The sequence below is a fragment of the Pseudomonas maioricensis genome (assembly GCF_022790535.1).
Classification (GTDB): domain Bacteria; phylum Pseudomonadota; class Gammaproteobacteria; order Pseudomonadales; family Pseudomonadaceae; genus Aquipseudomonas; species Aquipseudomonas maioricensis.
In genome coordinates this window covers 57,672-113,538 of the sequence record NZ_LOHG01000005.1, presented here as the reverse complement: position 1 = coordinate 113,538, position 55,867 = coordinate 57,672, and the positions used below count along the sequence as shown (strand labels likewise).

General features: G+C 57.0%; 55 protein-coding genes (2 of these 55 only partly in view). 29 read left to right on the top strand and 26 right to left on the bottom strand.

Annotated features, from left to right (window positions below; translation table 11 throughout):
* On the bottom strand, nt 1–876 hold the 5' portion of the coding sequence (locus AUC61_RS09980; protein ID WP_243245755.1) for an undecaprenyl-phosphate glucose phosphotransferase. 561 nt of this gene lie to the left of the window's left edge; the window shows 876 of its 1,437 coding nt (coding positions 1–876); it begins with the start codon at nt 874–876; its stop codon lies beyond the left edge, outside the window.
* A 485-nt stretch (nt 877–1,361) separates the two neighbouring features.
* Here AUC61_RS09980 and yegS point away from each other — a divergent pair, with 485 nt between their 5' ends.
* Nucleotides 1,362–2,276 carry a lipid kinase YegS gene (gene yegS / locus AUC61_RS09975; protein WP_243245754.1) on the top strand — a complete coding sequence of 305 codons (915 nt, stop codon included), beginning with the start codon at nt 1,362–1,364 and terminating at the stop codon, nt 2,274–2,276.
* Here yegS and AUC61_RS09970 read toward each other — a convergent pair.
* The 3 genes from AUC61_RS09970 to AUC61_RS09960 form a co-directional block, all read right to left on the bottom strand.
* A complete protein-coding gene (locus AUC61_RS09970) occupies nt 2,260–2,919 on the bottom strand; it encodes a response regulator (RefSeq protein WP_243245753.1) in 660 nt (219 codons plus the stop codon). The two genes, yegS and AUC61_RS09970, sit on opposite strands and share 17 nt — an antisense overlap.
* Complete coding sequence (locus AUC61_RS09965; protein WP_243245752.1) at nt 2,916–3,809, bottom strand: sensor histidine kinase; 894 nt, start codon at nt 3,807–3,809, stop codon at nt 2,916–2,918. The genes AUC61_RS09970 and AUC61_RS09965 overlap by 4 nt, the downstream gene beginning before the upstream one ends.
* A 386-nt stretch (nt 3,810–4,195) precedes the next feature.
* Nucleotides 4,196–4,687, bottom strand: coding sequence for a hypothetical protein (locus AUC61_RS09960; RefSeq protein WP_243245751.1), 492 nt, complete (start codon nt 4,685–4,687; stop codon nt 4,196–4,198).
* Nucleotides 4,688–5,253: 566 nt separating this feature from the next.
* On the opposite strand from AUC61_RS09960, the gene AUC61_RS09955 reads away from it, so the two are divergent.
* From AUC61_RS09955 to AUC61_RS09935, 5 genes are all read left to right on the top strand, one after another.
* Nucleotides 5,254–6,183, top strand: a complete 930-nt coding sequence (locus AUC61_RS09955; RefSeq protein ID WP_243245750.1) for a chemotaxis protein CheV — start codon at nt 5,254–5,256, stop codon at nt 6,181–6,183.
* Between the two features lie 148 nt (nt 6,184–6,331).
* Nucleotides 6,332–7,141 carry an MOSC domain-containing protein gene (locus AUC61_RS09950; protein ID WP_243245749.1) on the top strand — a complete coding sequence of 270 codons (810 nt, stop codon included), beginning with the start codon at nt 6,332–6,334 and terminating at the stop codon, nt 7,139–7,141.
* A 53-nt stretch (nt 7,142–7,194) separates the two neighbouring features.
* On the top strand, nt 7,195–8,130 hold the full coding sequence (locus AUC61_RS09945; protein WP_243245748.1) for a 2-hydroxyacid dehydrogenase: 936 nt from the start codon (nt 7,195–7,197) through the stop codon (nt 8,128–8,130).
* 121 nt (nt 8,131–8,251) lie between these two features.
* A complete protein-coding gene (locus AUC61_RS09940; protein ID WP_243245747.1) occupies nt 8,252–8,818 on the top strand; it encodes a YbhB/YbcL family Raf kinase inhibitor-like protein in 567 nt (188 codons plus the stop codon).
* A gap of 97 nt (nt 8,819–8,915) precedes the next feature.
* Entirely contained in the window at nt 8,916–9,458 is a 543-nt protein-coding gene (locus AUC61_RS09935; RefSeq protein WP_243245746.1) for a MarR family winged helix-turn-helix transcriptional regulator, read from the top strand.
* Nucleotides 9,459–9,508: 50 nt separating this feature from the next.
* Here the strand turns inward: AUC61_RS09935 and AUC61_RS09930 are convergent, their stop codons facing one another.
* The 3 genes from AUC61_RS09930 to AUC61_RS09920 form a co-directional block, all read right to left on the bottom strand.
* The gene (locus AUC61_RS09930) at nt 9,509–10,927 is read right to left on the bottom strand and encodes a short-chain fatty acid transporter (protein WP_243245745.1); all 1,419 of its coding nucleotides are present in this window, start codon (nt 10,925–10,927) and stop codon (nt 9,509–9,511) included.
* A 158-nt stretch (nt 10,928–11,085) separates the two neighbouring features.
* Nucleotides 11,086–11,742, bottom strand: a complete 657-nt coding sequence (locus AUC61_RS09925; protein WP_122666416.1) for a CoA transferase subunit B — start codon at nt 11,740–11,742, stop codon at nt 11,086–11,088.
* A gap of 67 nt (nt 11,743–11,809) precedes the next feature.
* Nucleotides 11,810–12,511: a CoA transferase subunit A gene (locus AUC61_RS09920; RefSeq protein ID WP_243245744.1), complete on the bottom strand. Its 702-nt coding sequence runs from the start codon at nt 12,509–12,511 to the stop codon at nt 11,810–11,812.
* Between the two features lie 126 nt (nt 12,512–12,637).
* Between AUC61_RS09920 and AUC61_RS09915 the strand changes: the two genes are divergently transcribed.
* The 5 genes from AUC61_RS09915 to AUC61_RS09895 all read left to right on the top strand — a co-directional run bounded on the left by AUC61_RS09915 (nt 12,638) and on the right by AUC61_RS09895 (nt 16,324).
* Nucleotides 12,638–13,546, top strand: a complete 909-nt coding sequence (locus AUC61_RS09915; RefSeq protein WP_243245743.1) for a LysR family transcriptional regulator — start codon at nt 12,638–12,640, stop codon at nt 13,544–13,546.
* Nucleotides 13,547–13,692: 146 nt separating this feature from the next.
* Entirely contained in the window at nt 13,693–15,063 is a 1,371-nt protein-coding gene (locus AUC61_RS09910) for a GntT/GntP/DsdX family permease (RefSeq protein ID WP_243245742.1), read from the top strand.
* Nucleotides 15,064–15,227: 164 nt separating this feature from the next.
* Nucleotides 15,228–15,641, top strand: coding sequence for a RidA family protein (locus AUC61_RS09905; protein WP_243245741.1), 414 nt, complete (start codon nt 15,228–15,230; stop codon nt 15,639–15,641).
* A gap of 67 nt (nt 15,642–15,708) precedes the next feature.
* Nucleotides 15,709–15,882, top strand: a complete 174-nt coding sequence (locus AUC61_RS09900) for a hypothetical protein (RefSeq protein WP_243245740.1) — start codon at nt 15,709–15,711, stop codon at nt 15,880–15,882.
* Nucleotides 15,883–15,892: 10 nt separating this feature from the next.
* Nucleotides 15,893–16,324 carry an HhH-GDP family DNA glycosylase gene (locus tag AUC61_RS09895; RefSeq protein ID WP_243245739.1) on the top strand — a complete coding sequence of 144 codons (432 nt, stop codon included), beginning with the start codon at nt 15,893–15,895 and terminating at the stop codon, nt 16,322–16,324.
* Between the two features lie 41 nt (nt 16,325–16,365).
* On the opposite strand, the gene AUC61_RS09890 is transcribed toward AUC61_RS09895, so the two are convergent.
* Nucleotides 16,366–17,358, bottom strand: coding sequence for an alpha/beta hydrolase (locus AUC61_RS09890; RefSeq protein ID WP_243245738.1), 993 nt, complete (start codon nt 17,356–17,358; stop codon nt 16,366–16,368).
* A 106-nt stretch (nt 17,359–17,464) separates the two neighbouring features.
* Nucleotides 17,465–18,331, bottom strand: a complete 867-nt coding sequence (locus AUC61_RS09885) for a LysR substrate-binding domain-containing protein (protein ID WP_243245737.1) — start codon at nt 18,329–18,331, stop codon at nt 17,465–17,467.
* 184 nt (nt 18,332–18,515) lie between these two features.
* On the opposite strand from AUC61_RS09885, the gene AUC61_RS09880 reads away from it, so the two are divergent.
* A complete protein-coding gene (locus AUC61_RS09880; RefSeq protein WP_243245736.1) occupies nt 18,516–19,355 on the top strand; it encodes a DMT family transporter in 840 nt (279 codons plus the stop codon).
* Nucleotides 19,356–19,500: 145 nt separating this feature from the next.
* Here the strand turns inward: AUC61_RS09880 and AUC61_RS09875 are convergent, their stop codons facing one another.
* Nucleotides 19,501–20,442, bottom strand: a complete 942-nt coding sequence (locus AUC61_RS09875; RefSeq protein ID WP_243245735.1) for a hypothetical protein — start codon at nt 20,440–20,442, stop codon at nt 19,501–19,503.
* Nucleotides 20,443–20,847: 405 nt separating this feature from the next.
* On the opposite strand from AUC61_RS09875, the gene AUC61_RS09870 reads away from it, so the two are divergent.
* Nucleotides 20,848–21,330, top strand: coding sequence for a GNAT family N-acetyltransferase (locus AUC61_RS09870; protein WP_243245734.1), 483 nt, complete (start codon nt 20,848–20,850; stop codon nt 21,328–21,330).
* A 330-nt stretch (nt 21,331–21,660) separates the two neighbouring features.
* Entirely contained in the window at nt 21,661–21,930 is a 270-nt protein-coding gene (locus AUC61_RS09865; RefSeq protein ID WP_243245733.1) for a DUF1652 domain-containing protein, read from the top strand.
* Nucleotides 21,931–22,206: 276 nt separating this feature from the next.
* On the opposite strand, the gene AUC61_RS09860 is transcribed toward AUC61_RS09865, so the two are convergent.
* Complete coding sequence (locus AUC61_RS09860; RefSeq protein ID WP_243245732.1) at nt 22,207–22,554, bottom strand: hypothetical protein; 348 nt, start codon at nt 22,552–22,554, stop codon at nt 22,207–22,209.
* Between the two features lie 624 nt (nt 22,555–23,178).
* Here AUC61_RS09860 and AUC61_RS09855 point away from each other — a divergent pair.
* Entirely contained in the window at nt 23,179–24,594 is a 1,416-nt protein-coding gene (locus AUC61_RS09855) for a pyridine nucleotide-disulfide oxidoreductase (RefSeq protein ID WP_243245731.1), read from the top strand.
* A 19-nt stretch (nt 24,595–24,613) separates the two neighbouring features.
* On the opposite strand, the gene AUC61_RS09850 is transcribed toward AUC61_RS09855, so the two are convergent.
* The 3 genes from AUC61_RS09850 to AUC61_RS09840 form a co-directional block, all read right to left on the bottom strand.
* Nucleotides 24,614–27,016 carry a TonB-dependent siderophore receptor gene (locus tag AUC61_RS09850; RefSeq protein ID WP_243245730.1) on the bottom strand — a complete coding sequence of 801 codons (2,403 nt, stop codon included), beginning with the start codon at nt 27,014–27,016 and terminating at the stop codon, nt 24,614–24,616.
* Between the two features lie 82 nt (nt 27,017–27,098).
* A complete protein-coding gene (locus tag AUC61_RS09845; protein WP_243245729.1) occupies nt 27,099–28,037 on the bottom strand; it encodes a FecR family protein in 939 nt (312 codons plus the stop codon).
* Nucleotides 28,034–28,564: a sigma-70 family RNA polymerase sigma factor gene (locus AUC61_RS09840; RefSeq protein ID WP_243245728.1), complete on the bottom strand. Its 531-nt coding sequence runs from the start codon at nt 28,562–28,564 to the stop codon at nt 28,034–28,036. The genes AUC61_RS09845 and AUC61_RS09840 overlap by 4 nt, the downstream gene beginning before the upstream one ends.
* Before the next feature lie 200 nt (nt 28,565–28,764).
* Between AUC61_RS09840 and AUC61_RS09835 the strand changes: the two genes are divergently transcribed.
* Nucleotides 28,765–29,700, top strand: coding sequence for a ketopantoate reductase family protein (locus tag AUC61_RS09835; protein ID WP_243245727.1), 936 nt, complete (start codon nt 28,765–28,767; stop codon nt 29,698–29,700).
* 81 nt (nt 29,701–29,781) lie between these two features.
* Nucleotides 29,782–30,018: a DUF465 domain-containing protein gene (locus AUC61_RS09830; RefSeq protein WP_243245726.1), complete on the top strand. Its 237-nt coding sequence runs from the start codon at nt 29,782–29,784 to the stop codon at nt 30,016–30,018.
* Between the two features lie 396 nt (nt 30,019–30,414).
* Here AUC61_RS09830 and AUC61_RS09825 read toward each other — a convergent pair whose 3' ends face one another.
* The 6 genes from AUC61_RS09825 to AUC61_RS09800 all read right to left on the bottom strand — a co-directional run bounded on the left by AUC61_RS09825 (nt 30,415) and on the right by AUC61_RS09800 (nt 35,416).
* Entirely contained in the window at nt 30,415–31,260 is an 846-nt protein-coding gene (locus tag AUC61_RS09825) for a DUF3618 domain-containing protein (protein WP_243245725.1), read from the bottom strand.
* Nucleotides 31,257–31,664 (bottom strand): phage holin family protein, encoded by a 408-nt coding sequence (locus AUC61_RS09820; protein ID WP_243245724.1) that lies wholly within the window; start codon nt 31,662–31,664, stop codon nt 31,257–31,259. The genes AUC61_RS09825 and AUC61_RS09820 overlap by 4 nt, the downstream gene beginning before the upstream one ends.
* On the bottom strand, nt 31,665–32,408 hold the full coding sequence (locus AUC61_RS09815; RefSeq protein ID WP_243245723.1) for a hypothetical protein: 744 nt from the start codon (nt 32,406–32,408) through the stop codon (nt 31,665–31,667). It lies immediately after the preceding gene.
* A gap of 285 nt (nt 32,409–32,693) precedes the next feature.
* Complete coding sequence (gene csrA / locus AUC61_RS09810) at nt 32,694–32,882, bottom strand: carbon storage regulator CsrA (RefSeq protein ID WP_002554157.1); 189 nt, start codon at nt 32,880–32,882, stop codon at nt 32,694–32,696.
* Between the two features lie 575 nt (nt 32,883–33,457).
* Nucleotides 33,458–34,810: a GntP family permease gene (locus tag AUC61_RS09805; protein ID WP_122666435.1), complete on the bottom strand. Its 1,353-nt coding sequence runs from the start codon at nt 34,808–34,810 to the stop codon at nt 33,458–33,460.
* A gap of 111 nt (nt 34,811–34,921) precedes the next feature.
* The gene (locus AUC61_RS09800) at nt 34,922–35,416 is read right to left on the bottom strand and encodes a gluconokinase (protein ID WP_243246050.1); all 495 of its coding nucleotides are present in this window, start codon (nt 35,414–35,416) and stop codon (nt 34,922–34,924) included.
* Between the two features lie 272 nt (nt 35,417–35,688).
* Here AUC61_RS09800 and gntR point away from each other — a divergent pair, with 272 nt between their 5' ends.
* A complete protein-coding gene (gene gntR, locus AUC61_RS09795) occupies nt 35,689–36,705 on the top strand; it encodes an HTH-type transcriptional regulator GntR (protein WP_243245722.1) in 1,017 nt (338 codons plus the stop codon).
* An 18-nt stretch (nt 36,706–36,723) separates the two neighbouring features.
* Here the strand turns inward: gntR and AUC61_RS09790 are convergent, their stop codons facing one another.
* Together AUC61_RS09790 and AUC61_RS09785 are read right to left on the bottom strand one after the other, a co-directional pair.
* The gene (locus tag AUC61_RS09790; RefSeq protein ID WP_243246048.1) at nt 36,724–37,878 is read right to left on the bottom strand and encodes a glycerophosphodiester phosphodiesterase; all 1,155 of its coding nucleotides are present in this window, start codon (nt 37,876–37,878) and stop codon (nt 36,724–36,726) included.
* A 401-nt stretch (nt 37,879–38,279) separates the two neighbouring features.
* On the bottom strand, nt 38,280–40,208 hold the full coding sequence (locus tag AUC61_RS09785; protein ID WP_243245721.1) for a transglycosylase SLT domain-containing protein: 1,929 nt from the start codon (nt 40,206–40,208) through the stop codon (nt 38,280–38,282).
* A gap of 215 nt (nt 40,209–40,423) precedes the next feature.
* Here AUC61_RS09785 and AUC61_RS09780 point away from each other — a divergent pair, with 215 nt between their 5' ends.
* Nucleotides 40,424–42,340: an ATP-binding cassette domain-containing protein gene (locus AUC61_RS09780; RefSeq protein ID WP_243245720.1), complete on the top strand. Its 1,917-nt coding sequence runs from the start codon at nt 40,424–40,426 to the stop codon at nt 42,338–42,340.
* A 264-nt stretch (nt 42,341–42,604) separates the two neighbouring features.
* On the opposite strand, the gene AUC61_RS09775 is transcribed toward AUC61_RS09780, so the two are convergent.
* Nucleotides 42,605–43,045, bottom strand: a complete 441-nt coding sequence (locus AUC61_RS09775; RefSeq protein ID WP_243245719.1) for a universal stress protein — start codon at nt 43,043–43,045, stop codon at nt 42,605–42,607.
* Nucleotides 43,046–43,155: 110 nt separating this feature from the next.
* Between AUC61_RS09775 and AUC61_RS09770 the strand changes: the two genes are divergently transcribed.
* The 7 genes from AUC61_RS09770 (at nt 43,156) to AUC61_RS09740 (ending at nt 51,678) form a co-directional block, all read left to right on the top strand.
* Nucleotides 43,156–43,593: a hypothetical protein gene (locus AUC61_RS09770; RefSeq protein WP_243245718.1), complete on the top strand. Its 438-nt coding sequence runs from the start codon at nt 43,156–43,158 to the stop codon at nt 43,591–43,593.
* Between the two features lie 586 nt (nt 43,594–44,179).
* Nucleotides 44,180–46,327, top strand: a complete 2,148-nt coding sequence (fadB, locus tag AUC61_RS09765) for a fatty acid oxidation complex subunit alpha FadB (protein ID WP_243245717.1) — start codon at nt 44,180–44,182, stop codon at nt 46,325–46,327.
* Between the two features lie 21 nt (nt 46,328–46,348).
* A complete protein-coding gene (fadA, locus tag AUC61_RS09760; protein ID WP_122666443.1) occupies nt 46,349–47,524 on the top strand; it encodes an acetyl-CoA C-acyltransferase FadA in 1,176 nt (391 codons plus the stop codon).
* A gap of 102 nt (nt 47,525–47,626) precedes the next feature.
* Nucleotides 47,627–47,863, top strand: coding sequence for a DUF1653 domain-containing protein (locus AUC61_RS09755; protein WP_243245716.1), 237 nt, complete (start codon nt 47,627–47,629; stop codon nt 47,861–47,863).
* A 114-nt stretch (nt 47,864–47,977) separates the two neighbouring features.
* Nucleotides 47,978–50,587, top strand: coding sequence for a type I DNA topoisomerase (topA, locus tag AUC61_RS09750; RefSeq protein ID WP_243245715.1), 2,610 nt, complete (start codon nt 47,978–47,980; stop codon nt 50,585–50,587).
* A gap of 257 nt (nt 50,588–50,844) precedes the next feature.
* Complete coding sequence (locus AUC61_RS09745) at nt 50,845–51,366, top strand: DUF6586 family protein (RefSeq protein ID WP_243245714.1); 522 nt, start codon at nt 50,845–50,847, stop codon at nt 51,364–51,366.
* A 78-nt stretch (nt 51,367–51,444) separates the two neighbouring features.
* Complete coding sequence (locus AUC61_RS09740; protein WP_027900631.1) at nt 51,445–51,678, top strand: hypothetical protein; 234 nt, start codon at nt 51,445–51,447, stop codon at nt 51,676–51,678.
* 20 nt (nt 51,679–51,698) lie between these two features.
* On the opposite strand, the gene sulA is transcribed toward AUC61_RS09740, so the two are convergent.
* Together sulA and lexA are read right to left on the bottom strand one after the other, a co-directional pair.
* On the bottom strand, nt 51,699–52,169 hold the full coding sequence (sulA, locus tag AUC61_RS09735) for an SOS-induced cell division inhibitor SulA (RefSeq protein ID WP_243245713.1): 471 nt from the start codon (nt 52,167–52,169) through the stop codon (nt 51,699–51,701).
* Between the two features lie 9 nt (nt 52,170–52,178).
* Nucleotides 52,179–52,787, bottom strand: a complete 609-nt coding sequence (gene lexA, locus AUC61_RS09730; RefSeq protein ID WP_243245712.1) for a transcriptional repressor LexA — start codon at nt 52,785–52,787, stop codon at nt 52,179–52,181.
* A gap of 247 nt (nt 52,788–53,034) precedes the next feature.
* On the opposite strand from lexA, the gene AUC61_RS09725 reads away from it, so the two are divergent.
* The 3 genes from AUC61_RS09725 (at nt 53,035) to AUC61_RS09715 (ending at nt 55,585) form a co-directional block, all read left to right on the top strand.
* Nucleotides 53,035–53,751, top strand: a complete 717-nt coding sequence (locus AUC61_RS09725; RefSeq protein ID WP_122666449.1) for a TetR/AcrR family transcriptional regulator — start codon at nt 53,035–53,037, stop codon at nt 53,749–53,751.
* Nucleotides 53,752–53,825: 74 nt separating this feature from the next.
* A complete protein-coding gene (gene nagZ / locus AUC61_RS09720; protein WP_243245711.1) occupies nt 53,826–54,836 on the top strand; it encodes a beta-N-acetylhexosaminidase in 1,011 nt (336 codons plus the stop codon).
* Between the two features lie 8 nt (nt 54,837–54,844).
* Nucleotides 54,845–55,585, top strand: coding sequence for an S-methyl-5'-thioinosine phosphorylase (locus AUC61_RS09715; protein ID WP_243245710.1), 741 nt, complete (start codon nt 54,845–54,847; stop codon nt 55,583–55,585).
* A gap of 116 nt (nt 55,586–55,701) precedes the next feature.
* On the opposite strand, the gene AUC61_RS09710 is transcribed toward AUC61_RS09715, so the two are convergent.
* A protein-coding gene (locus tag AUC61_RS09710) for a DEAD/DEAH box helicase (RefSeq protein ID WP_243245709.1) crosses the window boundary here: on the bottom strand, nt 55,702–55,867 show its 3' portion. It continues 2,576 nt past the right edge of the window; only the last 166 of its 2,742 coding nucleotides appear in the window; its start codon lies beyond the right edge, outside the window; its stop codon occupies nt 55,702–55,704.

Sequence of the window (55,867 nt, the reverse complement as noted above, 5' to 3'; positions counted from 1 at the left end):
TGACAGCAGCATGTCTTCAACCCGCTTGAAAAAAGGCGACCAACCGGAAAGCGGAACGTCGGACGCATTGAACATAGGCAGGTTGGCGACTTCGGTGATTCGGTTGTGCGCGTGGCGAAAGGCAACCATGTCGGGCACGAGCAGTACATTGACTGGCAGGCGACGTAATTCGCGAATGATGTAATCCATGCGGTTTTCCGCCGACCAGGGCAACGCCACCAACACTTGAGTGACTTTTTCTTCGCGAATCAGACGTTCCAGGTCATTGCTGTTACCCAACAGCGGCAGGCCTGCCATGGTTTTCGGCAAGCGCCCGATCCGGTCGTCGATGAAACCACTGACACCCGAACGGATGTCCTGATTGTCCAGCAGGTATTCAGCCAGCCGCTGGCCGTTTTCAGTCGCCCCCAGAATAATTGCGTTCTGCAGGAAAAAGCCTTTTTGCATGAAATGCTTGAACAGCACCAGCATGAACAGCCGCTCAATGCAGAACAGCGCCAGACTGGTGATGTACCAGATCACCAGATGCTCGTTGGAGATGTAATCGAAAAACGCCAGAGTCTGGTGCATGAACAGCAGCAGGCAGAACGCAGCAGACCAGGCGACGATGATCAGTCGAAAGCGCAGTGCGTTACTGAACATGGCTTCGGAGTAAACGCCCAGAGCCTGAAAGATGAGCACGCACAGCAGCCCGAAAAATACCTGCACGGCAAAATAACTTTGTGGCACCCCGGAAAAGCTGTCCGTGGAGAAGATCAGAATCAGCAGGCCTGGCAGGATGCAGGTGATCCCGTGGGTCAGGCGAATGCCGAACAGGAAATAAACAATCAAACTGGTTCTGGTTTGCAGGAGGCTGTTAACAGGCTGCAGACGCATAACGCTTCCTCACTTCTTCGGTCCGTGACAACTCAACTGCGATCCCAAAGGAGACGCGTTCAAGTAGAAGTCAATAAAATGTCCTTTCCTGACTTGCTTGGTGAATATAGCCATTAATTTGGCTTCTGCACGTCAGGTGATGCTAATTGTTAACAGCTATCCAGCGCGAAAATAGGCTTAATACTTTAGTGATGTAGGCGTTATCCGCGATTTTCGTAGGCATTCCCTCAAATGAGGGCATGAGGCCAGTAAAGCTCAAGACACAACTAAAGTCATCGCACGCGCTTGATTTCTCTTTCGAAATTCTCCGCTCAGGAGCCTTTCCTGGGGTGTCCTTTTGCCAGACTGCAGCTCCCCCAGGTAATGTTTTCGGGGGGATCGCAGGCGGACTTGAGCGTGCTAAAAATTTATCGGCCGCGAACGGGTTTTTTTCAATCCTTTGAGGTCAACATCTCCAGCGCATCAACTCTGGGGAGCACGCGGCAATGACACGACGGGCAATTTTGATTTTGCATGGCAAACAGGCACTCAACGAAGACGTGCGTGAGGCGGTGACTCGCAAGCGTCAAGAGGGTTGGGAGCTTGATGTTCGTCTGACGTGGGAGGGCGGTGATGCCCAACGGTTGGTCAGTGAAGCGCTGGCGGCCGGGCATTCGCAAATCATCGCGGGTGGTGGCGACGGCACATTGCGTGACATCGCCGAAGCGCTTGCCAACGCAGAAACTGACGCTGAGCTGACGATCATGCCTCTGGGCACCGCCAATGATTTCGCCCGCGCTGCCGGTGTTCCGCTTGAGCCGGATGCGGCACTGGACCTGCTGGATGTACCCGCCCGGTGCGTGGACCTGGGCGAGGTCAATGGCAAGGTATTCATGAACATGGCAACAGGCGGCTTTGGTAGCCAGGTCACCGCCAATACCTCCGAGGATCTGAAAAAAGTACTGGGCGGCGCAGCCTATCTGTTTACCGGGCTGTCGCGTTTCAGCGAGTTGAGTGCGGCCTACGGCGAGTTGAGCGGCCCGGATTTCCACTGGAGCGGCGAGCTGCTTGCGCTGGGTATCGGTAACGGGCGCCAGGCAGGTGGCGGGCATGTGTTATGCCCGTCGGCACTGGTCGATGATGGTTTGCTGGATATCAGTATTTTGCCAGCGCCACAGGAAGTGGTCGGGACCCTCCGAGGCTTGCTGGAGGGCGGACTGGGAATAGACAACATGTTTATCCGTGCCCGGCTACCCTGGGTCGAACTCAAGTCTGCGCAAGGGCTGGACATCAACCTTGATGGCGAGCCTCTGTCTGGAGAGAATCTGCGTTTCTCGGCGCGCAATGCGGCATTGAAGGTGCATCTGCCAGCAGGCTCGGAGCTGTTCGGGCATTCCCCGCAGATCAATCATCCAGGCTGATAATGCCTTCACGTACGCAAAACAGCACCAGCCCGGCCACGTCATGTATCTGCAGGCGTTTCATGACCTGAGCCCGGTGGGTTTCCACCGTTTTGATGCTCAGGCCAAGGCCACTGGCGATTTCCCGCGTGGATTTACCCCGTACGATCAATCGCAGGATTTCCATTTGTCGGGCCGTCAGGTTGTGCGTGTGCGCAGTGTCAGGTTTGTCGGTCTGAGTGCGGATCAAGGCCTGATTGATGACGGTATGGGCGATCGCCGGGCTCAAGTAGCGTTCGCCGCTGCTCAAGGCTTGCAGGGCTTGTTCCAGTTCAGTGGCCGCAGCGTCTTTGAGCAAGTACCCGTGAGCGCCGGCTTCGAGCGCGCGCATGACCCGCGTCGGGTCGCTGTGCATGGAAAGTATCAGTACTTTGCTGTCGGGCAAAACGTCATTCAGCGCCTTCAGCGCATCCAGGCCATCCATATCCTTCATGGAGATATCCAGGAGGATGATGTCGGGATTCAGTTCGGTGGCCAGGGCGCTCAATTGAGCACCATCACAGGCTTCGCCAATCACTGAATAGCCGGGAATGTCAGCCACCAGAGCGCGAACGCCCGCCCTTATCAGGGAGTGATCGTCAATCAACAGCAATGTGCAGGTCATTTCACCTTCTTGTCTATGTTTGCTCGTTCATGGGTGCGCGGGGTCCAGGGCAACAGCACGTCAATACGCGTACCTTCGCCAGGCTCGCTGTGTATCGCCCATGTACCATTCAACAGCCGAACCCGTTCAGCCATGCCTGACATGCCACGCTGTCCTTCGAGGGCCGGGTCTGCGGCCGGGGAAAATCCAAGTCCGTCATCGCTGATATGCAGTTCCAGGCCCTTTGGCAGACGCTGTAAACGCACCAGCAGATTGTTCGCCTGAGCGTGGCGCAGCATGTTTGTCACCGCTTCCTGGATAATCCGAAAAGCAGTCACCGACATTTCTTCCGGGATACCGGCCAACGGTTGCTTGCACTCAAGACTCCAGTGCACCTGACTGTCAGCGAGGGTGCGCAGCAGATGACCGCGAAGGCTTGCTTCGAGCCCAAGGCTGGTGAGTTGTCGAGGGTGCAGGATGGCCGAAACATCGCGGACTTTGGCCAGGGTTTCGTCAAGTGTGTCGTTCAGCAGCGAGCTGTGTTCAAGCAACTCGGAAGGCAGACGGCGGCGTAACCATTCGGACTGGAGCTTGGCTGCGGTCAGCATCTGGCCAATATCGTCATGCAGTTCACGGCTCAGGCGATGCCGCTCGGTCTCCTGAACCTGAAGCATGTGTTCAGCCAGCTCTTGTGGCTGAAAGCGAATCGATTGGCCGTAACGAAGTTGCGCCTGCCAGACGCTGGCAAAGGTCGCGAGATTGAGCAACAACAGGGCGACGGGGAAATCGTCGGAAGTCAGATACAGCGCAATATTGCCGATGGCTGCTCCAATGCATAGAACGGCATTTAGCCAGAGAGCATTCCTGGTACTGAGGGGCCGAAATCTGAAAACATTGGTACGGACATGCATAGCGATGGAGCCATCGTGTGGTCACTGCGAACAACCTGCCGTGCAGCATGCAGGTCAATATCCGGCAAGTCATTGAAAGGACCGCCTTGATCTCTAATTCAAGTCTCTTCCGGGAGATTTAACCGTACGTCCTGCACGGTGCTCAGCATTTCAATATTGCTGGCGGTCGTGATCTTACCTCAATGTTCAAAGATTGAACGAGTCGCCCTGACGTTGCGCCGGACGGCTGACCCGTGCGGATGGGTTGCGACTGCGCGCAGGCGGCAGGCCCGGGACACAGCAAGCGCGGGGAGCGTGTTGTTTATAGTGGAGTGGTAGCGGGTTTTTTGGGATCAGTGTGCTGTTTTTCAGTACTGTTTTCAGAGAGCCGGACGCTGTCAGATTATTCAGCGGTCGCAGTGCCTGTGTTGTGTATCAGGCTGGACTCTTGACGAAGATTGCTCCTGACCTGGCTCACAGCTTTCCAGTGCACAGCTCTCCACCCCACAGAGGTAGGCCAGCTTATCCAGCAGTTCCTTTTGCTCAGTGTCGTCCAGCGAAAGCTGGCCGGTGCGTGGGTCGATCAGCTCGAGTTGCCAGGCCATCAGGGTCAGGCAGTGCTCCAGTGTTTGAAGGGCATCGTCCGTCAGGCGCAGCTCGGGGTAGGCAACGCTCAGCATGTGGCGCAATTGCCGGGCGAAATCGGCAGTGCCGGGGATCAGTGCGTCGTCAGCGGTTTGCGCCAGTCTGGACAGGGTGCCTAGCAGGCATTCAACGGCGTCCTGATCGTTGCTGATCATCTCCAGGTGCGCGAGGCATTCCTGGCAGGTGCTCAGCAAAAGCTGCGACTGATCGAAAAAATCGGGATGAATCTGTTGCCACTCTTTGCCGTTCAGCATGGGGAATCTCCATGGACCATGGATCGCTCCAGTGTAGTACCCGGTGCGCATTGCGGAACGTTAATGTGGATACGAAAGGGAAGTCTGTAGGGCGCTTCCGATACTTGTAAAAATGAACGGTAATCTGCTGATGTTTCAAGTACAGGGTCGCGGTCTGGCCGGGGTCCGAACAGGGTAAGTCTGGCGTGCACGACAACGCTTACGCCACCTGCGGCGAAAAGGGACGGCAGGACTGTTCGGGATGGCGACAACGCAAACACGACTCTGACTCCATTCAAATATGAGAATGGTGTCACAATAATGGCTATTGATTGGCGCGAATATCAGGTTGGCCCTGATGGCTGCTAAGGACAACCCTTAGCGTATAGAACGCACGGCGCGTGAGACGGCGCTAGCGGGGGGCTGTTGTTGGTCGGAATGAGTAAAGCTCATTCGCCCATGAGTAAAGCATGATGTTAAAGTGATATCAATGTTGTATTTAACATTTCATCGTCGTTAAGGTCCCGCTGTTTTCAGCCGATAACAACTTCGCAGACTCACTGTGACCCACGCTTCAGGAGCAATAAATGGCTGGCATTCTCGACTCAGTAGATCAACGCACACAACTGGTGGGCGAGAACCGCCTTGAAATCCTCATGTTTCGCCTGGCGGGCCGACAGTTGTTTGCAATCAACGTGTTCAAGGTTCAGGAAGTTCTGCAACTGCCTAAACTGACGTTGATGCCGCAACGCCACTCGTTTGTCTGCGGTGTGGTCAACCTGCGCGGTCAGACCCTGCCGGTGATCGATCTGTCCCAGGCGATCGGGATGAAGCCACTGGTTCCGGGGCCAGGCAGCACCATTATCGTGACTGAGTACAATCGTTCGGTTCAGGCGTTTTTGGTTGGCGGTGTCGATCGCATCGTCAACATGAACTGGGATGCGATCATGCCGCCGCCTGCCAGCGCGGGCCGTCAGCATTACCTGACCGCGATCAGCAAGGTCGACGATCAGTTGGTTGAAGTGATTGACGTTGAAAAAGTGCTCGCTGAAATCGTGCCTTACAACGCCAAGGTGTCCAGCGAAAAGCTCGAGGATCCTGTCCTCGCCGGTGCAGTGGGCCGTGAAATTCTCTTGGTGGATGACTCCAAGGTTGCCCTGAGCCAGCTGCGCGATACGCTGTCCCAGCTCGGTTTGAAATTGCACGTGGCCAGCGATGGCCTCAAGGCGCTGAACATGCTCAAGGCCTGGGCTGACAGCGGTGAGGTCATGACCGAGAAGTTGTTGATGGTGTTTACCGACGCCGAAATGCCGGAAATGGATGGCTATCGCCTGACCACTGAAATTCGTAACGACCCACGCCTGCGCGAGCTGTACGTGGTGCTGCACACGTCGCTCTCGGGGAGCTTCAACGAGTCCATGGTCAAAAAAGTCGGCTGCGACAACTTCCTTTCCAAGTTCCAGCCCGACAAGCTGGTGGATGTGGTTCGTGAGCGTCTGATTATGGTTCAGGGCTGACCAGACCGCCGAACGTGCCAGGCGCAGGCTTGATCTGCGCGCTGGTGCGTTTGTCCTGCCTCGCAACGATCAAGTTCGTATAAGCTTGTCGCCTTCACGATTCCGGCGGTCACAACTCCAGTGATCTCGGTCGAACAAGGAACAGGCCATGTTGCACCTCAGCGCGCTTTATCGTTTCCCGCTCAAATCCTGCAAGGCCGAAGTCTTGCAAGAGGCGTCGTTTGACGAATTGGGCATGACCGGTGATCGACGCTGGATGCTGGTGGATGAAGCCAGCGGCCGCTTTCTGACCCAGCGCGCCTTGCCGCACATGTCTCAATTGTCGGTGCTGTGGAACGCCCAGGGTGGCGTGACACTGGAGGCGCCAGGCTTTGCGGCGCAGGATATTCCTCTTCCTGAAAATCTCGAACAGACCCTGCGCGGCGTTACCGTGTGGCGCGATACATTGCGCGTGCCGGATGCTGGCGACGAGGCGGCTCGTTGGGTCAGCGAATTCATTGGCAAGCCAACGCGTATGGTGCATGTGCCAGCAGATCGTGCGCGCAGCATGCCGAGTGGCTATGGCCGCAACGAAGACCGGGTCGGTTTTGCCGATGGCTTCCCGTTGTTACTGATTGGTCAGGCGTCCCTGGACGATCTGTCGGCGAAGATTGGACGCCCTCAGGAAATGCTGCGTTTCCGGCCGAATCTGGTCGTGGAGGGAGCAGAAGCTTTCGCCGAGGACGGCTGGAAGCGCATTCGTATCGGTGATATCGAATTCCGTCTGCTCAAGGGCTGCTCGCGCTGCATCCTGACGACCATCGACCCAGCCACCGGTGAGCGCAACGCTGATCGCGAGCCTCTGACCACACTAAAGACCTACCGCGAGCGCGAGGGTGACGTCTGGTTCGGGCAGAACATGGTCAATGATGGTCCGGGCATTCTCGAAGTCGGTATGCCGGTGACGGTGCTGGAGTAGGGCGACTCCGTCGCGTTATCGTCCGTTTTTTCATGGTTTTTTCGGAGCCCTGCATGACAACTACCGTTCTGGTGCTGGTCGAAAGCGTCAACGAATATCTACCGATTCTTGAAAACAGTGGCTATCGACTGATCCTCGCGCCGACGCCTGCCAGCCGTGCAGACGCCATCGCGACCCGCAGCGAGGAAATCACCGCGGTGCTGACCCGTGGGCCGCTGGGGTTGTATGCAGATGAAATTGCCGCCTTGCCGCATTTGCAGATTATCTGCGTGCTCGGCGCGGGTTACGAGCATGTTGACCTTGCTGCGGCACAAGCGCGGGGCATCACCGTCACCAACGGTGCAGGAGTTAACGCACCGACGGTGGCGGATCACGCCATGTCATTGCTCCTGTCCATCGTGCGGGACATTCCTCAGGCTGACGCTTCAGTGCGTCGTGGTGAATGGCGCAAGGTGACGCGCCCCTCATTCGAGGGCAAGCGTCTTGGGATTCTGGGCCTCGGTGCCGTCGGCCTGGCTATCGCCCGGCGTGCCACTGGTTTTGGCATCATTATCAGCTATCACAATCGCAAGCCGCGTACCGACGTTGATTTCGACTACTGCGCAACGCCGCTCGAACTCGCCAGTGCTTGCGACTTTCTGATTGTCGCTACGCCAGGCGGTGGTGGTACGCGGCACTTGATCGACAGCAAGGCGCTGGACGCGCTGGGGCCGCAAGGCTTCGTGGTCAACATCGCGCGTGCCAGTGTGATTGATACCGCTGCTCTGGTTGACGCGTTGCAGCAGCAGCGAATTGCCGGTGCGGCGCTGGATGTCTTCGACGACGAGCCGTTGGTGCCCGACGCGCTGAAAGCGCTCGACAATGTCGTGCTGACGCCACATGTGGGTGGTCTGTCGCCGGAGGCATCCGAGGCGACGGTGCAAATGGTCGCGGATAATTTACTGGCGTTCTTTGCGGGTAAGCCCGTGTTGACGCCGGTGCTCGGTTGACCTGAAAGCGCCGTTGGCGCTTTTTTAATCATTAGCCGCCAGGCGCGAATCACTTTTTTAAATCCCCTCAGCGGGCTATCGTCCTGTTCAATGTCCAGTGGATCTACCGAGGATAGTCAGGATGCTGAGCCGTTTGTTGGGGCGAGTATTGCGCGGGCGTGGCGCTTCCGAGAACAAGCTGATCTGGAATCACAAGGCAGTGGCGTTTTCGCCGGTGGTCATTGACGTGCGCAGTCCGGCATTTGTCTCGATGGCACAGATCCCGCTGTCCCACGTCGGTTCGGCCAAGGGCGGTAACCTGTCTCCGCCACTGGAGTGGCAGGGAGTGCCACCCGGCACCCGGGAGTTGGTGCTCGTCATCGAAGATGCTGATGCGCCGTTGCCTTTTGCGTTCGTGCATGCAATTGCCGTGGGGATCTCGCCGGACCTTACAGGTTTGCCGGTCGGGGCCTTGAGCAGTGCTTCACGCGGCCTGCTCACGTTGGGGCTTACTACGTTCGGCAGTGCGACGTATATCGGACCGCAACCCTTGACCGGCCATGGCCCGCATCGCTATAGCTTCCAGTTGCTGGCGCTGGATCGACAACTGCAACTGGACAGCCCGCCCAATCGCAGCCAGTTGCTAAAGGCCATCGACGGCGCAGTGATCGGCCGCGGTCGACTCGACGGGATTCATGAGCGTGCCTGATACCGTGTGCCTGGGGAGCGTCTGTTGCCGGGAGCGCGAATATGCCAGCATTGTCCGCTTGCAGTTACCTGATTGACGCATTCGTGCAGGAATCTTTATGAGCCAGAGCCCGCCGCCAATAGTCGCGCTGCAGATACCCGAAAGCCTCCGTATTGCACCGCGGGTGCTGTGTCATGCCACCAGTCTGCGCAAGGCCACGCGACGCATATCACAGCTTTACGACGCCGTTCTGGCACCCTGTGGTTTGCGCTCGACACAGCGCTCGATTCTGATTCAGGTGGCGCGCAATCAGGCGCCTGCGGTGACTGAGCTGGCGGCCATTCTGGTTATTGACCGTTCTGCGCTGGCGCAAAATCTCAAGCCGCTGGAGCGCGAGGGGCTGATTTCGGTGGAAGTCGACCCGCAAGACAAACGCAGCCGACGGGTGTGTCTGACCCAGGCCGGGCTGGACAAATTACTGGAGTCCCAGGCGCTTTGGGAACAGGCCCAGCTGTGTTTCGAAACCTCTCTTGGTCAGCAACAGGCGTGTGAGCTGCGCGAGCTGCTGGCCAAGGTTGCTGCCCTGGATTATGGCGATGGCGCGCCAGATACACGGCCTGTAGGAGCTGCCGAAGGCTGCGATCGCGGTATACCGGGATGAATGCTTCGCAGCCTTCGGCAGCTCCTACAGAACATGCGAAAAGGACCGTGCTACGGATGCATCGGCGGGATGTACGCCAGGGTTGTACCCAGAATCCACAGCAGGAACAGCACCAGCGGTGTGTGCACCAGTAGCTGCACAAACGAGAACCCGATGAGGTCGCGCGCCTTCAGGCCCAGCACGCCCAGCAGCGGCAGCATGTAAAACGGGTTGATCAGGTTCGGCAGCGCTTCAGCAGCGTTGTAGATCTGTACCGCCCAGCCCAGATGGTATTCAAGGTCGTTGGCGACCTGCATCACATAGGGTGCTTCGATGATCCATTTACCACCGCCCGAAGGAATGAAGAAACCCAGAACTGCCGAGTACACGCCCATCAACAGCGCGTAGGTGTCATGGGAGGCAATGCTGGTGAAGAAGGTGGAAATATGGTGCGCCAGGGTCTGCGCGTCGGTGCCTTTGACGGTGGTCATCAACGCTGCGATCGAGCCGTATAGCGGGAACTGGATCAGCACGCCGGTGGTGGTCGGTACTGCTCGCGTCACTGCATCAAGGAAGCTGCGCGGACGCCAGTGCAGCAATGCGCCGACCATGATGAACAGGAAGTTGTAAGTATTCAGGCCTGAAATCGCGGTAATCGCCGGTTTGGTGGAGAACTCGTTGAAGATCCATCCTGATGCAAGTACCACCATCAGAATGATCAGCAACGGGCTGTATTCCAGCCATTCGCCCGGACGGGTGCGAGCAGGCAGCTCTGGCATGCTGAACGACGGATCGACGCCGCAGGCCTTTGCATCTTTGGCGCTGTTCGGGCCCGGTGCCGTGGCGTAGGCAACCACCAGGGAAACGACGACCAGTGCCGCCAACAGAACGCCGGACTGCCAAAGGAAGATAGTTTCGGTGAAGGGGATCACGCCGGTAATTGCCAGGATCGAGGGTGGCAGGCTTCCGGGGTTGGCTTGCAATTGCGCGGCTGAGGATGAGAGCCCCAGCGCCCATACCGCACCTAGCCCGAGATAAGCCGCTGCACCTGCGGCGCGATAGTCCATGCGCAGGTCGGTGCGGCGGGCGAGGGCGCGCACCAGCAGGCCGCCGAATACCAGCGACAGCCCCCAGTTGAGCAGTGACGCGACCATGGAAATCAGCGCGACCCAAGCCACGGCCGAGCGACCGTTTTTAGGGATGCGTGCCAGCCGGTCGATGAGTTTTACTGCGGGAGGCGAGCTGGCTACCACATAGCCGCCAATGACCACGAACGCCATTTGCATGGTGAACGGAATCAAACTCCAGAACCCATCACCGAACGCCTTCGCTGCGTCGGCAGGTTTGGCGCCCATGGCCAGAGTGGCAACCGTGACGATGACCACCGCGAGCGCAGCGAACACCCAGGAATCGGGAAACCAGCGCTCCGCCCATTTGGCGCAGCGCAAGGCAAAACGGGCAGAGCGGCTATCTTCGATATCAGCGGCCACAGGGATGTCCTCTTGTATTTATTATTGATAGTTGAATCGTTGCCGCATACCCACTGTAGGAACTGCCGAAGGCTGCGATCGCGGGTGTCAGTCATTCCGCGATCGCAGCCTTCGGCAGTTCCTACAGTGGGTATGCGGTTAAAACGCTTGGCTACAGATCAGAAACTCATCTCGACCACATCATCCGGCACGATCAATTTACCAGCGGTCTTGGCGATGATCTCTTCGACAGTCACACCCGGTGCGCGCTCGCGCAGGATGAATGCGCCATTCTCGATTTCCAGATAGGCCAGATCAGTCAGCACCTTGCGAATGCAACCAGCGCCGGTCAGTGGCAGGCTGCAGCGGGGGAGCAGTTTGGATTCGCCGTCCTTGGAGGCGTGAGTCATGGTCACGATGATGTTGTCGGCCCCGGCCACAAGGTCCATGGCACCGCCCATGCCTTTGACCAGTTTGCCGGGGATCATCCACGACGCAATGTTGCCTTCCACATCGACTTCGAAAGCGCCGAGAACGGTGAGGTCCACATGGCCACCGCGAATCATTGCGAAGGACTGCGAGGAATCAAAAATCGATGCGCCGATGCGTGCAGTAACGGTCTGCTTGCCAGCGTTGATCATGTCGGCATCAATGGTTTCCTCAGTGGGGAATTCGCCCATGCCCAACAGGCCGTTTTCCGACTGGAGCATGACATCGATGTCGGTGGGGACGTAGTTGGCCACAAGGGTCGGAATGCCGATCCCGAGGTTCACGTAGTAGCCATCTTTGAGTTCGCGTGCGACGCGCTGAGCCATTTGTTCGCGGGAAAGTGCCATGGTCTGAAGTCTCTTTGTTGTTTTTGTGCCGCTGCCTGTGCGAGACAGCATCCGGAGCCGGCTTGCGTCAGGCTTTTCTGACGGTGCGCTGTTCGATGCGCTTCTCGAAAGTGCCGAGAATGACCCGGTCAACATAAATACCTGGCGTATGAATCTGCGAAGGCAGCAGCACACCAGGCTCAACAATCTCTTCGACTTCGACCACGGTGATCTTGCCCGCTGTGGCTACGACCGGGTTGAAGTTCTGTGCGGTATGACGATAGATCACATTACCGAAATGGTCGGCTTTCCAGCCTTTGACGATGGCGAAATCGCCAGTGATGGCCTCTTCGAGGATCACGTTGCGCCCATTGAACTGGCGGGTTTCCTTGCCTTCTGCCACGGGAGTGCCGTAGCCAGTAGCGGTGTAAAAGGCTGGAATACCGGCACCGCCTGCGCGCATTTTTTCCGCGAGGGTACCTTGGGGGGTGAGTTCGACCTCCAGTTCGCCACTGAGCAACTGACGTTCGAAGAGGGCGTTCTCGCCGACGTAGGAGGAGACCATTTTACGAATCTGCCGGTCTTCGAGCAGGATGCCCAGGCCAAAGCCGTCAACGCCGCAGTTATTGGAAACCACCGTCAGGCCTCTGACGCCCATACGTTTGATTTCAGCGATGAGATTTTCCGGGATGCCACACAGGCCGAAGCCGCCACACAGCACCGTCATGTTGTCGGTCAGCCCGGCGAGGGCTTCCTGATAAGTCGCTACTCGCTTGTCGAGTCCAGCCATGATTGATCCGCCTTTTATAGTTGTGATCGACGGTCTGGCCGTCGGGGGAGCGTTGGCTCATCTTCTCTCGGAGGCAGTGATTTGTTAATTTTGTTTTTCTGATCAATTAATAAGAAAAGCAAATATATGAACGTCAAACAGCTAAGGGCGTTTCTGGCCGTGGCGCAGCATTTGAGCTTCGCTCAGGCAGGGGAGCGGCTGCATGTGTCGCAACCCGCGTTGAGTCTGACCATCAAGAGTCTGGAGGATGACCTGGGCGGGCAGTTGCTCAGCCGTACTACGCGCACGGTCAGCCTGACGCCGGAGGGCGAAACCCTGCTGCCGCTGGCCCGGCAACTGCTCGCTGACTGGGACAACGCCGAAGAACTGCTGCGTCAGCGTTTTACGCTGCAACTGGGCAAAGTGTCGGTGGCCGCCATGCCGTCGTTTGCCGGTAATTTGCTGCCCGGTGCGCTGAAGGTTTTTCGCAGCCGCTACCCACGCGTCAACGTGGCCGTTCATGACTTGATCAACGAAGAAGTGCTGGAGATGGTGCGTCATCGCCGGGTCGAACTGGGTATCGGCTTTGAACCGGAGTCCAGCAACTCCCTGGTGTTCACGCCTTTTTATACCGATCGCTTTGTCGCCGTGGTGCCGTTGGACTCGCCCATGGCACAGCGTCAGCAAGTGACATGGCAAGAGTTGCTGCAGGAGGACTTCATCGCCTTGCAGCGCCCATCGGCAGTGCGCTTGCTGCTGGAACATCATCTACAGGCCCGACACGGCAAACTTTCCGTGGCGTTTGAAAGTCACCAGCTTTCAACGATTGGTCGCATGGTCGCCAGTGGTCTGGGCGTCAGTGCGGTGCCCTCGCTCTGTATCCAGCAAATGCACGAACTGGGCGCCCGTTGCATCGCTTTGGCAGAACCGACGATAGAGCGCCCGATTGGCCTGATGATGCTCGCTGACCACAAGTTGTCTGCCGCTGCGCAGGCCCTGCGTGAGGTGCTGATCGAGTACGCACAATCCCAGGTTCCGGGCTTGGTGGGTGTCTAGCTCAAGGGGGGTGTTCAATCGTCAGGCGTTGAAACTGTCACAAACTTCACATTTGCAAGCAAAGCGTTACGGTATCGTGTCGGGTAATTACAACTAAATGTTTCCGTGGTGATACGACTGCGGAACCGACGATAAGGAAGAGCGCCTTGGATGTATCTTCTGCTGCCTGGCTTGTGCACGATACCCGCCTGATTATTTGTTGCCTGGTCGCGATTGCCACGATTATCGTGCTGATCAGTGCCACTAAACTTCCTCCTTTTCTCTCGATTCTGATCGGCACATTCATTGCCGGTATCGGGGCGGGCCTGCCTGCTGAAGAAGTCGCCAAGGCCTTCAGCAAAGGGGCGGGTGGCATTCTGGGCGAGGCTGGCCTGATCATCGCCCTGGGTGCCATGCTCGGCGCGTTGATGGCGGAGTCGGGCGCAGCTGACCGGATTGCCACGACGCTATTAGGGTTTGGCAAAGGGCGTTCATTGCCCTGGGTGATGGCGCTGGTGGCGATGGTCATTGGCCTGCCCTTGTTCTTCGAAGTCGGCCTGGTACTGATGGTGCCGATCATCTTTGTCATGGCCCGACGTTCTGATCAGCCTTTACTGAAAATCGCGATTCCGGCCCTTGCTGGCATGACGACGTTGCACGCGCTCATGCCGCCGCATCCGGGACCATTGATCGCAGTCAGCGCGTTGCATGCCGACCTTGGGCTGACCATGCTGCTGGGTTTTTGCATTGCAGTCCCGGCAGTGATTCTCGCCGGTCCGCTTTACGGCAACTGGTTGTCCAGACGCATGGACATCAAGGAACCGGCTGAGTTGGGCGAGCTGTTTTCGGCTAAGCCGGACGTAACCCGTCAGCCGGGGTTCGGAATTTCGCTGCTGATTATTCTGCTGCCGGTGATCTTGATGCTGGGCAGTACGCTGGCCAAGATATTGATGGACCCGCACAGCTCGCTGGCGTTGACCCTGAAGTTTCTCGGCGAACCCCTGGTCGCGTTGAGCATTGCGGTGATTGCGGCGGTGGTTTGTCTGGGCTGGGCCAATGGCCTGACGCGCGATCACGTGAATGGCACGCTGCGCAAAAGCCTTGCACCGATTGCCGTGCTGCTGTTAACCATCGGTGCGGGAGGCGGTCTCAAGCAGACGTTGCTCGACGCCGGAGTGAGTCAGACCATCAGTAAAGTGGCAGAGGGCGCACATATCCCGTATCTGCTGCTGGCCTGGCTGATCGCCGTAGCGTTGCGTCAGGCCACGGGCTCGGCGACCGTCGCAACCACTACGACCGCTGGCATTCTTGCGCCGATGATGGCGGGCCTGGCTGCGACGCAGAGTTCATTGGTGGCACTGGCGATTGGCGCAGGTTCAGTGTTCTTCTGTCACGTCAACGACGCAGGTTTCTGGATGGTCCGCGAGTATTTTGGTCTTCAGTTGAAGCAGACTATTTGGGTCTGGTCGGTACTCCAGACCATTGTTTCGGTAGTGGGTTTGGTGGGGACGCTGCTGTTGTGGTGGTGGTTGACGTAGGGCTGCTGCGGTCTCTGTGGGAGCGGTGCTTGCAGGCACATTGGTGTATCAGGCATATCGTGTAATCGTTCATCGCGAGCAAGCTCTGCTCCCACAGGGTTCTGTGTGATTGCACGAACCTTATAGTCCACTGCTATCCAGCGATCACACTCACAGGTAAATCCATGCCAGACCGCGAAATCATCATTCCGCCCTCCATGCGCAATATCGTTGAGCGTGCGGGGTATGTTCCGGCGGTCAAGGTTCAAGGCACGCTGTATTGTGCGGGCCAGATTGGGCGTACGCCCGAACTTGAAGTCATTCATGACCCTGAACAGCAATTCATTGCCTGCTGGGAAAACCTGCGCACGGTGCTCGCCGAGGGCGGTTGCAGCTTCGAGGATGTGGTGGAGATGACCACCTATCACGTGGCGATGAGCGAGCACATGGCTGTTTTCCGTGACGTCAAAGAGCGTCTGTTTCCCCGTGGGCTTTGTGCCTGGACGGCCATCGGCGTATCGGAACTGGCGGTTCCGGGGCTTCTGCTTGAGATCAAGTGCATCGCCGTTCAACGCGATCAGAAACCAATGATCCAATAGACCGAACTCTCGGGACAAAGCTGCTGCCGAAACAGGGTCAATCATCAAATGATCCTGTGAGGAAGTCATGAGCACACGACCTGTAGACAGCCATCCAGCGCAAGCCCCTGATCTCAAACCCGGTGAGTCCGACGGGAAATCCAGCGCCGACGATAACGATGTTCGCGATGCGGATATCAATGAAGTCGAGCCCAATGACCCTGATGTAGCGGGCGATGACGCCTCAGACAAGCCGAGCTGAGGCGGGCACTATGGGCAACGTGGTTACCGCTCGTGATCTGGCGGTCGATCTGAAGCAGGGCGACGACGTTGCCTTGTTCAAATGGTTTATCGCCAGTTTTCTGATGGGTAAGCGTATTCAGGCTGACATTGCTGCGCAGGCGTACCGGGTGATTGTCGATCAACATGGATGTGATACCCCCCGCAAGCTTGCGAGCAAGTCCCACCGTCAATTGGTGGCAATGCTCGGCGAAGCTCATTATGTGCGCTACGACGAATCCACCGCCACGCGCCTTGCCGCGTTGGCGAAAAAACTCACCGAGGAATATGCCGGGAAGATTGCGCAAGTCGCTGCTCGCAGTGACAGTCGGGCAGATTTCGAAAAGCGTCTAGGTGAATTTGACGGCGTAGGCCCCAAGACCATCGAGATCTTCATGCGCGAAGCCGGTGAGGTTTTGTATTGACCTTGGTGCATCTTCGATAACACGGTCAGTGGGCACGCAGCTCACGATGCGTTGCTACTGCGCAGGCTGCTGTCCTGACTGGACGCTGGTTGTTTCGCGGGTAGAGTGTGCTGCATCGCCGCGTTTGCTGGGGCCGCCCCGGATTTCAGCAACGCCTGAATCGCCTGACTGTAGGCTTGGCGCCCGATCCGCATGCTGTTGTTGTGAGTCCCTCCGGGCACCAGCAAGAGTTTCTTCGGCTCTTGAGCGGCCGCAAACAACTCTTCGCTGAAGCGAGGGGGGACATAACGGTCATCCGTGCCGTGCACGATCAGCAGCGGCATGTGAATGTCGGCGATCTTGTCGATGGAGTCGAATTTCTGCGACAGCAGCCAGCGTACCGGGAGCGAGGTGTAATCATTGGCGACTGCGGTAGCGACATCGGCCAGGGTGGTAAAGGTGGATTCGATGATAAGCCCGCGAGCCTCAGCCGGTTGCGTGCCGTCCCGCGTATCGCGGCCCAGTTCGGCGGCCAGATCCACGGCTACCGCACCACCCAGTGAATGCCCGTAGATCAGGCGACGGCTGGCGTCGGGCTGTAGGAGCTTGAGGCGTTCCCAGGCAATTCGCGCATCTTCATACACGGTGCTCTCTGACGGCAAGGAGCCACGACTTTCGCCGAAACCGCGGTAATCGATGGCCAGTACCGAGAAGCCCAGGGCGTGCAGTTCTTCGATACGAAACAACTGACCGGTCAGGTTCCAGCGCGATCCATGCAGATAAAGCACGGCGGGAGCATCTTTGCGGTTGGCGGGCCACCACCAGCCGTGAATGCTTTGCGACAAACCGAATTGCGGGGCTTTGAGCTCCAGCTCTTGCACGTTGGCCGGCAGCCCGCTGTACCAGCTGGCAGTGCCTGGCTCGATGCGGAATACCAGTTCGCGCTCCGTGTGCTGCAGTACGGAGCAGCCTACGGGTAGGCCAATGATGAACATCAGCATGCAGGTCCAGGTGAGCCAGCGCGCCCTGATACGAGCCAGAGAAAAAATGGCCATGGATTACTTCCCCCGACTTTCAAGCTAAAGGCTGACTGTAACGACGTTGTCATGATACCGATTGTTTGATCGGTTACAGGATATTGCGGACCCGGCCGGTCATATTTCAGGGGCGGAAGTGATCGCTGATCAGACCTATCAATATGTCGCAGGCGGCGCTTGCCTCTCCCGCAGCCTTGACCAGTTGCAGGCGGTGCAGTGGCAATGGCGGCAAGCCTTCTTCCGCACCGAGAATACGCATCTGTGCACTGACCCGGCTGCGGTCGATGATACCGACCGCCATGCCTGCGCAAATTGTTGTTTCCAGTGCGCTGGAGCCTGCCGACATGACCACCGTGCGCCACGCGCGGCCGATCCGGCTCAGGGCGTCGACCGCTACGCTGCGGTAAGGGCAGCCTTCGCCATGCAGCGCCAGTGGCACGGCCTTGTCGGCACGTAGCTGATAGCCAGGGGCAGCTACCCACACCGGCTCAGTGGTGCCAAAAGTTTTCAGCGGTTGATCCGGGCTGCTCGCATCAATGGGGACTACCAGCAGGGCCAGATCCAGTTGACCCCGTTGCAGTTGATCAATAAGTCGGCCGCTGGACGCGGTTTCAACTTCGAGTTCGATCTGCGGATAGCCGCTGGTCAGTGGCGCCAGAGTGCTATGCAGCAAGGCTGCCGCATACTCTTCGGAAATACCCAGTCGTACCCGGCCGCTGATCGTCGGCGAGCGGAAACCTGCGAGCAGCTGATCGTGTGCCTGTAACAGTTCGGCGCTTTGCAAGGCGAAACGCCGACCCAGAGGCGTCAGCGTAACGTTCTGATTGTCCCGTTCCAGCAATCGCCCACCGGTAATCTCTTCCAGACGCCGTATGTGCAGGCTTACCGCCGAAGGGCTGCGGTTGAGAAAGGTGGCTGCCGCAAGGAACTGTTCGAAACGGACTACGGCCTGGAAGGTGCGCAGCAGATCAATATCCAGCGTGCTTTGCATGATTTATAAATCCTGCATCATTAATGCTGATCATTTCGTTTGATTGAAGTACCTGGCCATTCTTACCATCAGGCTTATTCAATGCAACAGGGGATGCCAGATGAACGGCCAGACGGTAGAAATATCGGTTCAAACAGCTCAGCAGCAAGTAAGAGCGGTTTCTGGATCCCGTTGGGTAAGCAGTTTGCTATTAGCCGCGATGGTGCTGAGCTGGAGCTCCGGGTTCATCGGCTACCGTTATGCCTCCGAGCACAGCGGTGTCATGCTGGTGACGTTCTGGAGGTTTGTGCTGATGGCGTTGTTACTGTGCCCGCTGGTGCTGGGTTCGTTGCGTCAGCTCAACTGGCGGGTAGTGCGGCAGCAGATGCTGGTAGGGCTTTTTGGTATTGCCGGTTTCATCGCAGCGATTGCACTGTCTATCGAGCTAGGTGTGGCGCCGGGGACCAGTTCGCTGATTGCCAACTTGCTGCCACTGAGCATTGTGTTGTCCGCAGGGCTGATTCCCGGGCAGCGCACCCGTGGCTGGCAATGGGTAGGGGTTGCGCTGTGCATTGTCGGGATGTTGATTGCTAGTGCTGCGAGTATCGAGCTATCCAGTGCGCCGCTCTGGGCGTACGGCTTGCCGGTGTTGGCGGTGCTGTCGTTGACGGCTGCGACGATTTATCAGAAAAAGTCCGCTGCAGTCCCGGTTCCTGCGTTCACTGCATTGTTTATCCAGGCAGTGGCCACCTTGCCCGTTTTCGCCGCGCTGGCGATGTGGGAGGGCAGCATCGTGCCGGTGATGGTCAGCGATTTCGGCCTGGCCGTGTTGTGGCTGGTCATATTCGCCACCTTGGGCGGCTACGGCTTTTATTGGCTGTGTGTGCAGCGTTTCAATGTCCAGACCGTCAGCGGTGCGTTGTTTCTAACACCGCCAGCAACGATGCTGTGGGCTTTTGTGCAGTTTGACGATCCTCTGCATGGCGCTGCTCTGCTGGGCGTCGCCCTGACCTTGATCGGTCTGCCGTTCTTGCGCAGGCGCTGACGTCGGCGCATAAAAAAGCCGCCTGCCCTTGAGGGGAGGCGGCCTGGGCCTGATCCGTTACATCAGGATCGCAATCAGGATGATGACCGGGATCGGAACACCGAGTAACCACAGCAGGATGGAAGGCATAGTCGTTCTCCTTGGCTTAAAGAGCCGTTGTTCTAGTAGTGGTGTAAGCGCTGTCGTCCAGATAGGTCACAGCGTCGCGACGACGGCCGCCGTAAATCGCAGCGAAGCTTGCGAAGAACGCACCGCAAAGCAGCGAGACGAATGTCCACAGTGCAGTCATTGCGGCGACTTTGGCGGCGGTATCAGCAGCTTCCTGTGCAGCTTTTTTGGCATCTTCAAGTGCCTGACGAGCCTGGCCATAAACCTGGTCGACACGACGCTCGGCATCCGCTTGGCTGAGGTTGGTACGCTGAGCAATCATCTGCGCCAGATAGGTACGATCTTCAGCACTCATTTGCCCATCGTTGCTCAGGGTGCGGCTGAAGATGCGCAGCACTACGCCATGCGCAGCGTCATCACTGACGGCAGCGGGGCGATCATCGCGGAACAGGCTGTCAATGTAATAGCCGTAGTCCTGACCACTGGCGTTACTGTTGCTGGCAGCGCTGCCTGCGACCTGAGTCACGGCACCTGCAGCACCGGAAGCCACGCTGGCACCCGCCTGAACGCCACCCCCGATAATGCTGCTGACCGAGCTGGCAATCAGCGTTGCGGCTACCAGTGTCGCGATGGCCCACGACAGGAAGCCGTGAGCGGTGTCGCGAAAATACACCTCATCACCATGCAGATTGGCCCATTTCACCCGCAACCTGCCGGCGAGGTAACCACCCAGCCCTGAGGCGACGATCTGGGTCAGCGCCAACCAGACGACCGTCGATATACCCAGGCTCTTTGCGCTCATGCCTTCATTGGCCCACGGCGACACCGCCGAAAAGCCCAAGCCGAAGCCCAGCAATATAAGGATTAAGGAAAGCGCAGCGGCACCGGCGGCACCAGCAAAGATTGCCCCCCAGGACACACCTGAGTGATTGGAGGAATCTTGCGCGGCAGAGGGGAAAGTATCAGCGGATGAAATCATTATTTTTCTGCTCCATGAAGGATTTTGTTACAGCCTCCCTCAAACAGTTGCAGTGGTTATGCCAGAAGCTGAATTAAATTAAATCCTATTTGATTCATTGGGTTAGAGAAAAACAGTGTTTTTTGATTCATGCATTTTGCAAGGCGCGAGCGTTTATTACAGGCGTTCTGCATGAAGCAGGAATTATTGATGCATCAAGGAGTTGCGTTATTTTCTTGAAGTGCAGGAAGCGTAATAACCTGCAGGTCAACGTTGTTAACTGTTCACCGGTTCTTCTTCGTTACACGTATGCGGTCAGGTGGTTTCAGTGACGGATTTTTGTCAGTGCCAGTCGTGCAGGGATGGATAGTTCGCATATAGTATTCAAGCGCTTGTTATTTTCATTCTTCAAGAGGTCACTGCCCCATGTTCTTGAACCGCCCCCTGGAAGAAAAAGACATCCCCACCGTGTGTGCCTTGCCACAAAACGTCGATGAACTGTTTTACATGTTTCCGCGCGCGACCTGGCCGCTGACGCCTCCACAATTGATCGACGCCTTGCATAATCATTCTGATTCGACGGTGATCGAAATGGATGGCGAGGTGGTGGGGTATGCCAATTTCTCACGCTGTGATTTCCGTGGTCGTTGTTCTTTAGGCAATGTCATCATTTCACCCAAGGCGCGCTCGCGAGGGGTAGGGCGCTATCTGATCGGGTGCATGATGGAATTGGCTTTTGACAAGCATGAGGCTAGCGAAATGACAGCATCGTGCTACAACCATAATGTGCCGGGTCTGTTGTTTTATCCCAAGCTTGGCTTTCGGCCCTATGCCATCGACGAGCGACGTGACAAGCAGGGTGGACGAGTGGCGCTGATCCATTTGCGTTTGCCGCGTAATGATGGCTGAAGACGACATTGTCCGTCAGTCGCTAAACCGGGGCTGACGGGCATAGGTAACCCATGCGCAGGCGGTATTATTGATACAAGTCATGTACAGGGAGTGATGAAGGTAGTTAAGTGAAACGTTTCTTCTGTTGTATATAAGGTTTGCTTCTTTGCAGGCTAAAAAAGAGCATTGAAATCGTTATTGCTTCACCGTGGTGCGAGGCGTATAAATAATCAGCCCCTCACTTAATTGACGACAGTTGTCTGGCGATAGTGAAGACCGGTGTCGCCTTTATGTGTATGTCCATCGTGGCAGGATTTAGCCACGCGTAAGATGAAAAAGGAGAAGGACATGATTGCGTATAGACTTTCCACCCTCGAACTAAGAAGTATTGTCGAGAGTGCTTTTCTGCCCCTGCGTTGCACGTGCACCGTATCGCCTGATTCCGCAATGACCGTACAGATAGTCGACCCTCATTCTGAGCGGGTGGAGCTGTTAGTCACGGGGATCTCTCTGGACCGCCTCAACACGACGCGCGACATATCCGAGCTGGTCGCGGAACTGCGCTACGATCTGGCGCATACCCGTCACCATCACGCCAAGGCCCGTATCGCTGTCTGAACGCGTCAGGTGAATGTGTCTTGAGGTCACAGCTGGCTAAGCCGCCTTGTCGGACTTTATCAAAGTCTTGAATGGCGGCTTTTATATGCCCGAAATTTAACTCAGGTAGACGTATGGGGGGCAGGTTGCCTGAATGCAAAAGATCAAGTTTGGTCAGCATGCTTTTTTCATCATGCAAGTTTAATGTTTTTCAAAGTATTAAAATTTTAGCATTTCAATGATATAGCTTTTCTCCCGCGCACGCCGGTGCACGGGAGAAGTATGTTGTACGATAACTTAGTGAAGGGATCGACGGTGTTCGTTCTCAAACAAAAGCCTGAAAGGTTGTTCACCGGTGCCATTCATTCCGCTGCCGTTGGTTTCGAAATAATCCCGTATCGGCCCAGCCTCGATGTTCCCTTCCAGCGCCACCCTGATTACTGCTGACTTGAGTAAATAGTCTGGCACTTCCCCCAGGATGGTCAGCTCTCGCAAGGTTCGCCCGTCCTGCTCCACGGTCGCCAGTCTGACGCGGCAGGTTGCCTGCATCGGCACCGGGCCAAACAGGGTGTCGCGTGAGTAATCGATCTCGGCAATGCCTGAGCGGTTGTTTTTTCCGGCGTTCATATTGACCTCTACATCCATCAGGCTTGTTGGCTTCTGTAGACATTGATACCTGTTGCGACGGATAAGTTCTGCCGTTGCAGATCAAGGTGTGCACCGCTCATCGGACATCAGCTGACAATGGATAGGTGGGTGCAGTAAATCCAAGCGTCGCCAAGATGCTGGCGCTCTCTTTTCACGCGCGGGTGAGCGAGGGCATTGATAATTAAATGAGTGTAAATTCTCATGGTCGGTATAAATACTGGCTGTTTAACGTCGTCAAAAAATAATCAGTATTTAAATCAATATCTTGGAGTTGCAAAATATAGATTTCTGATAATAATCAGAAAATTGACACGGTGACTGATGTTTGAAATTATTCGTTCACCCCTGCGGTGTTCATTTAAGTCTCCTTCCTTCGCTTCCTCCTCACCCTCAGGACAGAACCCCTGCGGTAGCGTTGTCTTACAACGACTTCGTCGTTATTGCTGACAAGCGTCTAACTGCGCCCCACTCAAACCTGCGTCCCGGCTATCAAGTCAGGGGTTCCAGCTGTGTACGTTCTAAATGTCGTACTGCCCACGCGGGTATCAACCGTTTGAATCAACCCACTGCCCGTTTTGTTAAACGCGATCTCACGCATCGATTGATTAAAGGAGCCTCACTATGCTTAGAGACTATCTGGAAACCAGCTGCGGCTGTGTCGTGGCGGGGGCTGGGCCTGCGGGCATGGGGCTTTTGTTCAACGCTCTGAAGAGCGGAACACTGCCCGATCTGGCGCGCGACGGGCTGATTATCGTCGACTCCAGTGCCAGCCCGGGGACAGGCAGCCTGGGTGATTATCGAATCACCGCCAACTCGGTGGGCGATGTCTTTCTCGACTGTCTGCGTGACCCTGCGCTGCGAGATGTCTTCGGCCCACTGGAGCATTCGCCCACTTACTGGCGGATTCGTCGCCAGGCGCATAGCGCGCCGCAGTTGTCAGATGTCGGTGAGTTGCTGGCAGAGGCGTCGAAGCTGATGCTGGATTTTATTGTCCAGCGCTACGGCGTGAAATTGTGGCACAGCACTACCGTGACCGAGGTGGTCCGGGAGGGCGATGAATTCGTGGTCTGGGTCGAGAACGAAGGACGCACACGCCGCATCCGCAGCAGAACCCTGGTATTGAACTTCGGTGGTCAGCAGAATCCTGACTATTTGCGCGAAGGTCTGGCTGATCAAGGGCTGACGTTGCCTGCGTCGATCCCCATCATGAGCTCCGACATGTTACTGCGCATGAATGCGGTGCAGCTGCGTGAAGTGTTCGCCCCGGCTTTGGCGGCATCAGGCAGGATTACCGTGGTCGGCGGGTCTCACAGCGCTTTTTCCATGCTGGAAAACCTGGCTGATGCTTTGGAGTTCGCAGGTCTCAAAGAGATCACTCTGGTGCATCGGTCTGCCATCCGTCTTTTCTTCGAGAGTGCTGAGCTTGCGGTGGCTGCGGGTTATGCCTTTCATCCGGTGCGTGATGTGTGTCCGGTATCCGGGCGGGTCAATCGCTCCAGCGGTTTGCGTTACAGGGCTCTCGATATAGGGCGCGAAGTGCTGGCCCGTGGCTGGGCAGGGAAAACCGGAGTCAGGGTCTGCGCTCATCAGGTTCAAGGAGGGGCACCGGGAGAATATGAGCAGGCGGCTCAGGCGCTGACTGAATCCAGTGTTGTCGTGCAATGCACCGGGTACCAGCCTCGCTTGCCGCTCTTCAGCGACCCGGATGGTATGCCAATCACGTTGCGTCAGGTGAAAGGTGGTATTGATTCTGATCTGTCGGGTTGCCCCCTGGATGCGACGGGGCAGCGGATGCATGGCCTGCACCTGTTCGGGATCGGGGCAGGCCTGGCGGCTGATGAACGCCTGGGTAGCGAGCCGTCATTCGATGGACGGATTTACGGCGTCTGGCAATTTCATAATGATGCGTCCCGATCAGTGATCGAGGCGCTCATGACGCGCTTGCATCAAGCCCCAGCGGAAACGGCGAGCCATGATCGCAGCCTGGCGCAGCGCTTGCCGTTTCTGTTTCCGGAGCTGGTCGCAGCGCAAGGCTGACAGTGCCATCGGCAAAAATCTACCATTTGTAACTCACTGAACTGACCACGCTACGTTCGTCACCGTAGCGGCAGGAGTTCGCGCAGTAGATGTAGCGCTCATTGCTGAGGTTCTGCGCTCTTACGCTGACTTGCCAGTTGGCGTCCACTTCGTAGCTGACTCTGGCATCAAACAATGTGTAAGCCGGAATCTTGCGGTCGCTGATGCTGGGCGTGGTGTGTGTGGTGCCGTTGTAGCGGGTGCCAGAGCCGACGGTCACCTTGGGCAGACCGAGTGCGGCGAGGCGGTAATCGAGCCAGAGTGCTGCGCTGTGATAAGGCGTCCCTTCAATACGTGAGCCCTCCAGGCTCTGATCGTTGTCGGCAATGATATGGGCGTCGGTGTAAGCATAAGACGCGTTCAGGGCCAGCATCGGTGTCAGTTGTGCCTTGGCTTCAAGCTCGAAGCCTTTACTGCGCTCCTTGCCGGTTTGCTCATCGAAGTCCGAGCCGGGGATGGAGGTGATGACGTTTTTTTGCGTCAACTGATAAACAGCGGCGCTGATCATGATTTCGCGACCCGGAGGCTGGTAGCGGATGCCGATTTCGTACTGCTCGCCTTCGGTGGGCAAGAATGCCTTGCCTTCGCTATCGGTTCCGGCCGAGGGCAGGAAGGACTGGCTGTAGCTTATATAGGGCGCCAGACCGTTGTCGGCCAGGTAAACGAAGCCAATACGGCCGGTCGTCTTGTTGTCGCGAACCTTGGCCCGGGACTGATTGCTGTAGTTCAGTGTGTTGTTTTCGGCCCAATCCTGGCGTAGCCCGAACAGCCCGACCCAATGCTCGTCAAACTTGACCTGCTCCTGCAGGTAGACCCCGAACTGCTCGCTGTGCAGATCCGAGCCGCGATCGGTGGCGGTGTTGACTTGCGGCAAATTGCCGTAAACCGGGTTGGCCAGGTTCAATGCCGGTGCATTGCCGCTGAAGCGATGGCTGTCATAGGTCTTGCGGTAAAGGTCCACGCCACCCAGCAGCGTGTGCTGCCAACGACCACTGTCGATATTCCATTGCACGCTGGTGTCACTGGTCCAGCCGGTGGATACATCTTCGCGAGAATTATAGGTGCGTGACAGGCTGGAGAGATTCGGTCCGGTGATACGGCTACTGTTCAGGGTGATGTAGTCGTAGTCGGCGCGGGATTCGTAATAGCGCAAGGCATGGCGCAACTGCACGTCGTCGCCCAGGTGGCGCTCGAACAGATACCCGAAGGTTTGCAGCGTGCCATCGTAGTCGTCGTATCCGGGCTCGCCCGGGAACAGATCGTAAGGCACTTTGTAGCCCGGCGTAGCGCTGAAGGTGGTCAGGTTGTACTGGATGGGCGGCGTCAGGGTTGTCTGTGTCCGCTGGTGGGTGGCGAGCAGCGTCAGGCGAGTGTCGTCGTCGATTTGCCAGGTCAGGGCCGGAGCGATGTATTGCTTGTCGTCATCAATTTCGTCGAACTGCGTACCGCTGTCACGCCACAGGCCTGTCAGGCGATAGCTGAAGCGACCTTCAGTATCGAGTTGGCCGCTATGGTCGGTGGAAATCTGTTTACGGTTGTTGTTGCCATATTCGACGTTGATTTCGTGCAAGGGCTCCAGCGTCGGTCGTTTGCTGGTGGTATTGACTATCCCGCCAGGCGCGAGCTGGCCATAGAGTACGGAAGACGCGCCCTTGAGAACCTCTACACGTTCGAGACCATAAGGTTCCTGCCCACCCTCAAACTGGGTGCTCTGCATCTTCATCCCGTCGCGCAACACGCTGCCGGTGCGCGGGCCAATATCGAAGCCCCGCAGCCGATAGTCGTCGGCAACCCGGCTGTAACCATTTGGCTGACTGACCAGCCCGGCGGTGTAGTTGAGGACATCGGCCAGACTGTCGTGCTGGCGTGATGTCAGCTCTTCGCGAGTGATGACCGAGATGGATTGAGGTGTTTCCCGCAACGGCGTATCAGTCTTGCTCATGGTGGCGCTGTTGGTCGCCACTTTGCTATGGGCCGGGCCCCACGCATCCTGGCCATAGCCCTGGCCATTGACGTTGATGTCTTCCAGCTCTACTGCCTGACTGGCCACAACCGGCTCGATGCTGAAAGTCCCGCTCGCGGTGGTGTGCAGTCGCAAGGGCAAGCCTTGCAGGACCTGACTTAATGCTTGCTCGGTGCTGTATCGGCCATTGAACGCGGGTGCGCGCAGGTCGCGGGTCAGTTGCGCATTGAACGCGATGCCACGGCCACTCTGTCGGGCGATGGCGGTCAAGCTTGCATCAAGAGGACCGGCCGGCAGGGCGAAGTCGATAAGTTGCTGTTGTGCCGCCGGGCTTTGTGCGGGCTCGGCCATGCTGTGCAAGGCAGTCAGGCTCAGGGCTAGCGTCAACGGCGTCAGGGTCAGGCGAAGTGGGCGGTGCATGACAGCAATTTCCCCTCTGGGATAGTCGATGTCAGCTATGTGACGCGAGCGGGGTCGATATTAAGGGGCGGCTAAAATATTTTTAACGCAGGCTCAACTGTGTCCACCAGTTGAAATGCTGCTCGACCTTGATGGGCAGGACCTCTTGCAGTGAACGCAACGCCTGATCGCTATTGTCCAGCGGGAAGACGCCGCTGACCCGTAAGGCCGCAGCGTCGTTGCTGATGCGCAAGACGCCCCGTCGGTAAGGGCGCAATGCTTCGATTATTTCGCCAAGCGGCTGATCATGAACTTCCAGCAGACCATCTTCCCAAACCCCTTCGCCAGCCTGACGCGGGTCAAGCTGCCGCACGCCTGAATGGTCAAGCAATGCGCCCTGAGCGGCGGCAAGTTCCAGACGAGCACCTCCAGGTGCTGTGAGCAGCACGCGGGATTCCTGAACCCATACGTGAACGTTCTGTTCGCGCTGCGTGACGCTGAAGCGTGTGCCCAATGCCCGGATTTCCCCGAAGGCTGTCTGCACAATCAACGGGCGGGACGGGTCTGTTGCCACCTGAATGCTTAAAGCGCCTTCACGAAGGATCAACCTGCGCTCGCGAGCACTCAGTGCCAGATCGACACGGCTCTGTGCGTTGAGCACAACCCGGCTGCCATCCTCCAGTACGAATGGGCGGCGCTGAGCGAAACCGCTTTGCAGATCATTGCCCATCCCCGGAAGCAGTCCGGCCCGCTGCAGCCACCAGGCGCCCAGTCCGATGCCCGCCACGCCCAGTGCTCCCCGCAGCAGGTGACGGCGACTCGTGCCTGCGTTGCTCAGTACCTGATGCGATACGTCAGGCAGATCGCTGAATAGAGTCCCCAGTCGCTGCTCCAGCTTGTGCCAGGCTTGACGGTTTTCATCGCTGTGCAGTAACCATTGCTGAAAATGTTGCTGGTCAGCCTCGCTCATATGCCCGGAGCGTTGCAGTGCAGCCCATTCAATGGCCTGTTTGACTTCGGGGGGCAAAGCGCTGCTGCTCATCGGCTTTCCATTGCGAGATAGCACAGGCCCAGCGCTTTAACGATGTACTGGTGAACCCGAGGTGCAGAAATGCCCAGACGCTGGCCAATTTGGGCATAGGTCAGGTTGTTGAGCTGGCTGTACAGAAAAGCACTTCGCCCGATCGGCGACAGCCCGTCCAGAATCTGATCCAGTGCACTGAGTGCCTCCAGCGCCTGAGCCTGTTCTTCTGCAGAGGGCTCATAGGCAAACGGTTGCCTGGCCAGGCTTTCCAGATAGGCACGTTCCAGATCCCGGCGACGCCAACTGGCGAACACCAGCCGTTTGGCGATGGTTGTCAGCAATGCACGGGGTTCGTTGATACCGGATGGGTCGGGCAGCGCCACGACTTGAGCGAAAGTCTCCGCCGCCATGTCGTCTGCATCATGACGGCAGCCCAGTCGCGCGCGAAGGCGGGACAGTAACCAGCTGTGATGTTCACCGAACAATTGGCGCAGGACACGATTACGCATCGTCAGTTGCTGGGCGTCGGGAGAAGGGAGAGTCATGGGTAAAGGTGCTAATGACAATTATTATCAAATGATGACGATTAGCTATCGTCAATGCAACCCGTGTCTACGTTGTGCTGCGTGCAACTCGCATTGAGACTCGCTGTAACATCTTCTACGCTGAGTGTTTCTGGTGCTGTGAACCCACTGACGCGTGCAGTTTTGCAAGCGTGCAATTGCATCACAGGAGGTTGATATCAATGCGTATCCTGATCGTGGGAGCCGGGGCAATTGGCGGCTATTTTGGCGGACGTTTGCTGGAGGCGGGACGCGATGTCAACTTCCTGGTGCGCGCGGCCCGGGCGGATGAGTTACAGCGCGATGGCCTGGTCATCCGCAGCCCACAGGGCAATGTTGTCTACCCGTCACCGCCTTGCGTGCTGGCCCCTATGCTTTACGGCCCATACGATCTGATTGTGCTGAGCTGTAAGGCATACAACCTCGATGACGCCATGGAGGATTTTGCGGCAGCGGTAGGGCCCGAGACGTTGATACTGCCGTTGCTTAACGGTATGGCGCATCTGACTCGCCTCGCCGAGCGTTTCGATGCGGCCAATGTGCTGGGTGGCCAGTGTCTTATTTCTGTGGATCGTGATGCATCGGGTGCCATTTTGCACCTTAACGACAAGCATCAGCTGTCGTTCGGCGAACTGAATGGCGAGTCTACTGCACGTATTCTGCGAGTGGCAGAAGCCCTTGCCGATGCCGGATTTGAGGCCAGCCTCAGTCAGCATATTGCTCAGGACATGTGGGATAAGTGGTGCTTTATCGCAACCCTCGCCGGGATCACGGCGTCGATGCGTGCCAGCCTTGGAGACGTGCTGGACGCACAGGGTTTGCCACTGGTGCTGAAGTTGTTCGCTGAATGTTGCGCCATTGCGAGTGCTCAGGGGTATCCGGTGCAAGAGGCGATTCGTCAGCGTTATCTGGCGATGCTGACAACTGCGGGGTCACCGTTGAGTGCTTCCATGCTGCGCGACATGGAGCGCAGCATGCCGATTGAAGTTGAGCAAGTGCTGGGTGAGCTGGTAGTCCGTCGCGATTCTGAGGAGCCGATGGCGCAGTTGTCGGTACTGGGCTTTGTCTATACGAATTTAAAAGCGTACGAGGCACGTCGTTTGCGTGAGCAATCATGATGGCCAAAATAAAAAACTGCGAACCTTCGCTAATGCCTGGCTTCATAATTCTACGAGTCATTGCCGTCAAAGAGGTATGCCATGCCGGTCAAGCACGATTTATACGCGGATCTCAAACTCACTCGTGAGCAGGTCACGGAGCGCAGCAGCAAAGACAAGAAGCTCACTCAGTTGCTGAGCGACTACGGTCAGATTGATAGCGAGGTGCTTACGGCCGAGTCCGGTTCCGGTATCAATGACGATGACTTGAAGAAACTCAAGGAGAAGCGGCTTCTGATCAAGGACAAGATTGTGCAGCGCATCGAATCTCCGGAGTAGGCCAGAGTTTTGTCCTTTGAGGGCAAATCACTTTGAGGGCAAATCAACCGGTGCTTCGAATGGTGGGTGATGTTGCCTGTATCGAGGCGCGATTTAGCCTGGTTTCGCCCTGGCGGTCGACCCCCTTTGTTTTGGCAAAGGGGGGGAACCATTTATCGCGACGTCAGCCCCCGCCCTGCGGGGGTTCCGCCTTCCATTACCGTGGTGTAGGCATGCGCCGACGGGCCATCCATGGCCCAAGAGCGCTCGCTCGGCATCCATGCCGAGCAACCCACACCACGGCACCTCCACTCAGCCTTCCGACGCTTGATTCGGCGGTGTGCCCACTATCTTGGCAAGATAAAAGCTCCTGGCTCCAATAGTTATCAAGTTTCTTGCCGGCCGACGTTCATCTGCCTAACCGAGGCCTGAGGACATATCTACACCCGGTTGAGCAGGGCTGTTGCTCGGACCTGCACCCGGTGGAGGCTGCACCGCCGATTTCACTTCTCCAACAGCAGCCTTCGCTTCCTGCGCGACCTTTTCATACCCCTCGCTTGCGGTCTGTTTTACCTTCTCGGTCAGCGAATCACTGGCCTGTCCCATCATCTGGTTTTCACGCTGGGTTGACGGTAGTACCGCACCCAGTGCCGCGCCCAGTGCAATCCCGATCGCCGCCAGGGCCAAAGGTTGCTCGCGCAGCATGTAATCGAGACCCGACTGCACGTTTCGCGTTTGCTCATGCAACACGTCACGGGCGTCATGACTGCTTCTGTTCAAGCTATCGCCAGTGGACGAGAGTTTTTCGCCGACCCCCTCGGAAAGCTGACCGGCTTTTTCTTTCATGCGCTGCGCGGTTTCCTCGATCCTCGATTTGGCACTGTCAAACGTGTCCGTCACGCTGTGCGCCATTGTGCTGATGCGGTTGCCCAAGTGATCAAGCCCTGATGATCCTGAAGAGACAGAAGGGCTGCGGTTCTGTCCCATCATCAGCCATAACAGTCCAACCGACGTCAGCACTGTGGGTAAAGGGTTGGTCTTGACCGTGTTGCCCAGATTGCTGAAAAACTCACCGCCGGTACCCTTGCCATAGCTCAAGGCCTGATCAAGTAATTGCCCTGGGGAGAATTTTCCTTCAAGCGCGTCGACGATATTGCCAATGCTGGAGCGTTGCGCGTCGATTTCCCGCTCAAGGGTTTCCGGGCTTTTACGTGAGTCGTTATCAAAGCTTTCAGGCGTTTCAAATGTGCTGTCGATGCTCATGATACTTTCCTCTGGATGGCGTCCTTGTCCTTTTGCAGGGAGCTGACGGTGCGTTCCGGGGTCATGTTGGATGCGTCGAACTGCTTTTTGCCTGACTGGATCATGATGAAGCCGATGACCATGGCGACCACGCCGACGATGAGTGCGGCAAGCCACGGCTGCATGATATTGGCCAACGCATAAACGGCAGCGAGTAGCACGATCACCAGGCCCGCAAACATGACCACCGCTCCGCCGCCAACGGCCGCAACACCTGCTTTGGCGGCTTGGACAGACTCTCGGACTTCGGCTTTGGCCAGCGCGAGTTCTTTGCTGAGCAGGGCGGGCACTTCATGCGCCAACTGGCGGATCAGGTCCAGTGCCGAAGTATCGCCTTCGGGTGGCGTATTGGGAGTAGTGCTCATTTACACGTCTCCTCTGGAAAGATCATCTTTGCGCTGGGTCTCTCCGGGCAGGCCCTCATCAGACAGATGATTACCCGGCTCGCGAGGCTTCGGTGTACTTGACGCTGCATCCGGCGTTGAGCTGCGGTCTACCACACCGGGCCTGCCACTGTGGTAAACGTCGCCCATGTGTGGGTGGCTGACGGGAGGCACGTGATCCGCTGCTACCACCGGGCTCGACTCCGTCTGGTAATTGCTTCCCAGTTCATCATCGGGCCTGACGGGTCCCGTGCTTGCGGGCTGACGACTGGCCGGGGCCGGAGGGGCATTGTCGTCGGGGCTCTGATCGGCGCTGGACGCCTTGAGAAACCGCGACAAACCAAAGCCCAGCGCCACGCTGCCAGTGACGAACAGGGCTGGATTATCCCGCGCCAGTTTGCCTGCCTGCTGCAGCAGCTCATCAATGCTCTTGCCACGCAGGCTGCCTGCCAGGGTCGTCATGTTCTGGGCAAGGTCAGTGACGTAATGTGAAAGCCCCAGCGTGTCACCGTCCTGCATCTGCTCGGCGGCCGACTGAGCGGTGTTCGCAAGGTTTTCAATCTGATCGACGGCAGTGTCGCGATACTGTTCGAAGTGCGCCGAGCCCTGCTGTCTGGCGCTGGCAATGGCTGCGACGGCGTCGTCTTGCAGTTGGTGCAGGTGATCCTGCGGCGTGTCGTTGTTTTGGTCAGCGTTGCTGGCCGGGGTTTGTGACGTTGTGTCCATTGTTGTCACCGCTTTTGCTGTTCATAAAAATGAAGAGCGTGCTGGGCTCACAACTGACTACGGGCTTCGCATCGATCCTGCGTTCAATGAGGTGGAGTGGGGATTTTTTGCAAGAGTTCTAGGTGACTGACAGGCGGTCTCCAGCGGCCAATCGCCATGCCTGAACTGCGCTCACCTGGCAGGCAGAATAAAAACGAGGCATAAAAAACGGCGTCCGAAGACGCCGTGGCCGGGTTGCCTGACAGCAGGCAGCCCGGTTTGAATACGGGGGAGGAAACGATCAGATCATTGTGGGTCTTGATTTGGAGCGAGTTCTGCCTGAATGCGTTTGTAGATTTCTTCGCGGTGCACAGAAACATTTTTTGGTGCGTTGATGCCCAGGCGTACCTGAAGGCCCTGAACGCCCAAAATCGTGACGGTAATCTCGTCACCAATGTTTATGCTTTCGCCTACTTTGCGGGTGAGTATCAACATAATCGTTTCCTTGATGGCCTCTCAGCAGGAGGCTGGCGTTTGCCTTTGCGTGGTAATAGTTGCCGAGTACATCCAAATGCGTCCATCAATATGACGTTACAGGTGTGAATTTAATTCCCTCGGTACATTTTTCTGTCATCAAGAGCGGTTGCCGACCCGATGAGCGCGCCAATTCTGCCTGTTTTTGTTGGCAAAAGCCCGTATTTAGCTGCACAGACGGACACCTTTCTTTGCAGAGCGTGAAGCACGTACCTCACTGGAAGTGTTTTCACGCAGCACTTTGCAGGCCACCACGGTTCATCCCTGATCGAATATCAGCGTAGGCGTAACTCCAGAGATACGCTGGAGACTTCTGAAAATATTCATGGAAATCGTGACAAAACACGTAGGACTGCAGTGTTTTTCAGGTCGGACACGTCTGAATTTGAGAGTGGGGGAGTCTCGGATAACACGACTGGAGTCCACAAAACTAAACGTGGCTAGAAAGGGCAGGGGCGGGAAGATCGGGGCATGTGTTGCGCGGAGTGTCGCTGTTGGGCCAACTGAGTGGGTTGGCCCAACAACAGGGTGCTAGATCAAATCACCATCGACAACAGCATGATGAAGATCAAGCCCACCACCGACAGAATGGTTTCCATCACCGTCCAGGTCTTGAACGTCTCGGCTACTGTCATATTGAAATACTGCTTCACCAGCCAGAAACCAGCATCGTTCACGTGAGACAGAATCAACGAACCTGCGCCTGTTGCCAACACCAGCAACTCACGGTTAACGCCCGGGATCAGACCAATGACGGGTGCCACGATGCCCGCACCGGTAATAGTCGCCACCGTCGCCGAACCTGTTGCAACGCGAATCACCGCAGCTACCAGCCAGGCCAGCATGATCGGGTTGATCTGCGCCTGCACTGCCATGTTACCAATCAAGTCGCCCACGCCGCTGGCTACCAGCATCTGCTTGAAGCCACCGCCCGCACCCACGATCAGTACGATAGCGGCGACCGGCGTCAGGCTCTGATCGAGCAACTTCATGATTTTAGTGCGATCAAAACCACGAGCTGAACCGAAGGTGTAAAAGGCTAGCAGCAAAGCCGCGAGCAGAGCGGTGATCGGGTGGCCTATGAAGTCCATCCAGATGCGGAAGGTATTGCCTTCAGGCAGGACCACATCAGCGAAGGTCTTCAGCAACATCAGGAACACTGGCAGCAGGATGGTCACCAGCGTTATGCCAAAGCTTGGCAGGTTGGTCGCGCTCGACTCTTTGCCAATCTGCTCCATCAACTCCTGCGAAGGCGTGCCTGGTACGTATTTGGAAATCCACTTGCCGTAGATAGGACCGGCAATGATTGCAGTCGGCAGTGCAACCAACAGGCCGTAGAAAATAGTCTTGCCGATATCAGCGCCGAAGATCCCGATGGCCAGCAGCGGGCCCGGGTGTGGCGGAACCAGGCCGTGAACGGCGGACAGACCGGCCAGCAACGGGATGCCGATTTTGACGATGGACACGCCAGTGCGACGAGCGACGATGTAGACCAGCGGAATCAGCAGAACAAAGCCGATTTCGAAGAACAAAGGAATGCCTACCAGAAAGGCGGCAAACATCATTGCCCAATGCACACGCTGTTTACCGAACGAGCGGATGAGCGTTTGTGCGATCTGGTCAGCACCACCGGAATCGGCCATCAGCTTGCCGAGCATGGTGCCCAGGCCAAGGATGATACCGACGAAGCCCAGCACACCGCCGAAGCCGTCCTGGAAGGCTTTCATGACTTTTTCCACCGGCATGCCGGACGTCAGGCCAAGGAAGCCTGCGGCAATCGTCAGTGCGACAAAAGGGTGAACCTTGAATTTGGTGATCAGCAGAATCAGGCCGATGATCGTAACCACTGCATCGACCAACAGGTACGTCTCGTGTGTCATACCGAACATGGGTGTCTCTCCGGTTATCTTTATTGTTTATGGAGCTTCGGCTAAACGCTGTCGTTCCACATTTTCAGCACATTTCAGTGCAAGACAGCGCTGTCTTTCGCGCTCACGCCTTTAGCTGGCTTTTGACTCTTTCCACCAGTTCGCTGCTTGAGTGCTGATCTCGTCAATCGATGCATTGCCTGCATCCACGACCAACGTACGATCTTCGCCGTAAGGTGGTTCAAGCGTTGCGAACTGGCTGTCAACCAGGCTGGCTGGCATGAAGTGGCCGGGGCGATGGGAGCAGCGATCAACCGCCACCTCCTTGGTCAGTTCCAGGAACACAAAGCCTAGACCAGGCACAGCTTTGCGCAGGCGTTCGCGATAAATGAGTTTGAGGGAGGAGCAGGTCAGTACCGGACGTTCGCCATTACTCAACGCTGCGGCCATTTCTTTGCCCAGCGTCTCGAGCCAGCCAGCGCGATCTTCGTCGTTGAGAGGGTGGCCTTCGCTCATCTTCTTGATGTTGGCGGGGGGGTGGAAGGCGTCACCTTCGATCAGGCGGCCTCCGCTCTTGGCGGCAATCTCGGCACCGACGGCGCTCTTGCCGCAGCCCGAAACGCCCATGATCACGAGGGCGGAAATAGCAGAGTTCGCAGTTGTCACAGTAGGCCACCTTAGCTGGAGACAGCGCTGTCTTTGTCGGTTTGGACATAAGCACAGCAAGAGCTGGTTCCAGTTCTTGTCATTGTTTTGAATGAATCGGTCTTCATCGGACGTTACTCCAAGTCAATAAAGTGACTGAAAGCATTGGCAGGGTCCATGAGACAGCGCTACCTTAGAGCTCATACGCCACCTTTGGCAACCCCCGCTGTTTATCCCTGTGTAGTTGGCAACGCATGACACGCATTGGTTCCCGCTCTACTGGCCGTCCGACCCTCAATGAAGTTGCACGCCAGGCTGGCGTTTCACCCATCACCGCTTCTCGCGCTCTACGGGGTGTCAGTACCGTTACGCCCGAGTCGGTAGAGAGAGTCCGCGCGGCGGCACTTGCCTTGGGCTATGTCGCCAACCCGGCAGCGCGGGCCCTGGCGTCTTCGCAAAGCCAGACGGTCGTGGTGCTGGTGCCTTCACTGTCTAACCAGTTGTTTATCGAGACGCTTGAAGCGATTCAGAATGTGCTGCGCACTCGCGGTCTGGATGTCGTGATCGGTAACTATCACTATTCGCCTGAAGAAGAAGAAAACCTCCTGCGTAATCACCTGGTGAACCGCCCGCGAGGGTTGTTGCTCACCGGTTTCGACCACACTCCGGCTCTGCGTCAGCTATTGGCGGCGAGCGGTATACCGTGCGTACACATGATGGAGCTGGACACCGTGCGCGGTTCCTATTGCGTGGGGTTCTCGCAAGTTCAGGCCGGTGCCGAGGCGGCTCGACATCTACTGGGGCGCGGGCGCAAGCGCCTGGCGTATATCGCCGCGCAACTTGATCCGCGCGTGATGCAGCGCGGGGAAGGATTTCGTCAGGTGCTGGAGGAGCAAGGGCTTTATGATCCAGACTTGCAAGTGATGACGCCGCAACCGTCTTCCATCGGTCTGGGAGGTGAGTTGTTCATGCAATTGATAACGCAACATCCCGACGTGGATGGCGTGTTCTTCTGCAACGATGACCTTGCCCAGGGCGCTGCGCTTGAGGCGTTGCGTCGCGGCATCGAGATTCCGCAGCAGGTGTCTTTGGTAGGCTTCAATGATTTGCCCGGGTCGGCGCATATGGTTCCGCGGCTGACCTCGATCCGCACCCCGCGTGAAGAGGTCGGGCAGCGGGCTGCGCAATTATTGCTGGGGCTGATCGATGGCGTAGCGCAGAAACCCCAGGTGGACCTGGGGTTTGAGCTGGTCGTACGGGAGAGCTCTTGAGCAAGGGCTCCGGGCGTGTCAGTAACCGTTGCGCTTGAGGATGGCATCCAGGCTTTCTTTGGCTGGACGACCATAGAACTTCAGCAGTTCCGAAGTACGGTTGGTGAAGAAGCCATCAACACCGTCATGACTGATCTGTTTGAAGTCCACTTCCTCATCGACAGTGTAAGGATGCACAACCATGCCTCGTTCATGAGCCACGTTGTTCATCCATGGTTTGACCAGGTCCATGTAGCTCTGGTCGCCACCGTTGGTGAGCTTCGCTGAAGGGCCCGTACCAATCGCGCCATGCGCTTTGGCCCAGTCGACCCAGGCGACAAACTCTTCCTGGGTTTTCGGCTTCTGAGCACCGTAGTAAGTGGCTTTGTCTTTGGCGCCCGAGTCTGCGAAGGCGACATCGGATTCAGGCTCGATGGAGCCTTTACCGATCCACAGCAGCAATACTTTCGGCACTTGTGGCATCTCTTTCTGCAACAACACCAGGCTTGGTTTCTCGAATGTTTGCAGAACAACGCGACCGGGCATCTGCGCGACGCTTACATAACCCGCGGCAGCGGCGGGGCGGCTAGTGAGCCAGCCGCGTTTGGCGAGTACTTTCTTGAGGTCCGCTTCGATGCCGGGGAACTGGCTTGGCGCTTTGGTTTCAATGTACAGCCCAGGCTTGTTCTTGCCGCCTTCGGCGATATCGATCACTTCCTCCAGCGTCAGGATCTGCAGACCGGCGTAAGCCTCACGGGCGCGGTCCGGGTGTGCCTTGTTGAACCAGCTGCCTGCATCCAGCTGTTTGATTTCATCGAGGGTAAAGGTGTTCAGCGGATCTTTGACCCGCTTGGGGAAGACTTGCGCGATGTTGGTCGTGCGCTCCAGAGTGTCATCGTGCAAGGCGATCAGCACGCCGTCTTTTGTGCGCTGAATATCCATTTCCAGATAGTCCGCACCGAGATCCCGGGCCACTGTATAGGCGGGGATGGTCTCTTCAGGTGCGTCATAAGACGCGCCGCGATGGGCGATCACTGCGGGCCACGGCAAGCCGATTTTTGCACTCAGCACCTTGCCAGGCGGCTCGGCCGAGACGGCTACCCCTGAGGCCATCATCAAGCCTGCCAGCACGCTGCCGGTCAGAATGCTGCTCAACGGCGTCTTGAGAAGCAGCGTTTTTGATATTCCTTTCAGCATGGTCTCGATAATCCTTCTTTTTGTGATCGTTGACGATCAGGTCGTTCATTGCCGAAAAACCTGAGGCAGAGCTTTAGCAGCCTCTGGTTGACCCGGCAAGTGCTGCGTCGTTCTGTGATCGTTGATGTCGCTACCCAACACATCATGCATATCACTGTAGGAGTGAGCTTGCTCGCGATAGCGTCACGTCAGACGATATTTTCTTAACAGATCTACCCCTATCGCGAGCAAGCTCACTCCTACAGGGTCATGCGGCGGCATGTTTCGATACAGAAGTTGGCGGGCCAAATAACAGCCATCAGTTGATCAGTCTTTTGTTGCAGAGCAATGAAGTTCGGTTCCACAAACAAAAATGCCAGTCAGGGTCGCTGACTGGCATTGGCTATTGCACGGGCTAATTACAGATCATCAAAGAACCGCTCATGCCAATCCACCAGCGGCTGTGGAGAGTTGAGCTTCTGGCCGTAGATCACCGAGTAGGACAGCACGTTCTGCACGTACTGCCGGGTTTCGTCGAATGGAATGCTCTCTACCCATACATCAAAAGCCAGGTGATTGGCACCCTTGAGCCACTGTCTGACGCGGCCGGGGCCTGCGTTATAAGCAGCGGAGGCGAGCACCCGATTGCCATTGAACTGGGCGTGGACCTGGCTCAGATAGGCTGCACCCAACTGAATATTTTTATCCGGATCCAGCACTTGCTGAGGGGACGCCAGCGGGATGCTGAATTTGCGTGCGGTTTCCTTGGCGGTGGCCGGCATCAACTGCATCAGGCCGCTCGCACCGACACCCGAGCGAGCATCGTCCATGAAGGCGCTTTCCTGGCGGGTAATTGCAAACACCCAGCTTGAATGCAGGCCGCGAACCTTGGCTTCACGAACCAGCGTGTCGCGGTGTGCCATCGGGAAGCGGATATCCAGATCGTCCCAGTACTGCGCCTGGCTGATAGTCCGAATGGCCGGGAAGTACCATTTCAGGTCGTAAGCCAGTTTCGCCTGGGCGACCATTTCGTCGCGGTTGAAATGACGGCTGACGTGGTACCACTCGCGTCGACCATCCACGATCTGCCCACGGGCATGAAACTCCAGCGCGCGACGTACGCCCGGTGTATTGCGTACCTTATTGATCAAAGCCTGGCTGAGCACCAGCGGCTTGTTGTTGATCTGATAAGCGCTTTGGGTCCGGTCGGCCGCCAGGAAACCATAGAAGTCACGTTCCTTGGCCACGTCTTTGTAGAGCGCCGGGATCAGCGGACTGTGGGGTTGGGCGAGCTCCAGAGAGCGGGCTTCCCAGTAGCGCCAGCGATTGGTGTCAGCAAGGTCCTTGGGCAGGCGACGACTCAGCTCGTAGGCATCTTCCCAGCGTCCGAGGCGCAGCAGTAGGCGCAGGCGCCATTCGGTGACTGTGTTGTCGCGCAGGTCCGGGTCGTATTTGGTCATGACCTCCAGTGCGCGCCCGTCATAGCGACGTGCGAGGGTCAGGCCGATCTCTTTGGCAATCTGTACTTGCTCCTCATGGGAGAAATGCATCTTGGCCGAGTAGCCGTCGAGCATATCCATGGCTTTCTGAGGATCCTGCTTGGCCAGTCGGCGCAGGCCAAGGCCGACTACGTCAGACATCGCTTCATCCACGGGGGCGAACTGTGCCGGGTTGTTGAGCATCTCCGGTTTTTTGGCGATTTCCAGCAGTAGCTTGCCCTGTGGGGCCAGGCTGTTGAGGCTGTTAACCAGTGTGGTGGCCAGAGGATAGTTGCCAGCCTGTGCGGCAAGCTTGGCCCGCTGCCAGCGTTTCTGTTCCGGCAACTGACCGTCAGCAGCCCACTGGGCGAAGAAGCCATCGCAGGAACCTGGCAAGCTCTTGCCAGTCATCCAGAGTTTTTCGGCGCTGGCATAACCTTCAGCTTTTTTACCGTGGCCCAGCAGGTACTGACCATAAAGGCAGTCGAGTTCGACGAAATTCATCTTCGGATCGTAGTACTTGACGAAGGTTGCCCAGTCGCCCCGTTCGGCGAGCCAACGCAGCCAGCGCAGTTTCATCCAGTTGGCCTGAGGCAGATCACCGTGTTCGGCCAGGAATTTTTCGATTTCCGGATTGCTCGCAGTCTTCAGGCGGGCGGTCAATTCGTCGTAGGCCAGGTAGGGCTCCAGCGGATAATCCGCGAGTGCCGCAGCATAGGCTCGATAAGGGCCCGTATCGCCCTTGGCCAATGCGCTTTTGGCCACATCGTAATACTGACGCTGTTGGTTGAGATCTGCGGCGTAAACAGTTTGAGCCGCAGTAGCAGAGAGGAGCATGCAGGAAAAAAGGCTGAACAAGCGACTGCGCATGAGACTTCCGAGCAGATGAATCGTGAAAAGTGTCGCTAGCTTAGCCTTTTGCCAGCTCTGGTTGAAAGCGTTGCGGACCGGGCTTTCGCAACTGGAAACAAATGAAGCTGGCCAAAGGTGCGCGATTGCGCATTCGCGGCGGCGCGCTTGTCATTGAAACCCGACATATGGCTGCTATCTCAGGTAGAATGCGCCCCCGGTTTTTGGAGAAGCTCATGACCCTGCTCAAATTCAGCGATGTGTCCCTTGCTTTCGGCGCTATGCCGTTGTTGGACAAGGTATCCTGGCAGATCGCCCGTGGTGAGCGGGTGTGCATCATCGGTCGTAACGGTACTGGCAAGTCCAGCATGTTGAAGCTCGTCAAGGGCGTACAGAAGCCCGATGACGGTGCAGTCTGGCGTGCGCCGGGCCTGAAGATCGGTGAATTGCCCCAGGAATTGCCAGTGGCCGACGACCGGACAGTGTTCGACGTGGTCGCTGAAGGTCTGGATGGTGTGGGCGCCTTGCTGGCCGAGTATCACCACCTGGCGCAGAACTGCGTGACCGAGGAAGACCTGAACAAGCTGATGCACGTTCAGCAGGACCTTGAAGCCCGTGATGGCTGGCGCCTGCAGCAACTGGTTGATAGCACCTTGAGTCGTCTGCAGCTGCCTGCCGACAAGACCCTCGCCGAGTTGTCCGGTGGCTGGCGCCGCCGCGTGTTGCTGGCCCAGGCATTGGTGTCCGAACCAGACCTGCTGCTGCTCGACGAGCCAACCAACCACCTGGACATCGGTGCGATTGCCTGGCTGGAAGACGCCCTCAAGGAGTTCCAGGGGGCTGTGCTGTTTATTACGCACGACCGTTCTTTCCTGCAGAACCTTGCGACGCGCATCCTTGAGCTGGATCGTGGCGGCCTGATTGACTGGAACGGCGACTACGCAAGCTTCCTGGTGCACAAGGAAGCTGTACTGGCTGCCGAAGAAACGGCCAATGCCTTGTTCGACAAGCGTCTGGCCCAGGAAGAAGTCTGGATCCGTCAGGGCATCAAGGCCCGCCGCACCCGTAACGAAGGTCGCGTACGCGCTCTGAAAGCGTTGCGCGTTGAGCGCGGCGAGCGTCGTGAGCGTACCGGCAAGGCCAATATCCAGCTGGATACAGCCGACAAGTCAGGCAAGCAGGTCATGGTGCTGGACAACGTCAGCTTCGCTCACCCAGGCGGGCCTATGCTGATCAAGGACTTCTCCATGGTCCTGCAGCGCGAAGACCGTATCGGTCTGCTGGGTGCCAACGGTACCGGCAAGACCACGCTGCTCAAGCTGATGCTCGACAACCTGCAGCCAACCAGTGGCTCGGTAGATGTCGGCACGCGTCTGGACGTGGCTTACTTCGACCAGTTGCGTCACCAGTTGGACCTGGAAAAAACCGTGATCGATAACGTCGCCGAAGGTCGCGACTTTATTGATATCGATGGTCAGAGCCGTCACGTACTGAGCTATCTGGGCGACTTCCTGTTCAGCCCGCAGCGCGCACGTACGCCGGTCAAAGCGTTGTCCGGTGGTGAGCGTGCGCGTCTGTTGCTGGCCAAACTGTTCAGTAAGCCAGCCAACCTGTTGGTCCTCGACGAACCAACCAACGACCTGGACGTGGAAACCCTCGAATTGCTGGAGGAGGTGCTGTTGACCTTCAAGGGCACCGTATTGATGGTCAGCCACGACCGGGCATTCCTCGACAACGTGGTCACCAGCACGTTGGTCTTCGAGGGTGGAGGCAAGGTTCGTGAATACGTCGGTGGTTATCAGGACTGGTTGCGTCAGGGTGGTTCGCCAAAACTGTTGGGCGTCACCGATTCCAAGTCGGGCAAAGCCGAGCTGGCCACTGCCGTGGTTGAGGCCGCTCCGGTAGAAGCTAAAGAGATGCCAGTGGCGAGCGCCAAGAAGAAGCTCAGCTACAAGCTGCAGCGTGAACTTGAAGCGCTGCCTGAGCAGATCGATGAAGTCGAAGCACAGATTGCCGCATTGACCGCTGAAATGGCCGAGCCTGGCTTCTACCAGCGTCCCGCAGAGCAGACTGCGGCCGTGTTGGCGCAACTGGAAAATCGCCAGGCTGAACTGGACGGTTTGCTGGAGCGCTGGGCCGAACTGGACGCCTGATACTCAAGGCAAATAAAAAGCCCGGATCAGTGATCCGGGCTTTTTATTGCGCAATTAGCACGGCTTTTATCAAGCAACACGCGATTCTCTGAGTGACCCAAATCTTGTAGGAGTGAGCTTGCTCGCGATAGCGTCAGTTCAGCCAATAAATTGGTCAGCCAAGAAACCGAATCGCGAGCAAGCTCACTCCTACAGGTCCGATGTTCGTGGTGAGACAGCGCTGTGCCACGGACAGGGAGTGCGCTCATTAAGCCTGTTGTTGGATCACTCCGCCTTTTTCAGGCGTACTGCGAGCACATCACAAGGCGCACCATGCAATACGTCGTTAGCCGTTGAGCCCAGCAATAAAGCCAAACCATGACGGCCGTGGCTGCCCACAACAATCAAATCGCATTTTTCCGTGATTGCCAGCTGATGAATTTCCTGGCGAGGCTGACCGTACACCAAATGAGCGTCACCGATATTAGTATCCGGATACTGAGCTTTCAGTACGGCAAGCTTGTCCTTGGCTTGGTCAAACTGCTGCTGTTGAAGCTGCGACAGGTCCATCGGCACGTCGCCGCCAAAGGCCATGGCCACAGGCTCGACGATATGAACCAACGACAGCTTGGCCCCGTTGCGCTCGGCAATTTCGCGACCGCGGGAAAGGACAGGGTTGCACTCGTCAGTCAGGTCAACGGCGACCAGAACGTGTTCATACTTCATGAGGAAGTCCTCCGTAAGGTTGCGATACATTCAGTATGGCTCTTTAACGCCCATCTGGGCAGGCCATTGTTTTCAGCTCTAGGTAAGCGGACAAAAAGGCAGCAAGCAATATGACGTTCTGGATAATTCTGTCAATCGTTGGTGTGATGCTGAGCCCTTTGGTATGGCTGCGGCCCTCTCGGCAGCAGGGCGGCAGAATGGCGCTACGCATGGAGGCGCGTCGCATGGGGCTTGCGATGCAGTTGGTGGCTCAGGACTGGCCGCACTGGCTTGCCAAAGAGCCGCCGAGTCCCTGTGCGCAATACCATCGGCCGCGACGCAGCAGCAAACCGTCTGTATGGGCGTATTGGCAGGCAGAGCCCGGAGTTTGGCTCAATCAGTGGCGTGAGCCTTGTGAGGATGCGGTGCTGCTGGGGCATTTCAATACGCTGCCAGCGGACGTCTACAAGATCGAGGCGGACCAGCAGATGGTCACGTTGTATTGGGGTGAGAAGGGCGAGGCGGATGTATTGCAGCGCATTGCAGCCGTCCTGAAAGCGGTGGCTTGAGACGGCCTGGTCAAATCGCAGGCATTAAAAAGCCCGATAACAACATCGGGCTGGGGTTGGCCAGGCAGGCCGATAATTCTGTAGCGCTTCGCGGTGCAATGCCCAAAGCGTCTGACGTGTTCATTTGGCAAAAATCTGATGTTTTGCCGCGTGCTGTCGTGCGCTGAATGTAGACCCTTTGCTCTCATTTGTCGCGCTTTCTTGCATTTATTTTCATTCGTGACCATCTATGGTGCAAAAAGGCGGCTGGGTATTTGCACGCGGGTCGCCTATAAACACAGTGAATAGAGCCTGATCACGCTGAACTTGAGCGGTCCAGAGCATGCGATGCTTTCGAGACGAGGCCGCTTTTGTTGGTGATTCGTCGAATTGACAAATCCCGGGTTTTGGATGAAGGTAGGCGCACCCAAATCAAACGGGCGTATGAATTGAGCGTTTGGTAGTAAGACAGTTCTTACAGCTCCCGGCTACCGCATCGACGGGTGTGCCTGAAGGTTTAGCGTTTCATCGACGATAACGTCGTAGTCGCGCCAGATTTCAGCGTCCGGTGTGTATTGTTCAGCTTCCATATCGTGGAGATCAGTTGATGATTTACGAAGGTAAAGCCATCACGGTTAAGGCTCTTGAGAGCGGCATCGTCGAATTGAATTTCGACCTCAAGGGTGAGTCCGTCAACAAGTTCAACCGTCTCACCCTCAACGACCTGCGTCAGGCGGTGGATACCATCAAAGCCGATGGCTCCATCAAAGGCGTAATTGTCACCAGCGGCAAAGACGTGTTCATCGTCGGTGCTGATATCACTGAGTTCGTCGACAACTTCAAGTTGCCGGACGCAGAGCTGCTGGCTGGCAATCTTGAAGCCAACCGGATTTTCAGTGATTTCGAAGATCTTGGCGTACCTACCGTGGTAGCCATTAACGGTATCGCCTTGGGTGGCGGTCTGGAAATGTGCCTGGCTGCAGACTACCGAGTGATGTCCAGCAGCGCCAAAATCGGCCTGCCTGAAGTCAAACTGGGTCTTTATCCTGGTTTCGGCGGTACTGTTCGATTGCCGCGTATCGTCGGTGCTGACAACGCTATTGAGTGGATTGCCTCCGGCAAGGAAAATCGCGCTGAAGACGCCCTGAAAGTCGGTGCTGTGGATGCAGTGGTCGCTCCTGAAAAGCTTCAGGAAGCCGCGCTGGACCTGATCAAACGCGCCATTTCCGGTGAGTTCGATTACAAGGCCAAGCGCCAGCCGAAACTCGAAAAACTCAAACTCAACGCCATCGAGCAGATGATGGCCTTCGAAACTGCCAAAGGTTTCGTCGCCGGTCAGGCTGGTCCGAACTATCCGGCTCCGGTTGAAGCTATCAAGACCATTCAGAAAGCCGCGAACTTTGGTCGTGACAAGGCGCTTGAAGTCGAAGCCGCGGGCTTCGTCAAAATGGCCAAGACCTCTGCTGCGCAAAGCCTGATTGGCCTGTTCCTGAATGATCAGGAGCTGAAGCGCAAAGCCAAGGTTTACGATGAAGTCGCTAAAGACGTGAAGCAGGCTGCGGTATTGGGCGCTGGCATCATGGGCGGCGGCATTGCCTATCAGTCGGCTGTCAAAGGCACGCCGATCCTGATGAAAGACATTCGTGAAGACGCCATTCAGTTGGGCCTGAACGAAGCCTCGAAACTGCTGGGCAATCGTGTAGAAAAAGGCCGCCTGACTGCCGGCAAAATGGCCGAAGCGCTGAATGCGATTCGTCCGACGCTTTCCTACGGCGATTTCGGCAACGTCGATCTGGTGGTCGAAGCGGTTGTCGAGAACCCGAAGGTCAAGCAGGCGGTATTGGCTGAAGTCGAAGCCCAGGTAGGCGAAGACACGATTCTGGCTTCCAATACCTCGACGATTTCCATCAGCTTGCTGGCTAAAGCCCTCAAGCGTCCGGAAAACTTCGTCGGCATGCACTTCTTCAACCCGGTGCACATGATGCCTCTGGTGGAGGTGATCCGCGGCGAGAAATCCAGTGAGCTGGCTGTCGCGACCACCGTGGCTTATGCCAAGAAGATGGGCAAGAACCCGATCGTGGTCAACGATTGCCCTGGCTTCCTGGTCAACCGGGTGTTGTTCCCGTACTTCGGCGGCTTCGCCAAACTGGTCAGCGCCGGTGTTGATTTTGTGCGTATCGACAAAGTCATGGAGAAGTTCGGCTGGCCAATGGGTCCCGCGTACCTGATGGATGTGGTCGGTATCGACACAGGCCACCACGGCCGTGACGTCATGGCCGAAGGCTTCCCGGATCGCATGAAGGACGATCGCCGTTCGGCTATCGATGCCCTTTATGACGCGAAACGCCTGGGTCAGAAAAACGGCAAGGGTTTCTACGCTTACGAGACTGACAAAAAGGGCAAGCCGAAGAAGGTCACTGACTCTGCAGTGCTCGAAGTGCTCAAGCCGATCATCTACGAACAGCGTGAAGTGTCCGACGAAGACATCATCAACTGGATGATGATCCCGTTGTGTCTGGAAACCGTGCGCTGCCTGGAAGACGGTATTGTTGAAACGGCCGCTGAAGCTGACATGGGCTTGATCTACGGCATCGGTTTCCCTCCGTTCCGTGGCGGTGCGTTGCGCTACATCGACTCTATTGGTGTCGCTGAATTCGTTGCCCTGGCTGATCAATATGCTGATTTGGGCGCTCTGTACCACCCGACCGCGAAGCTGCGTGAGATGGCCAAAAACGGCCAGAGCTTCTTCGGTTAAGCGCCTTTCAGGAGTGAATGTATGAGTTTGAATCCAAGAGACGTGGTGATTGTTGACTTCGGTCGCACACCGATGGGCCGCTCGAAAGGCGGCATGCACCGCAATACCCGCGCCGAAGACATGTCCGCGCACCTGATCAGCAAGTTGCTGGAGCGCAATAACAAAGTCGATCCGGCGGAAGTCGAAGACGTGATCTGGGGCTGCGTTAACCAGACTCTGGAGCAGGGCTGGAACATCGCCCGTATGGCTTCGTTGTTGACCCAGATTCCGCACACCTCGGCAGCGCAGACGGTCAGCCGTCTGTGCGGTTCGTCGATGAGTGCGCTGCACACTGCCGCGCAAGCGATCATGACCGGTAACGGTGATGTGTTTGTGGTCGGCGGCGTTGAGCACATGGGCCACGTTGGCATGATGCACGGCGTTGATCCCAACCCGCACATGTCCCTTTATGCCGCCAAGGCGTCGGGCATGATGGGCCTGACCGCAGAAATGCTCGGCAAAATGCACGGTATTACTCGCGAGCAACAGGATGCCTTTGGCGTGCGTTCCCATCAGCTAGCCCACAAAGCGACCGTGGAAGGCAAGTTCAAGGACGAGATCATCCCGATGCAAGGGTATGACGAGAATGGTTTCCTCAAGGTTTTCGACTACGACGAAACCATCCGTCCGGAGACCACTCTGGAAAGCCTCGCGGCCCTCAAGCCTGCTTTCAATCCGAAAGGCGGCACTGTGACTGCCGGTACATCGTCGCAAATCACCGATGGTGCTTCGTGCATGATCGTGATGTCCGCTCAGCGCGCTCAGGATCTGGGTATTCAGCCTCTGGCGGTGATCCGTTCAATGGCGGTAGCAGGTGTGGACCCGGCCATTATGGGGTATGGTCCGGTTCCGGCGACCCAGAAAGCCTTGAAGCGTGCAGGTCTGAGCATCGCTGATATCAACGTCTTCGAGCTTAACGAAGCCTTTGCCGCACAGGCCTTGCCAGTGCTGAAAGATTTGAAAGTACTCGACAAGATGGATGAGAAGGTTAACCTGCACGGCGGTGCCATTGCCCTGGGTCACCCATTTGGTTGCTCCGGAGCACGTATCTCTGGCACCTTGCTTAACGTCATGAAGCAAAATGGCGCCAATCTTGGTGTTGCAACAATGTGCATCGGATTGGGGCAAGGTATTGCTACCGTCTTCGAACGCGTCTGACGCGTTTGTTTGATGCGAGCCGGGGCCAGGTGCCCCGGCTTTTGTATTTTTGTTAAAGCCATTCCAGAAAAGTTTTTCAGTTTTTTTCGCGAGGACAGCAACATGAATTTACAGCCAGGGCTCTATCGCCATTACAAAGGCCCCGAGTACCGCGTATTCAGTGTTGCCAGGCACTCCGAAACCGAAGAAGAAGTAGTGTTCTATCAAGCGCTGTACGGCGATTACGGGATGTGGGTGCGGCCGTTGAGCATGTTTCTGGAGTCCGTCGAGGTTGACGGCGAGCAGGTCCCGCGCTTTGCTCTGGTTCAAGCTGAACTGAGCCTCTTTTCCAGGCCGTGAGGCGAGATCGAACACTATCCCGTGCTTGACCTCCTCTTGTAGCCACTATATATAGCGGGGCCTTGACAGGTTCCAACCGTCTTTCATTTTCAGTATTCAGGAATTTTCTGATCCATGGGCAAATCGCTGGTCATCGTGGAATCCCCGGCTAAGGCCAAGACCATCAACAAGTACTTGGGCAACCAATACGTGGTGAAGTCGAGTATCGGCCATATCCGAGACCTGCCCACCAGCGGTTCGGCTAGCGCCAATAAAGAACCCGTCAAGCGTGGCAAGGCTGCTGCTGGCGAAGGTCCGGTGCTCACGCCGAAAGAAAAGGCGAAGAAGCAACTGGTAGCGCGCATGGGCGTCGATCCGGATCACGGCTGGAAAGCCAAGTACGAAATCCTTCCGGGTAAAGAGAAGGTGATCGAAGAGCTGCGCCGCCTCGCCAAAGATGCTGACACCATCTATCTCGCGACGGACTTGGACCGCGAAGGGGAAGCCATTGCCTGGCACCTGCGCGAAGCCATTGGTGGGGATGACAGCCGCTACAAGCGTGTGGTGTTCAACGAAATCACCAAGAAAGCCATTCAGGAAGCCTTCTCCAAGCCGGGCGAGCTGGACATTGACCGTGTGAACGCCCAGCAGGCGCGCCGTTTCCTCGATCGCGTCGTGGGTTATATGGTGTCGCCGCTGCTTTGGCAGAAGATTGCTCGCGGCCTGTCTGCCGGGCGCGTTCAGTCGGTAGCGGTGAAGCTTGTGGTCGAGCGTGAGCGCGAGATCCGTGCTTTCAACCCTGAAGAATATTGGGAAGTGCACGCTGACCTGGGGACTGCCAAGGGCGCCAACGTGCGCTTTGAAGTAGCGCGGGAAAACGGCGAAGCGTTCAAGCCGCTGAACGAAGCCCAGGCCATGGCTGCCCTGGAAAAGCTCAAGGCTTCCAGCTACAGCATCGCCAAGCGCGAAGACAAACCGACCAGCAGCAAGCCTTCGGCTCCGTTCATCACGTCCACCCTGCAACAGGCAGCGAGTAACCGCCTGGGCTTTGGCGTGAAGAAAACCATGATGATGGCCCAGCGTCTGTATGAGGCGGGTTACATCACGTATATGCGTACTGACTCGACCAACCTGTCCGCTGATGCGGTCAGCATGGCGCGCGATTACATCGAGGCCGAGTTTGGCAAGAAGTACCTGCCGGAATCGCCAAACGTCTACAGCAGCAAGGAAGGCGCGCAAGAGGCTCACGAAGCGATTCGTCCTTCCGACGTCAACACGCATCCGAGCAAGCTGAGCGGCATGGAGCGCGATGCTGAGCGCCTGTACGAGCTGATCTGGCGCCAATTCGTTGCCTGCCAGATGCCTCCGGCGCAATATTTGTCGACCACCGTCAGCGTAGCTGCCGGGACCTTCGAGCTGCGTGCCAAGGGCCGTATCCTGAAGTTCGACGGTTATACCCGTGCCTTGCCGCAAATGACCAAGCCAGGCGATGACGACGTGTTACCGGACATGGCTCAGGGCGAGACTCTCAAGCTGATCAAGCTGGACCCGAGTCAACATTTCACCAAGCCGCCTGCGCGTTACTCCGAGGCGAGCCTGGTGAAGGAAATGGAAAAACGCGGTATTGGTCGTCCTTCGACCTATGCGGCGATCATCTCGACCATCCAGGATCGTGGCTACGTCGCGCTGCACAACCGCCGTTTCTATTCGGAAAAAATGGGCGACATCGTTACCGAGCGCTTGTCCGAGAGCTTCTCCAACCTGATGGACTATGGCTTTACCGCAGGCATGGAAGAAAACCTCGATGACGTGGCTCAAGGTGAGCGCGACTGGAAGAACGTGCTCGACGAGTTCTATGGCGACTTCCGCAAAAAACTGGAAGTAGCTGAGGCGCCAGACAGTGGTATGCGCGCCAACGAGCCGGTAATGACTGACATTCCGTGCAAGGTGTGCGGGCGTCCGATGCAGATTCGGACTGCGTCCACCGGTGTGTTCCTTGGCTGCTCGGGTTACAGCCTGCCGCCGAAAGAGCGCTGCAAAGCCACCGTCAACCTGACGCCTGGCGATGAAATCGCTGAAGATGACGAAGGTGAGTCCGAGTCGCGGGTACTGCTTGGCAAGCATCGCTGCCACATTTGCAGTACGGCAATGGACGCTTACCTGCTGGATGAGAAGCACAAGCTGCACATCTGCGGTAATAACCCGGACTGCGTCGGCTTTGAAGTGGAAGAGGGTAACTACCGCATCAAGGGTTACGAAGGTCCGAGCCTTGAGTGCGACAAGTGCGGCAGCGAGATGCAGCTCAAGACCGGCCGCTTCGGCAAGTTCTTTGGTTGCACCAACCCTGAATGCAAGAACACCCGCAAGTTGCTCAAGAGCGGTGACGCAGCGCCACCGAAGATGGATCCGGTGAAGATGCCTGAGCTCAAGTGCGACAAGGTTGACGACACGTACATTCTGCGTGACGGCGCATCCGGGTTGTTCCTGGCGGCCAGTCAGTTCCCTAAAAACCGTGAGACGCGCGCGCCACTGGTTCTGGAAATTGCACCGCACAAGGACGAGATCGATCCGAAGTATCACTTCCTCTGTGAAGCACCGAAGAAAGATCCTGACGGGCGCCCTGCGGTAATCCGTTACAGCCGCAAGACCAAAGAGCAATATGTTCAGACTGAAGTGGAAGGCAAGCCAACCGGCTGGAAAGCGTTCTACGACGGCAAAGCATGGAAGGTTGAAGACAAGCGTTGATCTAACGCCTGACTGAACCCGAAGCCCTCGGTATGCTGATCGTGCCGAGGGCTTTGTCGCTTTGGTTTGGGGGTTGGCAAACATTGGACCTGTAGGAGCTCACCGAGGTTACGAGGCCAGCGATGGCGGAGTGTCAGACAAGCCGTGATCGCTGGCCTCGTAACCTCGGTGAGCTCCTACAGGATTGGGGTTAATTCGGAACGTTGCACCGCATCAAACCGGTGCAGGTCTTGCTCATCGCTACGGAGGCTGCCGCCATGGCCCACGAACTCTATACCCGCACCAACCAGAAGATTTATTTCGCCGGGCTCGCCCTGGAGTCCATGGGCAAGGCGCAGGAAGGCCGAGCCATGAATGCTCAGGCGTTGTTACAGGCGGAGCGCGAGTCGGCGTTGTTCCATCTGTATGGTGCCTTGCTGGGCTTGTGCCATGAGATTGCAGGCTACTACCGCCTGCCGCAGGCCAACGCGCCGCGTGCGGAAATGCTCCTGACGCAGGAGGTGCTGGAGGCATTGGCGATCCCGGAGATGGCCGAGCTGGTCGAGTTGGCTCAACACCGTGAAACCTGGCTGGCTCGGTTGCTTGCAGCCTATAACGCCTTGTTCGAGCCGCCTCGTGCGCCGAAAAAAGTTAAAGGCGATGTTACACAGCCGCTTATCGTGGCGGTCAATCTCGATGAGGAATCCGAGCCCGAACTGACCCGCGAGGAGCTGGAAAGCTGGCGTCAGCAGCTGAAGGGGCTGGCAATTCGCTTTCGCGAAGGGTTGAGTGAGTGCTGATGAAATGCAGTGATGGATGGGCTAGGGGCTGAGTCGACAGGCTGCTACAATGCCCGCCTTTCGTGGAGTATTGCCCTGATGCCAACATCGTTTCTTGAAATTGTGGAATTGCCTGACGGCCGTATCGAGCTACGTCGTGCCGACGATGAAGGATCATTGGTAACGCTGGATTTCTCTGCTGATGCCAAAGAATTCCTGCAAGGGCAGCACGTAGAAATCGCCAAGGCAATGTTGAGTGTTGGCGTGCAAATGGCAGGTCGGCTTGCTGAAGGCGAGCTGGAAAAGGATACCGGCCCGCGAGTTCTTCACTGAGTTACCTCAGCCCGGACGAGTTAGCCCAGACGAATGTTCAGGCTCTGTGCATCCCCAAGTTTCGCCGCGCTGATCAGCTGTTGACGCAACCCGGTGCTGATCGGATTGATCCAGCTGACTACGGTATGACTGCGACCCAGTCGCAGTGCCTCTCGCGCCAGCTCAAATGCACTCTGAGTACCACGCGGCTGCAATAACAGAATGCGCTCGCGGTTAAGTCCCGCATCACGCAGCCAGCTTTGCGTCAGGCTGGAAGGTGGTGCAATCAATGTCAGCCAACGAGCATCAGAATCCTGGCTCAGCTCACGCAAGATCGGTGCGAGCAGGTTCAAACAGTTCCCAGCTGCGCCATGCAATGACAGCTCACTGAAAACCTCAGGTTCATTGTTCCATGACGGTTCTGCTGCTTCTTTCAGCATTGGCGCAATAGGTTGTGCCAGAAACGCCTCGAACAGCGGTAGTTGTGATTGCGGAGCCTGGACGAACTGCATGATGTCTCCTCAGCGGCGGATAACGCCGACGCTCAAACCTTCGATAACCAGTTCCTGATCCTTCAGATTCACCTCGATAGGTGCGAAGTCCGGGTTTTCGGCAATCAGCCAGACTTTGCTGCCTTCGCGCTTGAATCGCTTGACCGTTACTTCATCACCGATACGCGCTACCACGATCTGGCCATTACGGGCCTCACGGGTTGTATGCACGGCGAGCAGATCACCGTCGAGGATGCCGACATCTTTCATGCTCATGCCATGCACCCTTAACAGGTAATCGGCACTCGGATGGAAAAATGCAGGGTTGATATTGCAGGACTCTTCAATATGTTGCTGGGCCAGAATCGGGGCGCCAGCAGCCACTCGGCCGATGACCGGCAGGCCGCTCTCTTCGGGCTTGGCTTCGAAGCCTGGAATACGGATGCCCCGTGAAGCGCCTGGAGTCATCTCGATTGCGCCTTTGCGCGCAAGTGCCTTCAGGTGTTCTTCAGCGGCGTTAGGTGATTTGAAACCCAGTTCCTGAGCGATTTCCGCACGAGTAGGCGGGTAGCCGTTGTCTTCAAGGCAGCGCTTGATGAATCCCAGAATTTCAGCTTGGCGTGGCGTCAGTTTAATCATGTGGATCGCTCTGTCTTTTTATACAGTGACTGGGATTATATACAGTGCGCGCCACTTGGCAATCGTCCTTTTGACCGGCGGCGCAAGGGCGTCCGATGGCAGCCGCAGGGCGATCACTACATGAAAGGCTACAGCCCACGGTTTATATGGTTAAATACGCCGCTGTCAGGCTATGCAGCGTCACGGGCTTGACAGATACATAGTCTGAAACGTATGTTTCAAACAAGTGTTTGTCAGGCAGAGAACCATGGCCCAGTCGGAAACAGTTGAACGCATTCTCGATGCTGCCGAGCAGTTGTTCGCGGAGAAAGGCTTCGCGGAAACCTCGTTGCGGCTGATTACCAGCAAGGCGTCGGTCAATCTGGCGGCAGTCAACTATCACTTCGGTTCCAAGAAGGCGTTGATCCAGGCCGTGTTCTCCCGGTTCCTTGGGCCATTCTGTATCAGCCTTGATCGTGAGCTGGAGAGGCGCCAGGCCAAACCCGATCAAAAGCCTACGCTGGAAGAGCTGCTGGAAATGCTGGTCGAGCAAGCGCTCGTCGTCCAGCCTCGCAGCAACAATGACCTGTCGATTTTCATGCGTCTGCTCGGCCTCGCTTTCAGTCAGAGCCAGGGCCACTTGCGACGTTATCTGGAAGACATGTACGGCAAGGTGTTTCGCCGCTACATGGTGCTGGTCAATGAAGCTGCACCTCGTATTCCGCCTATCGAGTTGTTCTGGCGCGTGCATTTCATGCTGGGTGCTGCCGCGTTCAGCATGTCGGGTATCAAGGCGCTACGGGCAATCGCCGAAACAGATTTCGGCGTCAATACCTCCATTGAGCAGGTCATGCGCCTTATGGTGCCCTTCCTGGCTGCTGGCATGCGTGCCGAAACCGGTGTTACCGACACCGCCATGATTGCCGCGCAGCTCAAGCCGCGCACTAAAAGCAGCGCGACTGCCCCTGTTACCGCCAAGGCCTGACCGTTCGCACATTGCGCCTGGCTCGATGATCAAGCACCATTGCCCGGATTGGTTATCGGCAATGGTGTTTTTTTATGAGTTCTGGCCTGCAAGGCTCTTTAATGGTGGATGTCGCGGGCACCTGGCTGACCGCCGAAGATCGCCAGTTTCTGCGTCAGCCCGAAGTGGGCGGCCTGATTATTTTCGCGCGCAATATCGAGCATCCTCGTCAGGTTCGTGAGTTAAGCGCGTCGATTCGCGCGGTGCGACCTGATTTGCTTCTGGCGGTGGACCAAGAGGGCGGTCGTGTTCAACGTTTGCGTCAGGGATTCGTGCGACTGCCCCCCATGCGTTCAATCGCCCATCACCCGAATGCTGAACTACTGGCCGAGCATTGCGGCTGGCTGATGGCGACCGAGGTGTTGGCGGTTGGGCTGGATCTGAGTTTTGCTCCTGTTCTCGATCTGGACTACCAGCGTAGCGCAGTGGTCGGTACGCGCTCTTTCGAAGGTGATCCGGAGCGCGCCGCGTCGCTGGCCGGTGCGTTCATTCGAGGCATGAACGCCGCAGGCATGGCTGCCACGGGCAAGCATTTCCCCGGCCATGGCTGGGCTGAGGCCGACTCTCATGTGGCGATACCCAATGATGAACGAAGCCTGGAGCAGATTCGTGCCAATGATCTGGTGCCCTTTGCGCGGTTGAGTCAGCAACTTGCTGCCGTGATGCCTGCGCATGTTATTTATCCGCAGGTCGACCCTCAGCCCGCCGGTTTTTCCCGGCGCTGGCTGCAGGATATCTTGCGGGGCGAACTGCAGTTCGATGGCGTGATCTTCAGTGATGATCTGTCCATGGCCGGGGCCCACGTGGTCGGCGATGCCGCCAGTCGTATTGAGGCAGCGTTGAGCGCTGGCTGCGACATGGGCCTGGTCTGTAATGATCGGGCGGCCGCGGAGCTGGCGTTGAGCGCAGCCCAGCGACTGAAGGTCAAACCGTCACCGCGTATCGCCAAAATGCGCGGTCAGGCGTTTGCCAGTACCGAGTATCGTCAACACCCGCGCTGGCTTGCCGCGCTTCAAGCACTGCGCAACGCGCAACTGATCGATTAAGGATTTCCATGACTGTTTACGCGATTATCGGTGGTACGGGCCTGACTCAGCTTGAGGGCTTGAACATTCGTCAGTCCCTGCCGGTGAATACGCCCTATGGCGTTCCGTCTGGTGAGATTCAGATCGGTGACTATGCCGGTCGCGAGGTCATGTTCCTGGCTCGCCATGGCCACCCGCATCGCTTTCCGCCGCATCAAGTGAACTACCGGGCCAATATCTGGGCCTTGAAGCACGCTGGCGCTGAGGCGATTCTGGCGGTCAATGCGGTGGGTGGAATTCATCCAGCCATGGGCACCGGCCACTTCTGTGTCCCTCATGATCTGATTGACTACACCAGCGGCCGCCAGCATACGTTTTTCGCTGATGACCTTGAGCAGGTGACACATATCGACTTCAGCTACCCCTACAGTGAAGCGTTACGCGGGCGATTGATTGAAGCATTGGCTGCTGAAGGCTGTGAGTTCAGCGAGCGCGGTGTTTATGCCTGTACTCAAGGGCCACGTCTTGAAACCGTAGCCGAGATCATCCGCCTTGAGCGTGATGGCTGCGACATCGTGGGCATGACCGGTATGCCGGAGGCTGCACTGGCTCGTGAGCTGGAGCTGGAATATGCCTGTCTGGCGCTGGTGGTGAATCCAGCGGCAGGCAAGTCGTCGGCGGTCATCACCATGGCCGAAATTGAACAGGCCCTGCATGATGGGATGGGGAAAGTGAAGGCGACCCTTGCGCGGGTGCTCGGCGCCGTTTGACAGGTTTCACTCTGTAGGAGCCGAGCTTGCTCGCGATGGCCTGATAAGCCGCAGTGCCTGAATCGCGGGCAAGCCCGGCTCCCACAAATATCGGCAGCTACAGGGGCGTGATGTTCTTACTTCTTGCCCTTCTTCGCTTGAGCCGGTAGCGGCGCGAACAGCGCGGCAATGTCTTCGCTTCCCAGCTTCCAGTCACCCGTGACTCTGCCGTCCAGTACCCCGGACGCCAGTGCCGACTTCTCTTGTTGCAGACGCTGGATTTTTTCTTCCACCGTGCCGCGG

What these genes read in the sequence shown, in the direction of transcription:
- yegS (WP_243245754.1), top strand. Translation starts at nt 1,362, where the DNA reads ATGACACGACGGGCAATTTTGATTTTGCATGGCAAACAGGCACTCAAC.
- AUC61_RS09970 (WP_243245753.1), bottom strand. Translation starts at nt 2,919, where the DNA reads ATGACCTGCACATTGCTGTTGATTGACGATCACTCCCTGATAAGGGCG.
- AUC61_RS09965 (WP_243245752.1), bottom strand. Translation starts at nt 3,809, where the DNA reads ATGCATGTCCGTACCAATGTTTTCAGATTTCGGCCCCTCAGTACCAGG.
- AUC61_RS09960 (WP_243245751.1), bottom strand. Translation starts at nt 4,687, where the DNA reads ATGCTGAACGGCAAAGAGTGGCAACAGATTCATCCCGATTTTTTCGAT.
- AUC61_RS09955 (WP_243245750.1), top strand. Translation starts at nt 5,254, where the DNA reads ATGGCTGGCATTCTCGACTCAGTAGATCAACGCACACAACTGGTGGGC.
- AUC61_RS09950 (WP_243245749.1), top strand. Translation starts at nt 6,332, where the DNA reads ATGTTGCACCTCAGCGCGCTTTATCGTTTCCCGCTCAAATCCTGCAAG.
- AUC61_RS09945 (WP_243245748.1), top strand. Translation starts at nt 7,195, where the DNA reads ATGACAACTACCGTTCTGGTGCTGGTCGAAAGCGTCAACGAATATCTA.
- AUC61_RS09940 (WP_243245747.1), top strand. Translation starts at nt 8,252, where the DNA reads ATGCTGAGCCGTTTGTTGGGGCGAGTATTGCGCGGGCGTGGCGCTTCC.
- AUC61_RS09935 (WP_243245746.1), top strand. Translation starts at nt 8,916, where the DNA reads ATGAGCCAGAGCCCGCCGCCAATAGTCGCGCTGCAGATACCCGAAAGC.
- AUC61_RS09925 (WP_122666416.1), bottom strand. Translation starts at nt 11,742, where the DNA reads ATGGCACTTTCCCGCGAACAAATGGCTCAGCGCGTCGCACGCGAACTC.
- AUC61_RS09920 (WP_243245744.1), bottom strand. Translation starts at nt 12,511, where the DNA reads ATGGCTGGACTCGACAAGCGAGTAGCGACTTATCAGGAAGCCCTCGCC.
- AUC61_RS09915 (WP_243245743.1), top strand. Translation starts at nt 12,638, where the DNA reads ATGAACGTCAAACAGCTAAGGGCGTTTCTGGCCGTGGCGCAGCATTTG.
- AUC61_RS09905 (WP_243245741.1), top strand. Translation starts at nt 15,228, where the DNA reads ATGCCAGACCGCGAAATCATCATTCCGCCCTCCATGCGCAATATCGTT.
- AUC61_RS09900 (WP_243245740.1), top strand. Translation starts at nt 15,709, where the DNA reads ATGAGCACACGACCTGTAGACAGCCATCCAGCGCAAGCCCCTGATCTC.
- AUC61_RS09895 (WP_243245739.1), top strand. Translation starts at nt 15,893, where the DNA reads ATGGGCAACGTGGTTACCGCTCGTGATCTGGCGGTCGATCTGAAGCAG.
- AUC61_RS09890 (WP_243245738.1), bottom strand. Translation starts at nt 17,358, where the DNA reads ATGGCCATTTTTTCTCTGGCTCGTATCAGGGCGCGCTGGCTCACCTGG.
- AUC61_RS09885 (WP_243245737.1), bottom strand. Translation starts at nt 18,331, where the DNA reads ATGCAAAGCACGCTGGATATTGATCTGCTGCGCACCTTCCAGGCCGTA.
- AUC61_RS09875 (WP_243245735.1), bottom strand. Translation starts at nt 20,442, where the DNA reads ATGATTTCATCCGCTGATACTTTCCCCTCTGCCGCGCAAGATTCCTCC.
- AUC61_RS09870 (WP_243245734.1), top strand. Translation starts at nt 20,848, where the DNA reads ATGTTCTTGAACCGCCCCCTGGAAGAAAAAGACATCCCCACCGTGTGT.
- AUC61_RS09865 (WP_243245733.1), top strand. Translation starts at nt 21,661, where the DNA reads ATGATTGCGTATAGACTTTCCACCCTCGAACTAAGAAGTATTGTCGAG.
- AUC61_RS09860 (WP_243245732.1), bottom strand. Translation starts at nt 22,554, where the DNA reads ATGGATGTAGAGGTCAATATGAACGCCGGAAAAAACAACCGCTCAGGC.
- AUC61_RS09855 (WP_243245731.1), top strand. Translation starts at nt 23,179, where the DNA reads ATGCTTAGAGACTATCTGGAAACCAGCTGCGGCTGTGTCGTGGCGGGG.
- AUC61_RS09850 (WP_243245730.1), bottom strand. Translation starts at nt 27,016, where the DNA reads ATGCACCGCCCACTTCGCCTGACCCTGACGCCGTTGACGCTAGCCCTG.
- AUC61_RS09845 (WP_243245729.1), bottom strand. Translation starts at nt 28,037, where the DNA reads ATGAGCAGCAGCGCTTTGCCCCCCGAAGTCAAACAGGCCATTGAATGG.
- AUC61_RS09840 (WP_243245728.1), bottom strand. Translation starts at nt 28,564, where the DNA reads ATGACTCTCCCTTCTCCCGACGCCCAGCAACTGACGATGCGTAATCGT.
- AUC61_RS09835 (WP_243245727.1), top strand. Translation starts at nt 28,765, where the DNA reads ATGCGTATCCTGATCGTGGGAGCCGGGGCAATTGGCGGCTATTTTGGC.
- AUC61_RS09830 (WP_243245726.1), top strand. Translation starts at nt 29,782, where the DNA reads ATGCCGGTCAAGCACGATTTATACGCGGATCTCAAACTCACTCGTGAG.
- AUC61_RS09825 (WP_243245725.1), bottom strand. Translation starts at nt 31,260, where the DNA reads ATGAGCATCGACAGCACATTTGAAACGCCTGAAAGCTTTGATAACGAC.
- AUC61_RS09820 (WP_243245724.1), bottom strand. Translation starts at nt 31,664, where the DNA reads ATGAGCACTACTCCCAATACGCCACCCGAAGGCGATACTTCGGCACTG.
- AUC61_RS09815 (WP_243245723.1), bottom strand. Translation starts at nt 32,408, where the DNA reads ATGGACACAACGTCACAAACCCCGGCCAGCAACGCTGACCAAAACAAC.
- csrA (WP_002554157.1), bottom strand. Translation starts at nt 32,882, where the DNA reads ATGTTGATACTCACCCGCAAAGTAGGCGAAAGCATAAACATTGGTGAC.
- AUC61_RS09805 (WP_122666435.1), bottom strand. Translation starts at nt 34,810, where the DNA reads ATGTTCGGTATGACACACGAGACGTACCTGTTGGTCGATGCAGTGGTT.
- AUC61_RS09800 (WP_243246050.1), bottom strand. Translation starts at nt 35,416, where the DNA reads ATGGGCGTTTCGGGCTGCGGCAAGAGCGCCGTCGGTGCCGAGATTGCC.
- gntR (WP_243245722.1), top strand. Translation starts at nt 35,689, where the DNA reads ATGACACGCATTGGTTCCCGCTCTACTGGCCGTCCGACCCTCAATGAA.
- AUC61_RS09785 (WP_243245721.1), bottom strand. Translation starts at nt 40,208, where the DNA reads ATGCGCAGTCGCTTGTTCAGCCTTTTTTCCTGCATGCTCCTCTCTGCT.
- AUC61_RS09780 (WP_243245720.1), top strand. Translation starts at nt 40,424, where the DNA reads ATGACCCTGCTCAAATTCAGCGATGTGTCCCTTGCTTTCGGCGCTATG.
- AUC61_RS09775 (WP_243245719.1), bottom strand. Translation starts at nt 43,045, where the DNA reads ATGAAGTATGAACACGTTCTGGTCGCCGTTGACCTGACTGACGAGTGC.
- AUC61_RS09770 (WP_243245718.1), top strand. Translation starts at nt 43,156, where the DNA reads ATGACGTTCTGGATAATTCTGTCAATCGTTGGTGTGATGCTGAGCCCT.
- fadB (WP_243245717.1), top strand. Translation starts at nt 44,180, where the DNA reads ATGATTTACGAAGGTAAAGCCATCACGGTTAAGGCTCTTGAGAGCGGC.
- fadA (WP_122666443.1), top strand. Translation starts at nt 46,349, where the DNA reads ATGAGTTTGAATCCAAGAGACGTGGTGATTGTTGACTTCGGTCGCACA.
- AUC61_RS09755 (WP_243245716.1), top strand. Translation starts at nt 47,627, where the DNA reads ATGAATTTACAGCCAGGGCTCTATCGCCATTACAAAGGCCCCGAGTAC.
- topA (WP_243245715.1), top strand. Translation starts at nt 47,978, where the DNA reads ATGGGCAAATCGCTGGTCATCGTGGAATCCCCGGCTAAGGCCAAGACC.
- AUC61_RS09745 (WP_243245714.1), top strand. Translation starts at nt 50,845, where the DNA reads ATGGCCCACGAACTCTATACCCGCACCAACCAGAAGATTTATTTCGCC.
- AUC61_RS09740 (WP_027900631.1), top strand. Translation starts at nt 51,445, where the DNA reads ATGCCAACATCGTTTCTTGAAATTGTGGAATTGCCTGACGGCCGTATC.
- sulA (WP_243245713.1), bottom strand. Translation starts at nt 52,169, where the DNA reads ATGCAGTTCGTCCAGGCTCCGCAATCACAACTACCGCTGTTCGAGGCG.
- lexA (WP_243245712.1), bottom strand. Translation starts at nt 52,787, where the DNA reads ATGATTAAACTGACGCCACGCCAAGCTGAAATTCTGGGATTCATCAAG.
- AUC61_RS09725 (WP_122666449.1), top strand. Translation starts at nt 53,035, where the DNA reads ATGGCCCAGTCGGAAACAGTTGAACGCATTCTCGATGCTGCCGAGCAG.
- nagZ (WP_243245711.1), top strand. Translation starts at nt 53,826, where the DNA reads ATGAGTTCTGGCCTGCAAGGCTCTTTAATGGTGGATGTCGCGGGCACC.
- AUC61_RS09715 (WP_243245710.1), top strand. Translation starts at nt 54,845, where the DNA reads ATGACTGTTTACGCGATTATCGGTGGTACGGGCCTGACTCAGCTTGAG.